Source organism: Burkholderia sp. SR8, assembly GCF_052851275.1.
Genome location: NZ_JAULUC010000025.1, coordinates 1 through 56,222, shown reverse-complemented (window position 1 = coordinate 56,222; position 56,222 = coordinate 1). Strand labels below are relative to the sequence as shown.

Annotated in this window: 52 protein-coding genes (1 of these 52 running past the window's edge); 19 read left to right on the top strand and 33 right to left on the bottom strand. The window is 68.9% G+C overall.

Features of this window, described 5'->3' with window-relative positions:
- The 15 genes from Q3A80_RS25900 to Q3A80_RS25830 all read right to left on the bottom strand — a co-directional run.
- On the bottom strand, positions 1-1,722 hold the 5' portion of the coding sequence (locus tag Q3A80_RS25900; RefSeq protein WP_446331659.1) for an acyl-CoA dehydrogenase C-terminal domain-containing protein. The gene continues 66 nt to the left of window position 1, outside the view; the window shows 1,722 of its 1,788 coding nt (coding positions 1-1,722); its start codon is at positions 1,720-1,722; its stop codon lies off the left edge, out of view.
- 58 nt (positions 1,723-1,780) lie between these two features.
- Positions 1,781-2,380 (bottom strand): TetR/AcrR family transcriptional regulator, encoded by a 600-nt coding sequence (locus tag Q3A80_RS25895; RefSeq protein WP_011885991.1) that lies wholly within the window; start codon positions 2,378-2,380, stop codon positions 1,781-1,783.
- Between the two features lie 189 nt (positions 2,381-2,569).
- Positions 2,570-3,844, bottom strand: a complete 1,275-nt coding sequence (gene clsB, locus Q3A80_RS25890) for a cardiolipin synthase ClsB (protein WP_446331658.1) — start codon at positions 3,842-3,844, stop codon at positions 2,570-2,572.
- Positions 3,841-4,335, bottom strand: coding sequence for a dihydroneopterin triphosphate diphosphatase (gene nudB, locus Q3A80_RS25885; RefSeq protein WP_446331657.1), 495 nt, complete (start codon positions 4,333-4,335; stop codon positions 3,841-3,843). The genes clsB and nudB overlap by 4 nt, the downstream gene beginning before the upstream one ends.
- Positions 4,336-4,490: 155 nt before the next feature.
- The gene (aspS, locus tag Q3A80_RS25880; RefSeq protein ID WP_059528194.1) at positions 4,491-6,293 is read right to left on the bottom strand and encodes an aspartate--tRNA ligase; all 1,803 of its coding nucleotides are present in this window, start codon (positions 6,291-6,293) and stop codon (positions 4,491-4,493) included.
- Positions 6,294-6,360: 67 nt separating this feature from the next.
- Positions 6,361-7,011 carry a DUF502 domain-containing protein gene (locus tag Q3A80_RS25875; RefSeq protein WP_322022348.1) on the bottom strand — a complete coding sequence of 217 codons (651 nt, stop codon included), beginning with the start codon at positions 7,009-7,011 and terminating at the stop codon, positions 6,361-6,363.
- A 61-nt stretch (positions 7,012-7,072) separates the two neighbouring features.
- Positions 7,073-7,414: an FmdB family zinc ribbon protein gene (locus tag Q3A80_RS25870; protein ID WP_446331656.1), complete on the bottom strand. Its 342-nt coding sequence runs from the start codon at positions 7,412-7,414 to the stop codon at positions 7,073-7,075.
- A gap of 95 nt (positions 7,415-7,509) precedes the next feature.
- Complete coding sequence (locus Q3A80_RS25865; protein ID WP_446331655.1) at positions 7,510-8,136, bottom strand: SAM-dependent methyltransferase; 627 nt, start codon at positions 8,134-8,136, stop codon at positions 7,510-7,512.
- Between the two features lie 27 nt (positions 8,137-8,163).
- A complete protein-coding gene (gene ubiB / locus Q3A80_RS25860; protein WP_446331654.1) occupies positions 8,164-9,741 on the bottom strand; it encodes a ubiquinone biosynthesis regulatory protein kinase UbiB in 1,578 nt (525 codons plus the stop codon).
- Positions 9,742-9,753: 12 nt separating this feature from the next.
- Entirely contained in the window at positions 9,754-10,380 is a 627-nt protein-coding gene (locus Q3A80_RS25855) for a ubiquinone biosynthesis accessory factor UbiJ (protein WP_446331653.1), read from the bottom strand.
- A gap of 163 nt (positions 10,381-10,543) precedes the next feature.
- Positions 10,544-11,575 carry a TIM44-like domain-containing protein gene (locus Q3A80_RS25850; RefSeq protein ID WP_446331652.1) on the bottom strand — a complete coding sequence of 344 codons (1,032 nt, stop codon included), beginning with the start codon at positions 11,573-11,575 and terminating at the stop codon, positions 10,544-10,546.
- 41 nt (positions 11,576-11,616) lie between these two features.
- Entirely contained in the window at positions 11,617-12,348 is a 732-nt protein-coding gene (gene ubiE, locus Q3A80_RS25845; RefSeq protein WP_044846838.1) for a bifunctional demethylmenaquinone methyltransferase/2-methoxy-6-polyprenyl-1,4-benzoquinol methylase UbiE, read from the bottom strand.
- A 52-nt stretch (positions 12,349-12,400) separates the two neighbouring features.
- Entirely contained in the window at positions 12,401-12,814 is a 414-nt protein-coding gene (locus Q3A80_RS25840; protein ID WP_446331651.1) for a gamma-butyrobetaine hydroxylase-like domain-containing protein, read from the bottom strand.
- Positions 12,811-13,254, bottom strand: coding sequence for an HIT family protein (locus tag Q3A80_RS25835; protein WP_446331650.1), 444 nt, complete (start codon positions 13,252-13,254; stop codon positions 12,811-12,813). The genes Q3A80_RS25840 and Q3A80_RS25835 overlap by 4 nt, the downstream gene beginning before the upstream one ends.
- 87 nt (positions 13,255-13,341) lie before the next feature.
- Complete coding sequence (locus Q3A80_RS25830; RefSeq protein ID WP_446331649.1) at positions 13,342-17,367, bottom strand: DUF3683 domain-containing protein; 4,026 nt, start codon at positions 17,365-17,367, stop codon at positions 13,342-13,344.
- Between the two features lie 576 nt (positions 17,368-17,943).
- Here Q3A80_RS25830 and ilvA point away from each other — a divergent pair.
- The gene (gene ilvA, locus Q3A80_RS25825) at positions 17,944-19,467 is read left to right on the top strand and encodes a threonine ammonia-lyase, biosynthetic (RefSeq protein WP_446331648.1); all 1,524 of its coding nucleotides are present in this window, start codon (positions 17,944-17,946) and stop codon (positions 19,465-19,467) included.
- 12 nt (positions 19,468-19,479) lie between these two features.
- Positions 19,480-20,310 (top strand): NADPH-dependent 7-cyano-7-deazaguanine reductase QueF, encoded by an 831-nt coding sequence (gene queF, locus Q3A80_RS25820; protein WP_446331647.1) that lies wholly within the window; start codon positions 19,480-19,482, stop codon positions 20,308-20,310.
- Between the two features lie 111 nt (positions 20,311-20,421).
- Here queF and Q3A80_RS25815 read toward each other — a convergent pair whose 3' ends face one another.
- From Q3A80_RS25815 to Q3A80_RS25805, 3 genes are all read right to left on the bottom strand, one after another.
- Entirely contained in the window at positions 20,422-20,808 is a 387-nt protein-coding gene (locus tag Q3A80_RS25815) for a RidA family protein (protein ID WP_446331646.1), read from the bottom strand.
- Positions 20,809-20,894: 86 nt separating this feature from the next.
- Complete coding sequence (locus Q3A80_RS25810; protein ID WP_446331645.1) at positions 20,895-22,376, bottom strand: N-acyl-D-amino-acid deacylase family protein; 1,482 nt, start codon at positions 22,374-22,376, stop codon at positions 20,895-20,897.
- Positions 22,377-22,378: 2 nt separating this feature from the next.
- Positions 22,379-23,317: a MurR/RpiR family transcriptional regulator gene (locus tag Q3A80_RS25805; RefSeq protein WP_446331644.1), complete on the bottom strand. Its 939-nt coding sequence runs from the start codon at positions 23,315-23,317 to the stop codon at positions 22,379-22,381.
- Positions 23,318-23,436: 119 nt separating this feature from the next.
- On the opposite strand from Q3A80_RS25805, the gene Q3A80_RS25800 reads away from it, so the two are divergent.
- Together Q3A80_RS25800 and Q3A80_RS25795 are read left to right on the top strand one after the other, a co-directional pair.
- Positions 23,437-24,717 (top strand): amino acid deaminase, encoded by a 1,281-nt coding sequence (locus tag Q3A80_RS25800; protein ID WP_446331643.1) that lies wholly within the window; start codon positions 23,437-23,439, stop codon positions 24,715-24,717.
- A 171-nt stretch (positions 24,718-24,888) separates the two neighbouring features.
- On the top strand, positions 24,889-25,470 hold the full coding sequence (locus Q3A80_RS25795) for a DJ-1/PfpI family protein (protein ID WP_446331642.1): 582 nt from the start codon (positions 24,889-24,891) through the stop codon (positions 25,468-25,470).
- Positions 25,471-25,590: 120 nt separating this feature from the next.
- Here the strand turns inward: Q3A80_RS25795 and Q3A80_RS25790 are convergent, their stop codons facing one another.
- Together Q3A80_RS25790 and Q3A80_RS25785 are read right to left on the bottom strand one after the other, a co-directional pair.
- A complete protein-coding gene (locus Q3A80_RS25790) occupies positions 25,591-26,037 on the bottom strand; it encodes a MarR family winged helix-turn-helix transcriptional regulator (RefSeq protein ID WP_446331641.1) in 447 nt (148 codons plus the stop codon).
- A 34-nt stretch (positions 26,038-26,071) separates the two neighbouring features.
- The gene (locus Q3A80_RS25785) at positions 26,072-27,667 is read right to left on the bottom strand and encodes an MDR family MFS transporter (protein ID WP_446331640.1); all 1,596 of its coding nucleotides are present in this window, start codon (positions 27,665-27,667) and stop codon (positions 26,072-26,074) included.
- Positions 27,668-27,776: 109 nt separating this feature from the next.
- On the opposite strand from Q3A80_RS25785, the gene Q3A80_RS25780 reads away from it, so the two are divergent.
- Positions 27,777-28,619 (top strand): EcsC family protein, encoded by an 843-nt coding sequence (locus Q3A80_RS25780; protein ID WP_446331639.1) that lies wholly within the window; start codon positions 27,777-27,779, stop codon positions 28,617-28,619.
- Here the strand turns inward: Q3A80_RS25780 and Q3A80_RS25775 are convergent.
- The 5 genes from Q3A80_RS25775 to Q3A80_RS25755 all read right to left on the bottom strand — a co-directional run bounded on the left by Q3A80_RS25775 (position 28,589) and on the right by Q3A80_RS25755 (position 34,334).
- Positions 28,589-29,551, bottom strand: a complete 963-nt coding sequence (locus tag Q3A80_RS25775) for an alpha/beta hydrolase (RefSeq protein WP_446331638.1) — start codon at positions 29,549-29,551, stop codon at positions 28,589-28,591. The two genes, Q3A80_RS25780 and Q3A80_RS25775, sit on opposite strands and share 31 nt — an antisense overlap.
- Positions 29,552-29,729: 178 nt before the next feature.
- Complete coding sequence (locus tag Q3A80_RS25770; protein ID WP_446331637.1) at positions 29,730-30,164, bottom strand: CHRD domain-containing protein; 435 nt, start codon at positions 30,162-30,164, stop codon at positions 29,730-29,732.
- A gap of 585 nt (positions 30,165-30,749) precedes the next feature.
- Positions 30,750-31,523, bottom strand: a complete 774-nt coding sequence (locus Q3A80_RS25765) for a class II aldolase/adducin family protein (protein WP_446331636.1) — start codon at positions 31,521-31,523, stop codon at positions 30,750-30,752.
- A 255-nt stretch (positions 31,524-31,778) separates the two neighbouring features.
- Positions 31,779-33,401, bottom strand: coding sequence for a phospholipase D family protein (locus Q3A80_RS25760; RefSeq protein ID WP_446331635.1), 1,623 nt, complete (start codon positions 33,399-33,401; stop codon positions 31,779-31,781).
- Between the two features lie 216 nt (positions 33,402-33,617).
- Positions 33,618-34,334: a FadR/GntR family transcriptional regulator gene (locus tag Q3A80_RS25755; protein ID WP_446331634.1), complete on the bottom strand. Its 717-nt coding sequence runs from the start codon at positions 34,332-34,334 to the stop codon at positions 33,618-33,620.
- A gap of 133 nt (positions 34,335-34,467) precedes the next feature.
- On the opposite strand from Q3A80_RS25755, the gene Q3A80_RS25750 reads away from it, so the two are divergent.
- Genes Q3A80_RS25750 through Q3A80_RS25735 form a run of 4 tightly spaced genes read left to right on the top strand, consistent with a single transcriptional unit; the run spans position 34,468 to position 39,207 of the window.
- Positions 34,468-35,268, top strand: coding sequence for a (Fe-S)-binding protein (locus Q3A80_RS25750; protein ID WP_446331633.1), 801 nt, complete (start codon positions 34,468-34,470; stop codon positions 35,266-35,268).
- The gene (locus Q3A80_RS25745) at positions 35,265-36,014 is read left to right on the top strand and encodes a LutC/YkgG family protein (protein ID WP_446331632.1); all 750 of its coding nucleotides are present in this window, start codon (positions 35,265-35,267) and stop codon (positions 36,012-36,014) included. The genes Q3A80_RS25750 and Q3A80_RS25745 overlap by 4 nt, the downstream gene beginning before the upstream one ends.
- Complete coding sequence (locus tag Q3A80_RS25740) at positions 36,011-37,456, top strand: LutB/LldF family L-lactate oxidation iron-sulfur protein (protein ID WP_446331631.1); 1,446 nt, start codon at positions 36,011-36,013, stop codon at positions 37,454-37,456. The genes Q3A80_RS25745 and Q3A80_RS25740 overlap by 4 nt, the downstream gene beginning before the upstream one ends.
- A gap of 50 nt (positions 37,457-37,506) precedes the next feature.
- On the top strand, positions 37,507-39,207 hold the full coding sequence (locus tag Q3A80_RS25735) for a lactate permease LctP family transporter (RefSeq protein WP_446331630.1): 1,701 nt from the start codon (positions 37,507-37,509) through the stop codon (positions 39,205-39,207).
- A 126-nt stretch (positions 39,208-39,333) separates the two neighbouring features.
- On the opposite strand, the gene loiP is transcribed toward Q3A80_RS25735, so the two are convergent.
- From loiP to Q3A80_RS25710, 5 genes are all read right to left on the bottom strand, one after another.
- Positions 39,334-40,095, bottom strand: coding sequence for a metalloprotease LoiP (gene loiP, locus Q3A80_RS25730; RefSeq protein WP_446331629.1), 762 nt, complete (start codon positions 40,093-40,095; stop codon positions 39,334-39,336).
- Positions 40,096-40,246: 151 nt separating this feature from the next.
- Positions 40,247-41,053 carry a glycosyltransferase family 2 protein gene (locus tag Q3A80_RS25725; RefSeq protein WP_446331628.1) on the bottom strand — a complete coding sequence of 269 codons (807 nt, stop codon included), beginning with the start codon at positions 41,051-41,053 and terminating at the stop codon, positions 40,247-40,249.
- Positions 41,054-41,175: 122 nt separating this feature from the next.
- Positions 41,176-42,465, bottom strand: a complete 1,290-nt coding sequence (locus Q3A80_RS25720; RefSeq protein WP_446331627.1) for a chorismate transformation enzyme, FkbO/Hyg5 family — start codon at positions 42,463-42,465, stop codon at positions 41,176-41,178.
- Positions 42,466-42,557: 92 nt separating this feature from the next.
- Complete coding sequence (gene fabG / locus Q3A80_RS25715) at positions 42,558-43,274, bottom strand: 3-oxoacyl-ACP reductase FabG (RefSeq protein WP_446331626.1); 717 nt, start codon at positions 43,272-43,274, stop codon at positions 42,558-42,560.
- 115 nt (positions 43,275-43,389) lie between these two features.
- A complete protein-coding gene (locus tag Q3A80_RS25710) occupies positions 43,390-43,674 on the bottom strand; it encodes a phosphopantetheine-binding protein (protein ID WP_446331710.1) in 285 nt (94 codons plus the stop codon).
- A gap of 566 nt (positions 43,675-44,240) precedes the next feature.
- On the opposite strand from Q3A80_RS25710, the gene Q3A80_RS25705 reads away from it, so the two are divergent.
- The 10 genes from Q3A80_RS25705 (at position 44,241) to Q3A80_RS25660 (ending at position 54,674) form a co-directional block, all read left to right on the top strand.
- Entirely contained in the window at positions 44,241-44,885 is a 645-nt protein-coding gene (locus Q3A80_RS25705; protein WP_446331625.1) for a hypothetical protein, read from the top strand.
- Between the two features lie 65 nt (positions 44,886-44,950).
- A complete protein-coding gene (locus tag Q3A80_RS25700) occupies positions 44,951-46,702 on the top strand; it encodes an AMP-binding protein (protein ID WP_446331624.1) in 1,752 nt (583 codons plus the stop codon).
- Entirely contained in the window at positions 46,699-47,673 is a 975-nt protein-coding gene (locus Q3A80_RS25695) for an LpxL/LpxP family acyltransferase (RefSeq protein WP_446331623.1), read from the top strand. Before Q3A80_RS25700 ends, Q3A80_RS25695 begins: the two co-directional genes overlap by 4 nt.
- Entirely contained in the window at positions 47,670-48,344 is a 675-nt protein-coding gene (locus Q3A80_RS25690) for an outer membrane lipoprotein carrier protein LolA (RefSeq protein ID WP_446331622.1), read from the top strand. The genes Q3A80_RS25695 and Q3A80_RS25690 overlap by 4 nt, the downstream gene beginning before the upstream one ends.
- The gene (locus tag Q3A80_RS25685) at positions 48,344-50,830 is read left to right on the top strand and encodes an MMPL family transporter (protein ID WP_446331621.1); all 2,487 of its coding nucleotides are present in this window, start codon (positions 48,344-48,346) and stop codon (positions 50,828-50,830) included. The genes Q3A80_RS25690 and Q3A80_RS25685 overlap by 1 nt, the downstream gene beginning before the upstream one ends.
- Positions 50,831-50,835: 5 nt before the next feature.
- Positions 50,836-51,732: a polysaccharide deacetylase family protein gene (locus Q3A80_RS25680; protein WP_446331709.1), complete on the top strand. Its 897-nt coding sequence runs from the start codon at positions 50,836-50,838 to the stop codon at positions 51,730-51,732.
- 63 nt (positions 51,733-51,795) lie between these two features.
- The gene (locus tag Q3A80_RS25675; RefSeq protein ID WP_446331620.1) at positions 51,796-53,019 is read left to right on the top strand and encodes a beta-ketoacyl-[acyl-carrier-protein] synthase family protein; all 1,224 of its coding nucleotides are present in this window, start codon (positions 51,796-51,798) and stop codon (positions 53,017-53,019) included.
- Entirely contained in the window at positions 53,016-53,834 is an 819-nt protein-coding gene (locus tag Q3A80_RS25670) for a beta-ketoacyl synthase chain length factor (protein ID WP_446331619.1), read from the top strand. Before Q3A80_RS25675 ends, Q3A80_RS25670 begins: the two co-directional genes overlap by 4 nt.
- The gene (locus Q3A80_RS25665; RefSeq protein WP_446331618.1) at positions 53,831-54,358 is read left to right on the top strand and encodes a hotdog family protein; all 528 of its coding nucleotides are present in this window, start codon (positions 53,831-53,833) and stop codon (positions 54,356-54,358) included. Before Q3A80_RS25670 ends, Q3A80_RS25665 begins: the two co-directional genes overlap by 4 nt.
- A gap of 22 nt (positions 54,359-54,380) precedes the next feature.
- Positions 54,381-54,674, top strand: coding sequence for a hypothetical protein (locus Q3A80_RS25660; RefSeq protein ID WP_446331617.1), 294 nt, complete (start codon positions 54,381-54,383; stop codon positions 54,672-54,674).
- A gap of 80 nt (positions 54,675-54,754) precedes the next feature.
- Here the strand turns inward: Q3A80_RS25660 and Q3A80_RS25655 are convergent, their stop codons facing one another.
- The 3 genes from Q3A80_RS25655 to Q3A80_RS25645 form a co-directional block, all read right to left on the bottom strand.
- Positions 54,755-54,958 carry a hypothetical protein gene (locus Q3A80_RS25655; RefSeq protein ID WP_446331616.1) on the bottom strand — a complete coding sequence of 68 codons (204 nt, stop codon included), beginning with the start codon at positions 54,956-54,958 and terminating at the stop codon, positions 54,755-54,757.
- Between the two features lie 193 nt (positions 54,959-55,151).
- Positions 55,152-55,895: an acetoacetyl-CoA reductase gene (phbB, locus tag Q3A80_RS25650; RefSeq protein WP_446331615.1), complete on the bottom strand. Its 744-nt coding sequence runs from the start codon at positions 55,893-55,895 to the stop codon at positions 55,152-55,154.
- 218 nt (positions 55,896-56,113) lie between these two features.
- A partial coding sequence (locus Q3A80_RS25645) for a hypothetical protein (protein WP_446331708.1) occupies positions 56,114-56,222 on the bottom strand: 109 nt, incomplete at its 5' end.

Here is a 56,222-nt window from a genome sequence, read left to right as displayed (position 1 = left end):
GGCCGTTTCGGGCAGCAGGCGCGCGAAGTAGAAGCGGGCCGTCGCGAGCTTCGACTTGTAGAACGGATCGCCCGACGCTTCCTTGTCGAGCGCGAGACGCGCCATGCGCGCCCAGAAGTACGAGAACACCAGGTGGCCGACGGTGCGCAGATACGGCACGGCGGCCGCGCCGACTTCGTCCGGGTTCTGCATCGCCTTCATGCCGATTTCCATCGTCAGCTTCTGCACCTTTTCACCGATGTCGGCGAGCGGGTTGATGAACTCGGCCATCTCCGGCTTCACGCCTTCGGCTTCCGCGAATTCGGTGACGAGCTTGCCGAACTTCTTCAGCTTCGCGCCCATGTCACCGAGCACCTTGCGGCCGAGCAGGTCGAGCGACTGGATCGAGTTCGTCCCTTCGTAGATCATGTTGATCCGCGCGTCGCGCACGTACTGCTCCATGCCCCACTCGGAGATGAAGCCGTGACCGCCGTAGATCTGCATCGCGTGGTTGGTCGACTCGAACGCGTTGTCGGTCAGGAACGCCTTGATGATCGGCGTGAGCAGCGCGACGAGGTCGGCCGCTTCCTTGCGCACGGCTTCGTCGGCATGCGACAGTTCCTTGTCGATCTGCAGCGCGGACCAGTACGTGAACGCGCGCGCGCCTTCCGCGTAGGCCTTCTGCGTGAGCAGCATGCGGCGCACGTCCGGGTGCACGATGATCGGGTCGGCCGGCTTGTCCGGCGCCTTCGGGCCGGTCAGCGAACGCATCTGCAGGCGTTCCTTCGCGTACGCGAGCGAGTTCTGGTAAGCGACTTCCGTGAGGCCGAGGCCCTGCATGCCGACGCCCAGACGCGCGGCGTTCATCATCACGAACATCGCGTTCAAGCCCTTGTTCGGCTCGCCGACCATCCAGCCCTTCGCGTTGTCGAGGTTCATCACGCACGTCGAGTTGCCGTGGATGCCCATCTTGTGTTCGATCGAGCCGCACTTGATGCCGTTGCGCTCGCCCGGCTCGCCCGATGCGTCCGGAATGAACTTCGGCACGATGAACAGCGAAATCCCCTTCGTGCCTTGCGGCGCGTCCGGCAGGCGCGCGAGCACGAGGTGGACGATGTTCTTCGACATGTCGTGCTCGCCGCTCGAGATGAAGATCTTCGTGCCGCTGATCGAGTACGAGCCGTCGCCGTTCGGTTCGGCCTTGGTGCGCAGGATGCCGAGGTCGGTGCCGCAGTGCGGCTCGGTCAGGCACATCGTGCCCGTCCATTCGCCCGACACGAGCTTCGGCAGATATTGCTTCTGCAGTTCCGGCGCGCCGTGCGCATGCAGGCATTCGTACGCGCCGTGCGACAGGCCCGGATACATCGTCCATGCCTGGTTCGCCGAATTCAGCATCTCGTACAGCGCGTTGTTCACGAACGCGGGCAGGCCCTGGCCGCCGTAGTCCGGATCGCAGCCGAGCGCCGGCCAGCCGGCCTCGACGTACTGCCGGTACGCTTCCTTGAAGCCGGTCGGCGTCTTCACGACGCCGTCGCCTTCATACGTGCAGCCCTCGCGGTCGCCGACCTGGTTCAGCGGAAACAGCACCTCGGAGCAGAACTTGCCCGCTTCCTCCAGGACCTGGTTGATCGTGTCGGCGTCGAGGTCCGCGTGCCGCGGCATTTGCTTGACCTCGGCTTCGACGTTCAGAAGCTCGTGCAACACGAATTGCATGTCGCGCAGCGGCGCGGCGTACTGTCCCATGACTCTCTCCAAAGGTGGGCAAAACGGCTCGAGCTCCTGGCGGGCGGATCACGCGCCGCTAACGGCTCTCGCTCTGATACGAAACGATCGTCTTTTCCAGCGCGGCCCACGTGAGGCGCACGGCATCCGGCGAATGCAGGAAGCGGGCGTCGTGATGCAGGCCGAGCGTGAAGCTGTACAACTCGAAGAGCATCAGGTCCGGATCCGAATCCGCACGCAGATGGCCTTCTTCCTTCGCCTGCGAAATGGCGCGCAGCAACGCGGCACGCCAGGCGGTCACGCTCGCGATCAACTGCTCGCGCACGGGGCTGTCCGGCCGGTCGTCGTACTCGACGGCGCCGCTGATGTAGATGCAGCCAGTCGTCACCTCCTGGATGCGCTTCTCGATCCAGCGCGCCAGCATCGCCCGCAGGCGCGGCAGACCGCGCGGCTCGCGCAGGCTCGGAAAGAACACCTCGTTCTCGAAACGATGGTGATATTCGCGGACGACCTCGACCTGCAGGTCCTCGCGCGATCCGAAGTGCGCAAACACGCCGCTCTTGCTCATCTGCATGCGCTCGGCCAGCAGGCCGATCGTCAGCCCCTCCAGCCCGTCACGGCTGGCGAGGTCCAAAGCAGCTTCGAGTATCGCGGCACGCGTCTGTTCGCCTTTTCGCATAGCTTTTTCTGTAACCGTTCGGGGGTTCGAATAAAATCGAACGGCCGTACTATTATTGAGTGCGGCCGCTCGCGAAACAAGGAAATTATTAGAAACCGGTGTCTAACCGAGCCGCTATTTTGCGCGATTCCGGCGGGACCGGAGCGGCTTTTCCGCACGAACGTGCGGACGGATTTATGAAGCGAACGCTTAGTCGTAACCGCCGACCGTCAGCGCCTTCATCACGATGCGATACGTGTTGTACGCGAGCCAGTTCAGCATACGCTCGATCCGCGGCCGTGCGGCATACCGCGCGGCGTCGATTTCGCGCCCTTCGGTGAACGCGGCCGCGATCGCGTCGCGCAGCTCGTTCGTGATCGTGTCGTAGCGCACCAGCACCACGTTCGCCTCGTTGTTCAGCATCAGGCTCAGCGCGTCCAGATTCGACGAGCCGACGGTCGCCCAGTTGTCGTCGATCACCGCGACCTTGCCGTGCAGGATCGTCTTGTCGTATTCGGCCACGCGCACGCCCGCGCGCAGCAGCGCGTGATACAGGAACGGCACGGCCGTATCGAGCGCCGTGAACTCCTTGCGCCCGATCAGCACCCGCACGTCGACGCCGCGGCGCGCGGCGCCCGTCAGCGCGCGGCGCAGCTTGCGCCCCGGCATGAAATACGGATTCGCGAGCAGGATCCGGTGACGCGCCTGGCCGATCGCGGCGAGATACGCCTTCTCGATCGCGCGGCGGTTCACGACGTTGTCGCGCGCGACGAACGCGATGCTCGGCTCGGTCACGACCCGCAGCGCGCCGGCCTTGATCCAGCGGTGGCTGCGCATCCAGCGCCGGAACATGTCCGGGAACGCCTCGCCGCCGTGCAGCCCGGCCGCGTACTGCGCGTACGGCTTGTGGCCGAACTGGATCCGGTGCCACTGCAGCTCGAACGCGGCACGCACGTCCGACACCGCGGGCCCGGCCATCTCGACCGCGAAATCCCAGCGCGGAAACGGCAGTGTCGCGCTGCCCTGCGCGTAGTCGTCGACGATGTTGATGCCGCCGCAGAACGCGACCGCATGATCGATCACCGCGAGCTTGCGGTGCGTGCGCGAGAAGCCGAAGCGGCCGAACAGGTAGCGGTTGTAGATGCAGTGCTCGACACCGGCGTCGGCCCACGTGTCGAACAGCGGCAGCCGTGCGGTGCCGACGCCGTCGGTGATCACGCGCACGCGCACGCCGCGCTGCACCGCGCGGATCAGCGCATCCGACACGGGCCGGCCGGCCGCGTCGTCGCAGAAGATGTAGGTTTCGAGCATCACCTGCTCGCGCGCCGCATCGATCCGTTCGATCAGCGCCTGGAAGAATTCCGCGCCGGTCTCGCACAGCCGCACCGTGTTGCCGGTCGTGAATGCGAGCCGCGACGCGGAGCCGCGCTCCTGCAGGAACATCTGCCGCAATTGCGCGAAGCGCTTGCGGGTTTCCGCATTCATGCGGACGAGCCGTGCGGCGCCCGCGCAAGCGACACGCGCACGGGCAGTTGCAGGATCGCCTCGGCGTTCGACGGCGAGAAGCAGCGCGCGGCCGCCTCGCGGTACGGCAGCCACGCGTAGTCGACATGCTCGCGCGGCGACAGCGTCACGTCGACGCGGCGCGGCACGCACAGGCCGAACCAGTGCTCGACGTTGCGCGTGACGCCCGGTGCATAGCGATGCAGGTATTGCGGATAGATCGCGTATTCGATCCGGTGGTGCCAGTCGATCAGCGCGGTGGCCGGCACGTCGTGCGTGCCGACCGCGATGCCGGTTTCCTCGACCACTTCGCGCGCGGCCGTGAGCGCGAGCGGCTCGTCGAGCGTGTCCTTCGATCCGGTCACCGATTGCCAGAAATCCGGCTGATCGGCGCGCTTGATCACCAGCACGTCGAGTTCAGGCGTGTAGATCACGACGAGAACGGATTCGGGAATTTTCGGCGGCTTCGTCATCTTTGTTTCATGCGGCACAGGGCCGTTCGGCGGCCTGTGCCCGAACGTGCGGCAAGTGCTGCGACTGTACCGCAAAAAACGAAAAAGGCGCACAGCGGCGCCTTTTTCGTTGGGCATCGTGCACGCGTGGCCGCGCACACGATCTTTGACAAGCGTTACGCCTTCGGCTGCTCCGGCTGACGCAGACGAATGTGCAGTTCGCGCAGCTGACGCTCGTCGACCGGGCTCGGCGCCTGCGTGAGCAGATCCTGCGCACGCTGCGTCTTCGGGAACGCGATCACGTCGCGGATCGAGTCGGCACCGGCCATCATCGTGACGATGCGGTCGAGACCGAACGCGATACCGCCGTGCGGCGGCGCGCCGTACTGCAGTGCGTCGAGCAGGAAGCCGAACTTCAGCTGCGCTTCTTCCGCACCGATCTTCAGCGCGCGGAACACCTTGCTCTGCACTTCCTCGCGGTGGATACGCACCGAGCCGCCGCCGATTTCCCAGCCGTTCAGCACCATGTCGTACGCCTTCGCGAGGCAGCGGCCCGGGTCGGTCTCGAGGTATTCGAGGTGCTCGTCCTTCGGGCTCGTGAACGGGTGGTGCGCGGCGACGTAGCGCGCGTCTTCGTCGTCGTATTCGAACATCGGGAAGTCGACGACCCACAGCGGCTTCCAGCCGGCCTGGACGAGGCCGTTCGCCTTGCCGAATTCCGAATGGCCGATCTTCAGGCGCAGTGCGCCGAGGCTGTCGTTGACGACCTTCGCGCGGTCGGCCGCGAAGAAGATGATGTCGCCGTCTTCAGCGCCGGTGCGCTCGAGGATCGCCGCGATCGACGCGTCGTGCAGGTTCTTGACGATCGGGCTTTGCAGGCCGTCGCGGCCCTTCGCCTTCTCGTTGACCTTGATCCATGCGAGGCCCTTCGCGCCGTAGATGCGCACGAATTCCGTGTAGCCGTCGATGTCGCCGCGCGACAGCTCGCCGCCCTTCGGCACGCGCAGCGCCGCGACACGGCCGTCCTTCGCGTTGGCCGGCGTGCTGAACACCTTGAAGTCGACGTCCTTCATCGCGTCGGTCAGCTCGGTGAATTCGAGCTGCACGCGCAGGTCCGGCTTGTCCGAGCCGAAACGCGCCATCGCTTCCGAGTACGGCATCACCGGGAATTTCGCGTCGAGTTCGACGTCGATCGTCGTCTTGAAGATGTGACGGATCATGTCTTCGAACAGGTCGCGGATTTCCTGCTCGCCGAGGAACGACGTCTCGCAGTCGATCTGCGTGAATTCCGGCTGACGGTCGGCGCGCAGATCCTCGTCGCGGAAGCACTTGGTGATCTGGTAGTAGCGGTCGAAGTTCGCGACCATCAGCAGCTGCTTGAACAGCTGCGGCGACTGCGGCAACGCGAAGAACTGGCCTGCGTTCACGCGCGACGGCACGAGGTAGTCGCGCGCGCCTTCCGGCGTGCTCTTCGTCAGCATCGGCGTTTCGATGTCGATGAAGCCCTGCTCGTCGAGGTACTTGCGCGCTTCGATCGCGACGCGGTAGCGCAAGCGCAGGTTGTGCTGCATCTGCGGACGGCGCAGGTCGAGCACGCGGTGCGTGAGGCGCGTCGTTTCCGACAGGTTGTCGTCGTCGAGCTGGAACGGCGGCGTGATCGACGCGTTCAGCACGATCAGCTCGTGGCACAGCACTTCGATCTTGCCGCTCTTCAGGCCGGCGTTGACCGTGCCTTCCGGACGATTGCGCACGAGACCCTTGATCTGCACGCAGAACTCGTTGCGCACGCCTTCGGCGGTCGCGAACATTTCCGCGCGATCCGGGTCGCACACCACCTGCACGAGGCCTTCACGATCGCGCAGGTCGATGAAGATCACACCGCCGTGATCGCGGCGGCGCTGCACCCAGCCGCACAGCGACACGGTTTGGCCCAGCAGGTGTTCGGTCACGAGACCGCAGTATTCAGTACGCATCGACATGATGTTTGCTTTCGTTCGGTTTGATCAACGGGTGCCGCAACGCGCGGCCCGGGCGATGATTCTTTACTTACAGCGGCGGCTCGACGGGACGGCGGGCGGGCGCCGGAGCCGGCGCCGGAGGCGCCACGACGCCCATCGAGACGATGTACTTGAGCGCGGCATCGACCGACATGTCGAGTTCGATGACTTCGCTCTTCGGCAGCATCAGGAAGAAGCCGGACGTCGGGTTCGGCGTCGTGGGCACGTACACGCTCACGTACTCTTCCGTCAGATGGTTGACCACGTCGCCGCCGGGCGCGCCGGTCAGAAACGCGATCGTATACGAGCCGCGGCGCGGGTATTCGATCAGGAGCGCCTTGCGGAACGCGTTGCCGCTGCTCGACAGCAGCGTGTCCGATACCTGCTTGACGCTCGTGTAGATCGGCCCGACGACCGGGATGTGGCGCACGACCGCGTTCCACCACGTGACGAGCTTCTGGCCGATGAAGTTCTGCGTGGCCAGCCCGACGACGAAGATGAACGCGAGCGTCAGCACCGCGCCGATCCCCGGCAGGTGGAAGCCGAGCATCCGCTCCGGCTGCCACGATTCGGGCAGCAGCAGCAGCGTCTGGTCCATCGTGCCGATGATGAGGCCAAGCACCCACAGCGTGATCGCGAGCGGGACGAGAACCAGCAGGCCGGTCAGAAACACCGTTTTCAGGGTCGTCTTTTTCATCATCTGCCGTCAATGAACCGCGCCCGGAAGCGCGGTGTGAGCGCGGCCCGACGGGCCGCGACTGTCAACTGCCGGCGGCGGGCGCCGCAGCCGGGGCCGGCGCGGCGCTCGTCGTCGTGCTTTCGGAACTCGCGGCCGCCGGTGCGGTTGCCGCCGGCGCCGCGGCAGGCGCTGCCGCACCCGCTTCGCCGGACGCCGTCGCCGGCGCGCTGGTACCGCCCGAACCGCCGCGGAAATCGGTGACATACCAGCCGGAGCCCTTCAGCTGGAAGCCGGCGGCGGTGACCTGCTTGCGAAACGCATCCTTCCCGCATTCGGGGCATTGCGACAGCGGCGCGTCGCTCATCTTCTGGAGCACGTCCTTGGCGAAACCGCACGCTTCGCATCGATAGGCGTAGATCGGCATGATATTTTTCCCGCAGAAACTGGAAACGGCTTGCAAAACCTTGAATTATAGCCGAAACCCCGGCGCGCTCCGGCAACGGCCGCGACGCGCGGGCTTCAGCGCCGGCGCCACGTGAGCCAGCGCTCGTGCCCGTCGAACACGGCCAGCGAATCGGTCACCGGCAGATCCTCGATCAGCTCGAAGTGCGGCGCGAGCAGCGCATCGAGTTCGGCGCGCTCGATCCCGAACGGCGGCCCCTTCGGTTTCCTCGTCACGAAGAAATAACCGGCCAGCAGCGCACCGGCAGGCAGCAGCTCGGCCATCCGCGCCGCGTAGCCGGCACGCAGGCCCGGCGGCAGCGCGCACAGGAACGCGCGCTCGTACACCCACTGCACGTCGAACGGCGGCCGGTACGCGAAGAAGTCGGCCTGCTCGACGACGTCCGCATGCGCGCCGAGCTGCGCCTTCGCGGCGGCCACCGCCTGCGCGGCGAAATCGATCGCGCGCACCGGCCAGCCGGCCTGCGCGAGCCAGCCGGCCTCCTGCGCACTGCCGCAGCCGGGAATCAGCACCGCGCACGGGTCGCGCCGCTGCGCGAACGCGCGAAACCCGGCCGGCACGCCGCCGAATTCCCACGGCGTCACGCCGCGTGCGAATCGCTCGTCCCAGAACGACGCGCTGCCGGGGTCGCGCGTCGCGAAATCGGCGGCGCTCGGCGCGGAAGGCTGTTTCGGTTCGGACATCGCTTGAATGCTCTCCAATCCGTTCGGTCAAGCGCCGTACGCGAGCGCGAGCAGCACGCGCGCGACGAGCGCCCCGACGCCGACGGCAAGGCCGAAGATCAGCAGCGCCTGCAGCAGCCGGTTGGTCCGTTTCTGCTCGACGAGGATCTGGCGCATCAGCTCCTCGCTCGCGGCGCGCGGCGCGTCGTGGCGCGCGGCCATCGCGTGGTGGATCAGGCGCGGCAGCTGCGGCAGCGTCTTGCTCCACTGCGGCGCCTCGACCTTGAAACGCTCGTACCAGCCGCGCAGGCCGATCTGCTCGGTCATCCAGCGCTCCAGATACGGCTTCGCGGTCTTCCACAGATCGAGCTCGGGATCGAGCGAGCGGCCGAGCCCCTCGACGTTCAGCATCGTCTTCTGCAGCAGCACGAGCTGCGGCTGGATCTCGACGTTGAAGCGGCGCGACGTCGAGAACAGCCGCATCAGCACCTGGCCGAGCGAGATGTCCTTCAGCGCGCGGTCGAAGTACGGTTCGCATACCGCGCGGATCGCGCTTTCGAGCTCCTCGACGCGCGTCTCGGGCGGCACCCAGCCGGATTCGAGGTGCAGCGTCGCGACGCGGTGGTAATCGCGCTTGAAGAACGCGAGGAAGTTCTGCGCGAGGTAGTTCTTGTCGAAATCCGACAGCGCGCCGACGATCCCGAAATCGAGCGCGATATAGCGGCCGAAGGTCTTCGGGTCGAGGCTCACCTGGATGTTGCCCGGGTGCATGTCCGCATGGAAGAAACCGTCGCGGAACACCTGCGTGAAGAAGATCTCGACGCCTTCGCGCGCGAGCTTCTTGATGTCGACGCCCGCGGTGCGCAGCGTCTCGACCTGGCTGATCGGCACGCCGGTCATGCGCTCCATCACGAGCACCTGCGACGTCGAGAAATCCCAGAACATCTCCGGCACGAGCAGCAGGTCGAGGCCGGCGAAGTTGCGGCGCAGCTGACTGCCGTTCGCGGCCTCGCGCATCAGGTCGAGCTCGTCGTGCAGGTACTTGTCGAATTCGGCGACGACCTCGCGCGGCTTCAGGCGCCGGCCGTCGGCCCACATGCGCTCCGTCCACGTCGCGATGTCGCGCATCAGCGCGAGGTCGGAATCGATCACCGGCAACATGTTCGGGCGCAGCACCTTGACCGCGACCGCCTTGCCCGCATGCACGCCCTGCTTGAGCTTCGCGAAGTGCACCTGCGCGATCGACGCGCTCGCGACCGGCTCGCGCTCGAATTCGTCGAACAGCTCGTCCACCGGCGCGCCGAGCGACTTCTCGATGATCGCGATCGCGACCGCCGAATCGAACGGCGGCACCTGGTCCTGCAGCTTCGCGAGTTCGTTCGCGAAATCGACCGACAGCAGGTCGCGGCGCGTCGACAGCACCTGCCCGAACTTCACGAAGATCGGGCCGAGGCTTTCGAGCGCGTGGCGCAGCCGCACCGCCGGCGGCGACGAATAGCGGCGGCCGATCGTCGTGATCCGCAGCAGCAGCTTCACGCGCCGGTCGTCGATCCGGGACAGCATCACCTCGTCGAGGCCGAAGCGGATGACGGTGTAGACAATCTTGATGAAACGGAAAATGCGCATGCCCTGCGGCCCTCAGTGCGCGCCGCGCGGGCTCGAGCCCGTGCGCGCGCCGATTTTTTGTTCGAGTCGCTCGACCCGCTTTTCGACCCGCGCGAGCGCATCGCGCGCGCGCGCCAGTTCGGCATCGAAGCCGCCGAGCGCCGTGCGCCGGACGACTTGCGGGTTCTCGTCGAGCCAGTATTCGGCGACGGAATCGAGCACGTTGCGGCCGGTGCGGCGCGCGCGCGCGCCGGCGTCGCGCACGACCGTCGCGATCCGGTACGCGGCCGCGTCGCCGACCAGCTTCGCGAGATCTTCCTCCGGTTCCCAGCGCAGGTGCTCGGCCAGCTTCGCGATCTGCGTCGCGAATTCCGCGTCGCCTTCGATCTTCACGTGCTTCATCACGGCCGCCTGGCCGCCCTGCAGGAATGCCGCAACCGTGTCGCCCGCGAGCGCGATCGACACGTCGACCTGCTGCGCGTCGTGCGCATCGACCGCCGACAGATAGCCGTCGGGCTGCACGAGCAGGATCAGCGTGACGGGCGGCACGTCGAGCCGGGCGGTCTTGCCCGCGTAGGGGATCAGGCGGTCGCGCGCCCACGATTCGCGTGCGAGCAGGTGATTGACAGCAGCAGCAAAAGGCTTGGCGGCAAAGGTCATCGGGCTGGGAAAGAAAAAACCCGCGCAGGCCGGGCGCCCACGCGGGTTTCTATTGTAACGTCGGATCGTCGGCAGACCGCGGCCAACCGCACACCCGGGCGGCAAGCGGTCGCAGTGCGGCGGCCGTCGCCCGGGCGGCGGGCGAGCCGCCCGCCGGTCACGCTCAGTGCGTGTTGATCTGCTGGATACCCGCGAGCAGCCAGCCCTGGCTGCCCGACTTCGACAGGTTCCACACCTCGTCGAACGGCGCCGCCGACGCATTAGCCGATTCGCGGATCAGCCCGTGGAAGCGCACGCTCGCCGACTGCTCGATGCCGCGATCCTCGATCGCGACCAGTTCGGCGTCGAGCTGCACGACGTCGGTCTGGTTCGCTTCGTTGCCGCGCGAATCGAGGTCGATCTTGATCTCGGCGAACATTTCCGGCGTCGTGAACTCGCGGATGTCGGCCAGGTTGCCCTGGTCCCACGCAGCCTGCAGGCGCACGAAATAAACCTTCGCGCTGCGCAGGAACGCGTCGGTGTCGAAGCCGGCCGGCACCTGCAGCGGTGCAGCCGCCATCGCGCCTGCCGCGCCCGCGGCCGCCGCGCCGCCGCCGAACACGCCTTGCGCTTCATTCGCATAGCTGCTGCCGCTGCCCGCATAGTTGCTGCCGGCGCCCTGCTGGAACGACGGGCTTTGCGAGTAGTTGCCCGACGACGATGCCGAACCGCCGACCGAGTACGCCGGCTCGTGCGGACGGCGGCGGTTCATGAACTTGCGGATCAGCCAGATGCCGACCATCGCGAGCAGCGCGATCACGATCACGTTCGCCATCATGCTCGCGAACGCGCCGCTGAGGCCGAAGTGCGACAGCAGCGCCGCGATGCCGAGACCGGCCGCGAGGCCGGCGATCGGCCCGAGCCAGCGCGAGCGGTTCGGCTGCGCGGCGGGTGCCGGCGCGGCCGGATTCGTGCGCTGCGCCTGCGACGGCGCGGCCTGCTGCATCGGCTGCTGCGCGGGCGGCGTGGCCTGGCGCTGCGTGACCGTGGAGCTCTGGCGGCCGATGCTGCGCCCGCCGCCCATGCGCCTCGCTTCGGCGTCGAGCGATGCGAACGTGCCGGCCGTGAGCAGGCCGACCATCAGCAGCGTGCCGACCCGTCGAGCCCACGGCTTCGACGGCTTGCTACGGTTGAACAACGAACGCGATTCGGACATCAGCTTCTCCAGATGTAAGGCGAATGTATGGAAAGAACCCCTTAGTACTTGGTTCCGAGGTGTAAAGCTACCACGCCACCTGACAAATTGTAATATTTGACGGCATCGAGGCCCGCTTGTTCCATCATCGTCTTCAGCGTGTCCTGATCGGGGTGCATCCGGATAGATTCAGCAAGATACCGATAACTTTCAGCATCTTTCGCGAACTTGTCGCCAAGCCACGGTAATACTTTGAAAGAATACAGATCGTACGCCTTTTTCAGCGGATCCCAGACTTTCGAGAATTCCAGCACCATCACGCGGCCGCCGGGCTTCGCGACGCGGCGCATCTCGGCGAGCGCGGCGTCCTTGTGGGTCATGTTGCGCAGCCCGAACGCGACCGTGACCACATCGAAATAGTTGTCAGGAAACGGAATTTTCTCGGCATCGCACAGCAGCGACGGCGTCACGATGCCCTTGTCGAGCAGCCTGTCGCGGCCGACGCGCAGCATCGATTCGTTGATGTCGGTATGCCAGACCTCGCCGGTCGGGCCGGCCGCCTTCGCGAACGCCTTGGTCAGGTCGCCGGTGCCGGCCGCGATGTCGAGCACCTTGAAGCCGGGGCGCACGTTCGCCTGCGCGATCGTGAACGCCTTCCACGCGCGGTGCATGCCGGCCGACATCAGATCGTTCATCAGATCGTAGTTGCTCGCGACCGAATGGAACACGCCCGCCACTTTCTTCGCTTTTTCGGTTTCCTCGACGCTCTCGAAGCCGAAGTGGGTTTTGCTCATCGCGTTGATCCTCAGTAAATGGCAAGACGGCGCCGAGCAGGCGCCGTCGATTTCAGTGGCAGTGGCCGTGCGGCGCGCCGGCCGGCTGCATCGGCGCGTCGCGCTCGACGCCCGCCGCCTTCAGTTTGTCGAAATAGTCGCGCCACAGCGCGTCCTGCTGCGTCGCCAGTTCGTACAGCAGATCCCACGAGTAGATGCCGGTCGAATGGCCGTCGGAGAACGTCGGCTGCAGCGCGTAGTTGCCCACGCCCTCGAGCGCGGTGATCGTTACCTCGCGCTTGCCGGTCTGCAGCGTCTCCTGCCCGGGCCCGTGGCCGCGCACCTCGGCCGACGGCGAATAGACGCGCATCAGCTCGAACGGAATCCGGTAACGCTCGCCGTTCGGATACTGCAATTCGAGCACGCGCGACACCGCGTGCACGACGACGCCGGACGGAATCGGCGTCGTGGAAGTCAAACCGCTCATGGCTGCCTCGAATCGGTCGTTCGTTGAATTTCCTCGCGCACCGCATTGTGCAGCAGCGAGGCCTGCGCCGCGCGCGCGCGCAGCAGCGCCTCGGACACGCTGCGCTGGCGCGGCGCCCAGACGGGCTGCGGGAAATGGGCGTCGTTCGAGAAGCGCGGGATCACGTGCCAGTGCACGTGCGGCACCATGTTGCCGAGGCTCGCGAGATTCACCTTGTTCGGCTGCATCACGCGGCGCACCGCGCGCTCCACCGCATACACGACGCGCATCAGATGTGCCCGCTCGGGCTCGCCGAGATCGGAGAATTCGGCCACGTGCGCGCCCCAGATCACCCGGCAGAAGCCCGGGTAGTCGTGCTCGCCCGTCGCGAGGACGACGCGCAGCATGTCGTCCTGCCAGAGCACCTCGCCGCCGTCTTCACGGCAAAACACGCATTCCATCGTCGCTCCCATGTGCACGGGCGCCGGCGCACCGGCGCCAGCGCCCGCTCTCATCCGTTGCCCGGCCGGGCGGTCGTCATGCCCGCATTAGACCAGCACGCGCTCGATCCCGCCATTGTTCGCGTGCGCGACATAGTCGGCCATCCAGTTCTCGCCGAGCACCTGGCGCGCGATTTCGACCACGATGTAGTCGGCTTCGATGTTCGCGTCCTCGTTGTAGCGCGACAGGCCCTGCAGGCACGACGGGCAGCTCGTCAGGATCTTTACGTCCGGACCGTTCGCGGCCGCGGCGGCCGGCGCCGGCGCGTCGCCGGCCACGACCGGGATGCTGCGCAGCTTCGCGGCGCCCTTGCGGATTTCCTCTTCCTTGCGGAAGCGGACCTGCGTGGAGATGTCGGGGCGCGTGACCGCAAGCGTGCCCGATTCGCCGCAGCAGCGGTCGTTCTTCTCGATCTTGTAGCCGTCCTTCTCCGAGCCCATCAGCTCGTTGACGAGCTTGACCGGATCCATCGTCTTGATCGGCGTGTGGCACGGGTCGTGATACATGTAGCGCGTGCCCGTCACGCCGTCGAGCTTCATCCCCTTCTCGAGCAGGAACTCGTGGATGTCGATGATCCGGCAGCCCGGGAAGATCTTGTCGAATTCATACCCGGCGAGCTGGTCGTAGCAGGTGCCGCACGAGACGACCACCGTCTTGATGTCGAGGTAGTTCAGCGTGTTCGCGACCCGGTGGAACAGCACGCGGTTGTCGGTGACGATCTTCTCGGCCTTGTCGTACTGGCCCGAGCCGCGCTGCGGATAACCGCAGCACAGGTAGCCCGGCGGCAGCACCGTCTGCACGCCCGCTTCCCACAGCATCGCCTGCGTGGCCAGCCCGACCTGCGAGAACAGGCGCTCGGAGCCGCAGCCGGGGAAGTAGAACACCGCTTCCGAATCGACGGTCGTCGACTTCGGGTTGCGGATGATCGGCACGATCTTGTTGTCCTCGATGTCGAGCAGCGCGCGCGCCGTCTTCTTCGGCAGGTTGCCCGGCATCTTCTTGTTGACGAAGTGGATCACCTGCTCGACCGCCGGCGGCTTGCCGGTCGTCGCCGGCGGGTGCTGCGTCTGCTTCGTCACGACCTTCTTCAGCATGTCGTTCGCGAAGCGCTGGACCTTGTAGCCGACGCCCATCATCACGCTGCGCGCGGCGTTGATCGTCTGCGGATTCGTCGCGTTCAGGAAGAACATGCCGGCCGCGTTGCCGGCGTTGAACTTCTTCTTGCCCATCTTGCGCAACAGGTTGCGCATGTTCATCGTGACGTCGCCGAAGTCGATCTTCACCGGACACGGCGTCGCGCACTTGTGGCACACCGTGCAGTGGTCGGCCACGTCGTTGAACTCGTCCCAGTGCTTGATCGACACGCCGCGGCGCGTCTGCTCTTCGTACAGGAACGCCTCGACCAGCAGCGACGTCGCGAGGATCTTGTTGCGCGGGCTGTACAGCAGGTTCGCGCGCGGCACGTGGGTCGCGCACACCGGCTTGCACTTGCCGCAGCGCAGGCAGTCCTTCACCGAATCGGCGATCGCGCCGATGTCGGACTGCTGCATGATCAGCGACTCGTAACCCATCAGCCCGAAGCTCGGCGTGTATGCGTTGCGCAGGTCGGCGCCGTCGAGCAGCTTGCCCTTGTTGAAGCGGCCGTTCGGATCGACGCGCTGCTTGTACGCGCGGAATTCGGCGATCTCTTCTTCGGTCAGGAACTCGAGCTTCGTGATGCCGATCCCGTGTTCGCCGGAAATCACGCCGTCGAGCGAGCGCGCGAGCGTCATGATGCGTGCGACGGCCGCGTGCGCGTCCTGCAGCATCTCGTAGTTGTCGGAGTTGACCGGGATGTTCGTGTGGACGTTGCCGTCGCCCGCGTGCATGTGCAGCGCGACGAACACGCGGCCGCGCAGCACGCGCTTGTGGATCGCCTGCGCTTCGTCGAGGATCGGCTTGAACGCGCCGCCGTTGAAGATCGCGCGCAGTTCCGCGCGGATCTCCTGCTTCCACGAGATGCGCACCGTGCGGTCCTGCGTGACGTGGAACACGGTCGCGCCCGGCTGCTCGTCCGCGCGATCCGCGAATTTCTCGGCGAGCGCTTCGTAGCCGAGCTGCACGAGGTAGTGCTGCGCCTCGCGCAGCGGCTGGTCGAGCCGGTCGCGCACGAATTCCCAGCGCGCGCGCACGCGCTTGAGCAACTCCAGCGCCTGCTGCACGCGGTCTTCCAGCAGTTCGGCGCTCGGGATCTCGTTCGCGTCGTCGGTCTTGCCGAGCGGCAGGTTGCCGCCGCGGAAGAACGCTTCGAGCGCGTCGACCAGCTGCAGCTTGTTCTTCAGCGACAGCTCGATGTTGATGCGCTCGATGCCGTCGGTGTACTCGCCCATCCGGTTCAGCGGGATCACGACGTCTTCGTTGATCTTGAACGCGTTCGTGTGCTTCGCGATCGCAGCCGTGCGGCTGCGGTCGAGCCAGAAGCGCTTGCGCGCCTCCGCGCTGATCGCGACGAAGCCTTCGCCGCTCTTGCCGTTCGCCATCCGGATCACTTCGGACGTCGCGTGCGCGACCGCGTCGGCATCGTCGCCGACGATGTCGCCGATCAGCACCATCTTCGGGAATGCGTTGCGCTTGCTCTTGGTCGCGTAGCCGACCGCGCGCAGGTAGCGCTCGTCGAGGTGCTCGAGGCCCGCGAGGATCGCGCCGCCCTGCTTCGACGTCTCGAACAGGTAGTCCTTGATTTCGACGATGCTCGGGATCGCCTCGCGCGCCTGGCCGAAGAATTCGAGGCAGACGGTGCGCGTGTGCGCGGGCATCTTGTGCAGCACCCAGCGCGCGGACGTGATGAGCCCGTCGCAGCCTTCCTTCTGCACGCCCGGCAGCCCGGCGAGGAATTTGTCGGTCACGTCCTTGCCGAGACCTTCCTTGCGGAACCGGCGGCCCTCGATCTCGAGCATCTCGGTCTTCAGCAGCTTCTCGCCCGGCGCGTACGTGCCGTCGAACCACTTCAGCTCGAAACGCGCGACGTCGATGTCGTGGATCTTGCCCTGGTTGTGCTCGTGGCGCGTGACTTCGAGCCAGTTGCCGTCCGGGTCGACCATCCGCCACCACGCCAGGTTGTCGAGCGCGGTGCCCCACAGCACCGCCTTCTTGCCGCCCGCGTTCATCGCGACGTTGCCGCCGATGCACGATGCATCGAGCGAGGTCGGATCGACCGCGAACACGTAGCCGGCCGCTTCGGCCGCTTCGGTCACGCGGCGCGTGACGACGCCCGCGCCGGAGAAGATCGTCGGCACCTTGTGCGCGACGCCCGGCAGCTCGGTCAGCTCGACCGCGCCGAGCTGTTCGAGCTTCTCGGTGTTGATCACCGCGGAGAACGGCGTGAGCGGCACCGCGCCGCCCGTGTAGCCGGTGCCGCCGCCGCGCGGGATCACCGTCAGGCCGAGCTCGAAGCACGCCTTGATCAGCGCGGCGATCTCGGCTTCGGTATCGGGGGTCAGCACGACGAACGGGTATTCGACGCGCCAGTCGGTCGCGTCGGTCACGTGCGACACGCGCGACAGCCCGTCGAAGCGGATGTTGTCTTTCTGCGTGCAGCGGCCGAGCGCCTTCGTCGCGCGGCGGCGCAGGTCGGCCATCTTGTCGAATTCGTCTGCGAATTCGTCGACCGCGCGCTGCGCGGCGGCCTCGAGCATCTCGACGCGCCCGGCGCGTTCGCGGCCCGCGTCGTCGTGGTGCTCGGTCAGGTCGGCGCGGCGGCGCTTGCCGATCTCGGTCAGGCGGTGATTCAGCGCCTCGATCAGCAGCGCGCGGCGCTTCGGGTTGTCGAGCAGGTCGTCCTGCAGGTACGGGTTGCGGCGCACGACCCAGATGTCGCCGAGCACTTCATACAGCATCCGTGCCGAGCGGCCCGTGCGGCGTTCCGCGCGCAGCTCGTCGAGCACCGACCACGCGTCCGCGCCGAGCAGGCGGATCACGATCTCGCGATCGGAGAACGACGTGTAGTTGTAGGGAATCTCGCGCAGACGGGGCGCGGGGTCGGCGGCGACGGCGGCGGCCGCGCCATGCGGATCGAAAACTTGTGGTGCGTTCATGTTCGGACGACTCGGAGGGCCGATACACCGTGCACGGGCGTCGGCAAGCGCGTGGGCGCAATCTTGGGGAAATCTGTTCTCGTGCCAGGCGGGCGACTATCTCGCATGGGGCCGGAGCGGGTGGGGACTCACCGTTCCTGGCCGGCAGGGCCTGGCGGCACTCGGAGCCATCAGCACGATCGCGCGCGGCGCGCATGCCGTTCCGCCGCGGGGCTGGCTGCGCGCGGCGACGGCTTCAACGGGGCGATCCGAGGGTGCCTCTGCATCTTCCGATCCTTGATTCAAAACGGAATTCTAACCCATGATCGGCCCGTGCGTGGGACGCCGGACACGGCGTGGGGCTTTCGCCGCAACCCGCGCCAGGCCTGGGTCGGCGCGGTTTCGCGCGGGCATTCGCCGTCCGTCCGGTCGGTAACCATGCGGTTAAACCGGTAAAAAAGGCCGCTCCGTGCGGCAGGCCTCCCTGCCCGCGCGGGTTCGCGGCGGCGTGCCCGGCATGCCGCTTGCGTGCGGACGGACCCTTGGCGCTATCATTGATCCTTTACCGTCTGCTTTCCGCACCGCACGCGAGCGCCCATGGCATCCCACGATTACCTGAAGAAAATCCTCACCGCGCGCGTCTACGACGTCGCGCTCGAGACGGAACTCGAACCCGCCCGCAATCTGTCGGCCCGGCTGCGCAACCCCGTGTACCTGAAGCGCGAGGACAACCAGCCGGTGTTCTCGTTCAAGCTGCGCGGCGCGTACAACAAGATGGCGCACATTCCGGCCGACGCGCTCGCGCGCGGCGTGATTACGGCATCGGCCGGCAACCACGCGCAGGGCGTCGCGTTCTCGGCGGCCCGAATGGGCGTCAAGGCCGTGATCGTCGTGCCCGTCACGACGCCGCAGGTGAAGGTCGACGCGGTGCGCGCGCACGGCGGGCCGAGCGTCGAGGTGATCCAGGCGGGCGAATCGTACAGCGATGCATACGCGCACGCGGTGAAGGTGCAGGCCGAGCGCGATCTCACGTTCGTGCACCCGTTCGACGATCCGTACGTGATCGCCGGCCAGGGCACGATCGCGATGGAAATCCTGCGCCAGCACCAGGGCCCGATTCACGCGATCTTCGTGCCGATCGGCGGCGGCGGCCTCGCGTCCGGCGTGGCCGCATACGTGAAGGCCGTGCGCCCCGAGATCAAGGTATTCGGCGTGCAGGCCGAGGATTCGTGCGCAATGGCGCAGTCGCTGCAGAAAGGCGAGCGCGTCGAACTGCCGGAAGTCGGCCTGTTCGCGGACGGCACGGCCGTGAAGCTCGTCGGCGAGGAAACCTTCCGGCTCTGCCGCGAATTCCTCGACGGCGTCGTGACGGTCGACACCGATGCGCTGTGCGCGGCGATCAAGGACGTGTTCCAGGACACGCGCAGCGTGCTGGAGCCGTCGGGCGCGCTCGCGGTCGCGGGCGCGAAGCGCTACGCGGAACGCGAAGGCATCGAGAACCAGACGCTCGTCGCGGTCACGTCCGGCGCGAACATGAACTTCGACCGGATGCGCTTCGTCGCGGAACGGGCCGAGGTCGGCGAGGCGCGCGAAGCCGTGTTCGCGGTCACGATTCCCGAGGAGCGCGGCAGCTTCAAGCGCTTCTGCTCGCTCGTCGGCGACCGCAACGTGACGGAATTCAACTACCGGATCGCCGACGAGAAGTCCGCGCACATCTTCGTCGGCGTGCAGATCCGCCGCCGCGGCGAATCGGCGGAGATCGCCGCGAACTTCGAGTCGCACGGCTTCAACACCGTCGACCTCACGCACGACGAGCTGTCGAAGGAGCACATCCGCTACATGGTGGGCGGCCGCTCGCCGCTCGCGCGCGACGAACGCCTGTTCCGCTTCGAATTCCCGGAGCGGCCGGGCGCGCTGATGAAATTCCTGTCGTCGATGGCGCCGGACTGGAACATCAGCCTGTTCCACTACCGCAACCAGGGCGCGGACTACAGCTCGATCCTCGTCGGGCTGCAGGTACCGCAGGCCGATCGTGCCGAGTTCGAACGCTTCCTCGCGGCGCTCGGCTATCCGTATGTCGAAGAGAGCGCCAATCCGGCGTACCGCCTCTTCCTGTCGTAAAGGCTTCGTGCAATGAATCCCGAACATTCCCCGCTCGGCAAGGCGACCGTCTACGCGGCGCAGTACGACGCGTCGCTGCTGTTTCCGATCCCGCGCGCGGGCGCGCGCGAGCAGCTCGGCATCACGTCCGCGCTGCCGTTCTTCGGCACCGACATCTGGAACGCATACGAGCTGTCGTGGCTCAATGCGCGCGGCAAGCCGCAGCTCGCGGTCGCGACGTTCTTCGTGCCGGCCGAATCGCCGAACATCGTCGAATCGAAGTCGTTCAAGCTGTATCTCGGTTCGTTCGCGCAATCGAAGTTCGACTCGGTCGACGCGGTGCGCGACGTGCTGAAGCGCGACGTGTCGGCCGCGTGCGGCGCGAGCGTGTCGGTGCAGCTCGTGTCGCCGCACGATTTCGGCAAGCTCGAGATGGAAGAGCTCGACGGGCTGTCGCTCGACCGGCTCGATCTCGACACCGACGTGTACGAACCGGATCCGTCGCTGCTGTCGGCCGCCGACGCCGAGGACGAAGCGCCGGTCGAGGAAACGCTCGTATCCGACCTGCTGCGCTCGAACTGCCCGGTCACGGGCCAGCCCGATTGGGGCAGCGTGCAGATCCATTACGTCGGCCCGCAGATCGATCATGCGGGGCTGCTGCGCTACATCATCTCGTTCCGCAATCACACGGGGTTTCACGAGCAGTGCGTCGAGCGCATCTTCCTCGACATCCTGCATGCGTGCAAACCGGTGAAGCTCGCGGTGTATGCGCGCTATACGCGCCGCGGCGGGCTCGACATCAATCCGTTCCGTACCAACTACAACCAGCCGATGCCGGATAACGCGCGGACGGCGCGGCAGTGATGGCCGGCGACGGGCCGCAGTCGCCCGTCGCCACGGCAAGCGCAAACGAAACAGCCCCGCGGCTCGCGCCGGCGGGGCTGTTTCACTGTGTGCCGCGGCAGCGCGAACGCGTTACTTCACCGGCGCCTTGTAAGCGATGCAATCGACTTCGACCTTGCAGTCGATGACCATGCTCGACTGCACGCAGGCACGGGCCGGCGGATTCTCGCCGAAGTACGAAATGAACACCTTGTTGAACGACGCGAAATCGCGTGCGTCGTCGAGCCACACGCCGCAGCGCACGACGTGCTCGAGGCCGTAGCCGGCCTCCTTCAGGATCGCGATCACGTTCTCGATCGCCTGCTTCGACTGCGTGACGATCCCGCCTTCGACGACCTCGCCGTTCACCATCGGCGTCTGGCCCGACACGTACAGCCAGCCGTCGGCCTCGACCGCACGCGCAAACGGCATCACCTGGCCGCCGGTGCCCTTCGCTTCGCCTACGCCATATCGCTTCATCGTTTTCACTCCTGTTTCAGTTCCGTTTCGTTGCGAATGCGCGCGCCGGATGCGGCGCACGCGGAATATCGGCTGACGCGCCGCGCTCAGAACGCGGCGTCGGCACTCGCCGGCGCGCGTTCGCCGCGCGCGACGAAACCGCCCGCGCGCTCGCCGGTCGCCTGCCCGTTCTCGTAGGTCAGCACGCCGTTCACCCAGACCGCGTCGATCCCGTGCGCGGGTTGCTGCGGCTTGTCGAACGTCGCCGCATCGATCACGCGCGCCGGATCGAACAGCACGAGATCCGCGTGATAGCCGACGTGCACCTCGCCGCGCCGCGCGATCCCGTAGCGGCGCGCGGACAGCGACGTCATCTTGCGGATCGCCTCCTCGAGCGGCAGCAGGTTCGTGTCGCGCACGTAATGGCCGAGCACGCGCGGGAACGCGCCCCACAGCCGCGGATGCGGCAGCGGATCGTTCGGCAGGCCGTCCGAGCCGACCATCGTCGCCGGGTGCGACAGGATCCGGCGCACGTCGTCCTCGGACATGTTGTGGTACACCGCGCCGGCCGGGCGGATCCGCTGCGCGGCCTCCTGCTCGGTCACGCCCCAGTCGGCGGCGATCGCCTTCAGCAGCTTGCCGGCGACTTCCGGATGCGGCTCCGACCACGTGATCGTGATGTCGATGTCGCCCGTCACCTGCTTCAGGTCGAGCGTCGACGAGCTGCGGCTGTACGGATAGCAGTCGCAGCCGACCGGCTGGTAGCGGCGCGCGCCTTCGAGCGACGCGAGCACCTCGGTGCTGCGCCCCCAGTTCGACGGGCCCGCGCACTTCAGGTGCGAGATCACGACCGGCACCTGCGCGTGGCGCCCGACGCGGTACGCCTCGTCCATCGCGTCGAGGATCGCGTCGAACTCGGTGCGCATGTGCGTCGTGTACAGCGCACCGGCATTCGCGAGCGGCTCGGCGAGCGCCATCACTTCCTCGGCCGGCGCCGCGAACGCGGAACCGTACGCGAGGCCCGACGACAGCCCGAGCGCGCCGTTCGCGAGCGCCTCCTCGAGCTGCGTGCGCATCCCGGCGATCTCGCCGTCGGTCGCCGCACGGTCGAGGCGGTCCATCTGGTTGTTGCGCAGCGCGGTGTGGCCGACGAGCGCCGCGACGTTCACGGCCGGACGCGCATCGTTGACGGCCGCGACATAGGCGGCGAAGGTCGGGTAGCGGAACGCGTCGCGATCGCCGAGCAAGTTCATCGGGTCGGGCGGGTCGCCCGCGAGCGTGACCGGCGACGCGCTGATCCCGCAGTTGCCGACGATCACGGTCGTCACGCCCTGCGAAATCTTCGGCAGCATCTGGGGCGCGCGGATCACGTGCGTGTCGTCGTGCGTGTGCACGTCGACGAAGCCCGGCGCGAGCGCGCGGCCGTTCGCATCGACGACGGTCTCGGCGAGCCAGTTCGACAGGTTGCCGATCGCCGCGATCACGCCGTTGCGGATCGCGACGTCGCGCGTGACGGGCGGCGCGCCGGTGCCGTCGTACAGCTGCGCGCCGACGATCAGCGTATCGGCGGCTTCGGGATGCGAATGCATGGTCAGTCTCCTACCGGTTGACGGTCTCCGCCGCCGCGGTGCGCATCGAGCGCATGCTTGATGCGGCGCAGCGATTCTCGGCCCGCATCGCCGAGCCGCAATGCGACTCCGGTGACGAGCACGTCGATCGCCATCATCATCGCGTAGCGCGATGTCGAAGGCTTGTAAATGAAATCGGTTTCGAACGCGACGACCGGGATCAGGTGGTCGGCGAGCTTCGCGAGCGGCGACGCCGGCGCGGTGATCGCGATCAGCGTCGCGCCGTAGCGCTTCGCGAGGCGGCAGCTTTCGAGCAGCTCGGGCACGCGCCCGCTCACCGACAGCGCGACGACCACGGCGTCGCGCGACAGCGTGGCCGACACCATCCGCTGCAGCAGGCTGTCCTGGTAGCTCGCGACCGGCCGGCCGAAGCGCACGAGCCGGAAGCGGAGTTCGTCCGCAAGCGCGGTCGAGCCGCCGCCCTGCCCGTACACGTAGATCATCTTCGCGCCGGCGAGCAGGTCGGCAGCCGCGTCGAACGACGTGTTGCGCAGCAACTGGTGGTTGTGCGCGAGCGCGACGCGGATCTCGTCGTAGACGACCGATGCCGCGCTCGCGTCTTCGCCGGGGTGCGCGTCGGACGGCGCGAGAAAGCGCTGGCCGACGGCCGCTGCCTGCGCGACGAGCACCTTCAGTTCGCGCACGTCGCGGCAGCCGACGGCCTTCGCGAAACGCGTGACCGTCGCGACGCTCACTTCCGCGTCGCGGGCCAGCGCGCCGATGCTCGCATGCGCGGCGCGCGCGAGATCGGCGAGGATGAACGCGGCGACCTTGCGTTCCGCTTCGCGCAGCTCGGGCGCGCATTCGGCGATCCGCGCGACGATGTCGAGGACCGGCTGGGCGGGCGGCGCGGCGTGCGGATCGGCGGCGGACGGAGCGGACGGAATCACGGGCGTATTCATCTGCGGAAAAGGGTGCGAAGCTCTATGTTACTAAATAACATCACCGCGCCGATGCTACTTTCTGTACCATCTGCATGTCAACTTCAGTGCAATGCATCGTGATGATGGAGCGGGATGAGATGAAAGTTACAAACTATCAGGAACCGACAATCAATCCGTTGGGCAAGGGTCTCGGCAACCTGCCGAGCGCGAGCGTGCCGCTCGACGACGCAGCCCGCCTCGAGTGGAACCTGCTCGCGGAAGACGTGAGCCTGCCGGCCGCCGTGCTGTACGCGGACCGCATCGAACACAATCTGAACTGGATGCAGGCATTCGTCCAGCAGTATGGCGCGCAGTTCGCGCCGCACGGCAAGACGACGATGGCGCCGCAACTGTTCCGCCGCCAGCTCGCCGCGGGCGCGTGGGGCATCACGCTCGCGACCGCGCACCAGACGCAGGCCGCGTATCACGGCGGCGTGCGGCGCGTGCTGCTCGCGAACCAGCTGGTCGGCCGCCAGAACATGACGATCATCGCCGGGCTGCTGTCCGATCCCGACTTCGAATTCTTCTGCCTCGTCGATTCGGCGGACAGCGTCGACCAGCTCGGCCGCTTCTTCGGCGACGCGAAGAAGACGCTGAACGTGCTGATCGAACTGGGCGTGCCGGGCGGCCGTGCGGGCGTGCGCGATGCAGTGCAGCGCCAGGCCGTGCTCGATGCCATCGCGCGCTATCCGGACACGCTGAAGCTGGCCGGCATCGAACTCTACGAAGGCGTGCTGAAGGAGGAAGGCGAGATCCGCGCGTTCCTGCAGGACGCGGTCGCGCTCACGCGCGAACTCGCGGAAGCCGGCCGCTTCGCGCGCACGCCGGCGATCCTGTCGGGTGCCGGCTCGGCGTGGTACGACGTGGTCGCAGAGGAATTCGCGAAGGCGTCCGATGCCGGTTTCGCGGAAATCGTGCTGCGTCCGGGCTGCTATCTGACGCACGACGTCGGCATCTACAAGAAGGCGCAGACGGACGTGTTCGCGCGCAACCCGATCGCGCGCCGGATGGGCGAAGGGCTGCTGCCGGCGCTGCAGCTGTGGGCGTACGTGCAGTCGGTGCCGGAAGCCGACCGCGCGATCATCGCGCTCGGCAAGCGCGACGCGGCGTTCGACGCGGGCCTGCCGGAGCCCGCGCGCCACTTCCGCCCGGGCCGCGACAGCGCGCCGCGCGACGTCGCCGCGAGCGAAGGCTGGGCCGTCACCGGGATGATGGACCAGCACGCGTACCTGCAGATCCCGCCGGGCGCGGACGTGAAGGTCGGCGACATGGTCGCGTTCGACATCTCGCACCCGTGCCTGACGTTCGACAAGTGGCGCCAGCTGCTCGTCCTCGATCCGCAGTTCCGCGTGACGGAAGTCGTCGAAACGTTCTTCTGACGCCTGTCACGCGCCGCCGGGCCGCCCCGCCGCCGCGCGGGGCGGTCGTCACGCGCGCTTCAATCTGCCGGAGTACACTGCGCTTTCGTCCTCGGGGCCGCTTCGCCGCCGTTGCACCGTCTGCCGTACACGGCGCGAACGGACCCTCAACGCTGTTCAATGGAGAAAGCCATGGCCGCGAAGAAGATCCTGTTCCTGACCGGCGATTTCGCCGAAGACTACGAAACGATGGTGCCGTTCCAGGCGCTGCAGGCCGTCGGCCACCACGTCGACGCGGTCTGTCCGGGCAAGCGCGCGGGCGACAAGGTCAAGACCGCGATCCACGATTTCGAAGGCGACCAGACCTACACCGAAAAGCCGGGCCACAACTTCACGCTGAACGCGTCGTTCGACGACGTCGATGCGTCAAGCTACGACGCGCTCGCGATCGCGGGCGGCCGCGCGCCCGAATACCTGCGTCTCGATCCGAAGGTGATCGCGCTGGTGCGCGCGTTCGCGGAAGCCGGCAAGCCGATCGCCGCGATCTGCCACGCGGCGCAACTGCTGGCGGCCGCCGACGTGATCCGCGGCAAGCGCATCTCGGCCTACCCGGCCTGCGCGCCCGAAGTGAAGCTCGCCGGCGGCGAATATGCGGACATCCCGGTCGATGCGGCCGTGACCGACGCGCCGTTCGTCACCGCACCCGCATGGCCCGCGCATCCGGCATGGCTCGCGCAGTTCCTCGCGCTGCTGGGCACGCGCATCGAGCTGTGAACAACGTTCGAATGAATCGAAATGAAATGAAGTGAAACGCCGGCCGGCGGCCGGGTGCGTACGCGCCCGGTGCCGCGCCGGCCCTGCGAACGCCGGCGCAGCGCGCCGCCGTACGCTTCGTCAGTGCGGCGCCGGCGTCGAGCCGACGTCCGCGATCCGCGACTCCAGCATCGCCAGCGCGCCCGACAGCGCGGTCAGCACGTCGTCCGGCAGTTGCGCCATCGTCTGATCGATGAACGCCTTGCGGCGCGGCAGGCATGCGTCGAACGCGGCGCGGCCGTCGGCGGTCAGCGTGACGTTGGTCACGCGGTTGTCGCGCGCATCGGACGCGCGCTCGATCCAGCCCAGCGCGTCGAGCGACTTCAGCTGGCGCGTGAGCGCGCCCGGATCGATGCGCAACACCTCGACGAGCTTCTTCTGCGACGAATGCCCGCCCATCGTGTGCAGCGCGACCATGATCCGCCAGCGCGGCATCGGCTGCCCGACGTGCGTTTCGAATGCGGTCATGAACGCGCGATACGTGCGTCCGAATTGCTGCAAGATCGCGACGCGGTCCTGTTCTTCCATGCGCTCAGTTCTGTTGGTTCAATCGGTGAATCGATCAATCGGCCGCGACATGCGGCTCGATCTTGTGCCGCAGCGCGATCGGCGGCACGCGGCGGCACTGCCACACCGACACCACGGCGACGACGGCCGCCATCGCGACACCGAGGTGAATCGCGCCGACCAGCGATTCGCGGGCCGCTTCCAGCAGCAGCGCGCCATTATGCCCGGCACGGGTCAGCTCCGCGACGAGACCGCCCTGCGCGGCGCGATCGATCAGGATCTGCGGATCGGCGAGTTGCGCATGCCACTGCAGCGCGTGGTCGCTCGACAGCGCATCGCGCACGCCGCTCGAATACAGCTGGTTGACGAGCGTGCCGGTCAGCGCGGTGCCGATCATCCCGCCGACCATCCGCAGCGACTGCAGCAGCGCGGTCGCGATGCCCAGATGCTCGCGGCCGGCCGTCTGCTGCGCGAACACGGTCAGGTTCGGCAGCACGAAGCCGAGCCCGATGCCGCCGGCGACCATCAGAGCCATCAGCACCCAGGTCGGCGTGTGGTGCGTCGCGACGACGATCCCGGCGCACGCGATCGCGAACAGCACGAAACCGACGTGCAGCATCGCGTTCGGATTGCGGATGCGCGTGACGACGCGGCCATTCATGATGCTGCCGATCGTGATGAACACGACGAGCGGCGTGATCACGAGCCCCGCTTCCTTCGGCGACATCCCGAAGCCGCCCTGGAACAGCAGCGGCGCGTAGAACAGCAGCGAGAACATCGAGAAGCCGGCGAGGATCGCGAGCACGAACAGCGCGGACAGCGCACGGTTGCCGAACATGTCGAACGGCAGAATCGGCTGCGCGCAGCGCTTTTCCCAATGCCACAAGCCGACGCCGGCAGCGACCGCGACGACCAGCAGCAGCGACGCCCAGCTCATCACGCCGTATTTCGGCAGCCATTCGACGAACAGCTGCAGCGCGCCGAGCGACAGCGCGATCAGCAGCGCGCCGGGCCAGTCGAGCCGCATCTTGCGGTCGTGTTCGACGTGCCGCAGGTGCGGCAGGTAGCGCCACACGAAGAACAGCGACAGGATGCCGATCGGCAGGTTCACGTAGAACACCGAGCGCCAGCCGAACGACTGCGTCAGGAACCCGCCCAGCGACGGCCCGATCGCGTTCGCGATGCCGAACGCGGAGCTCATCAGCACCTGCCAGCGCAGCCGCACGACGGAATCGGGGAACAGGTCCGGAATGCACGCGAACGCGGTGCCGACCAGCATGCCGCCGCCGATCCCCTGCAGTCCGCGCGCGAGCACGAGGTACAGCATGTCGTTGGCCATCCCGCACAGCACCGACGCGCCGGTGAACACGACGATCGACGCGATCACGAACGGCTTTCTGCCGTAGTAGTCGCCGAGGCGGCCGAAGATCGGCACGGTAATCACGGAACTGAGCAGGTACGAGGTCGCGACCCACGCGTACAGGTCGAAGCCGCGCAGTTCGGCGACGATGGTCGGCAACGCGGTGCCGACGACGGTCTGGTCGAGCGCGACCAGCATGGTGACGAACGAGATCCCGATCATCGCGAGCAGCGATTCGCGGAACGGCAGAACTTGCCCGCTCGAATGGTGGGCGGCAGTGTGGACGGCCATTTTTTTGTTGATGCAACTTTTGACGAGTCAAACAATCTCAAAATTGTAGCACGCCGGAGTAATCTAGGCTGGCGAAGGTCCGGGCCCGTTCCGGCCGCCAAGGAGAAAGATGGAACCGATTTCAATCACGCCTGCGGCGACGCTGTCGCCGGAGGACCAGGACGCGCTGCGGCGCGCGAAGCAGGTGCTGGAAAGCCCGTCGCTGACGATGAAGCTCACGGGCGTGCTGGGTGCGCCGGTCGAGAAGATGATCGCGCGGCTGCCCGATTTCGCCACCGGCAAGATCAACGACGCGACGCAGCTCGCGCTGCGCAAGTGCCTGAACATCGCGCTGCGCACGCTCGGCAAGCCGCAGACGCCCGATGCCGAGCCGGAGAAGCCGAGCAACCTGCTGCACAAGCTCGCGGTCGCGACCACCGGCGCCGCCGGCGGCGCGTTCGGCTTTCTCGCGCTGCCGGTCGAACTGCCGGTGACGACCACGCTGATCTTCCGCTCGGTGTGCGACATCGCGCGTAGCGAGGGCGAGGATCTCGGTTCGGTGGATACGCAGCTGCAATGCCTGGCCGTGCTCGGCATGGGCGGCAGCGCGGACAAGCAGGAGGAGGACGCCGATCTCGGCTATTTCGTGCTGCGCGGCGCGCTCGCGCAGGCGATTTCGAAGGCGTCGTCGGACATCACGACGAAAGGGATCGCCGCGCACGGCTCGGCGGCGGTGTTCAAGCTCGTGCAGACGGTCGCATCGCGCTTCTCGGTGCAGGTCACCGAGCAGATGGCCGCGAAGTCGATTCCGGCGATCGGCGCAGTGCTCGGCGCGACCGTCAACACGCTGTTCATCGACCACTTCCAGCAGATGGCGCACGGCCACTTCACCGTGCGCCGGCTCGAGCGCAAGTACGGCTCGGTGGCCGTGAAGGCCGCGTATCAGGCGATCGACGGCTCGCCCGCGCGCTGAACCGCGCGCTCGACCGCGACGCGGCGCAGGAACGCGGCCGCGCGATCGAGCGCGTCGCGCGACTCCGGCACCATCGGCGTATACAGCTGCCACACGTGCGGCATGTCGGGCCACACCTCGAACTCGACCGGCACGCCGGCTGCCTTCGCGCTGTCGGCGACGCGGCGCGCATCGTCGAGCAGCACCTCGGTGCTGCCGGCCTGGATGAAGAGCGGCGGCAGCCCGGCGAGATTCGCATACAGCGGCGACGCATACGGATGCGTCGCGGGCGTATCGCCCAGATACAGCTTCGCCGCCTTCGGCAGCGCCGCCGCCGCGAACATCGGGTCGCGGCCGTCGTTGCTGCGCATCGTGGCGCCGGTGCCGGCGAGATCGGTCCACGGCGAGAACAGGATCGCGCCGGCCGGCAACGGCTCGCCGCGATCGCGCAGCGCGACGAGCGTCGCGAGCGCGAGACCGCCGCCCGCCGAATCGCCGCCGAACACGATCGCTTCGGGCGGCGTGCCGAACGCGAGCAGTTGCCGGTACGCGGCCAGCGCGTCGTCGAGTGCCGCCGGGAAGCGGTTTTCGGGCGCGAGCCGGTAGTCGAGCGAGAACGAGCGCACGCCGGCGCGCCGGGTCAGCCGGAACACGAGCGGCCGATGGGTTTTCGTCGAACAGAAGTAGTAGCCGCCGCCGTGGAAATACAGCAGCGTGCGGCCGGGCCCGCGAGACGCGACCGCGTCGGAGCGTTCGAGCCATTCGCCGCGCAGCGGCGCGTCGCCGGGCCCGTAGCATTCGCGCAGCCGGTAGCCCGACGGCGCGCGGCGCGGCACGTACATCCTCAGGTCGGTGAAGCGCCGCGCGCGGGCAGGGTCGAGCACCGGGCGCAGGGTCTCGGGACGAAACTGCCAGCGCAGCAGCCAGCACGCGAACTTGCTTTGCCAACTCATCGAACACACTCCGTCATCGCAGTGTGACGATGGTACGTGCGATCGTCGCCGCGCCGCTCGACGGGAGCCTCTATATCAAACGCCGGCGCCCGGGCTTAGGCGTCCGCACGCACTTCGACGCCGGCGCCGATCCTCCCCGCCCCGCCCCGCCCGGTTCGCAAGCATCCGCTCGCCGGCCTCAGTTCGCCGGCATCACCTGGCCGCGGATCTCGCCGGCCGGATGCTCCTTCGTATGCACGTTGAAATACCACTTGCCGCCCATCAGGTCGGTCACCTGCGCGTCGGTCAGCTCCTTCGCACCCTTGATCGGGCTCGCGAGCTCGTCCTTCGGGATCGGCACCTGCACGCCCGCGTTCTGGCCGACCGACGCGGGCCCGTGGAAGTGCGCGGCGGTCGCCGGGCCGGTGAGGTGGTCGTAAGTCACCGTCCACCGCAGCATGCGGGTGGCCGTGTCGTAGGTGGCATCGACCGTGCCGGAGCCTTTCGTCGTGGTGGGCGGCACCTCGCTCGACGGCTGCAGGCTGGCGGACAGACGCACCGTTTCGGCGGCGGCACTGCCGGCGGCCAGGACGCCCGCGAGCAACGCCACCTGGAGCAAACGCAGCTTCGGCATGAATCCTCCTTGTACGACGTGGTACGCCGCCCGGCCGGGGGCGCTCCATGATGGTAGTCGATCGCCGCCGATCCGGCAGCCCCTGCGCCGGCCGTCAGCCTGCCGGAACCTGGAAGAGACCTTTGCAGCGGAACCCCTGAATCCGCACGCGGCCTTTCGCTACACTGCGTCTCACAGTTGCTTGTTTCCTTCGTCCGAAGGAGTCTGCGAGTATTCACGCGGCCGTCCGGCCGCGTTTTTTTTGCCTGCACCGCGCGGCAGCGGATCTCGTCGTGCGGAGTCGTCGCCGCGAATTGCCAAGCATCGCGAATCGATTGCCGCCGCCGGTCGATGCATCGACGCTCGCCGCGTCGGCATGGTGTCACGACGCGTAACAGGTTGTTGCGCTGACGACAACGTCACGCCGTCCGTCGGCGCGGGCGCGTATCTCACGGTCGACCAGCGCAATCGCACAGGCCAGCCGGGGTCCGGCGACGGGTGCATCTCCGGCATCGTGTCGATCCCGGCCGGCTACCGGATTCCCGATCGCTGGCTCACCCGCATCACGTGGCTATCGCTTCCAGCCGCCGCGCCCCGAATCGCGCATCACGCGCGATAGCCGGGATCGATGCGATCGACGATGCGTTGCAGCGCGTCGAACGCGTCCTGTCCCGCGCCATGCTTCGGGTCGAAATTCAGCGAATCGCGCACGCAGCCCTCGAGCACCGCCGGCGCGATCGGCAATGCGTCGCCGATCGCGTGGGTCGCGACCTGCACCTCGCACGCGCGATTGAGCAGCCACATCAGCGAGAAGGTCTGCGCGAGCGTCGCGCCGATCGTCACCGGTCCGTGATTGCGCAGCAGCAGCACGGGCCGCCCGCCGGCGCTGTCGACGATGCGCCGCCCTTCGTCGAGATGCACGGTGATGCCCTCGAAGTCGTGATACGCGATCTTGCCGTACAGCTGCGCCGAGTAGAAGTTGGAGAACGACAGCCCGTCGCGCGAGCAGCACACGGCCATCGTCGGCGTCGTGTGCACGTGCATCACGCAATGCGCGTCCGGCAGCGCCGCATGGATCGCGCTGTGGAACGTGAAGCCCGCCGGGTTGATCGGCCAGTCGGAATGGCCGATCACGTTGCCGTCGATGTCGATCTTCACGAGGTTCGACGCGCAGACTTCGCGGTAATGGAGCCCGAACGGATTGATCAGGAAATGGCCGTCCTCGCCCGGCACGCGCAGCGAGATGTGGTTGTAGATCAGCTCGGTCCAGCCGAGATGATCGAAGATCCGGTAGGCGGCCGCGAGCTGCACGCGCGCCTGCCATTCGGCTTCGGAGAAACGGGCGGGCCGCGTGAACGGCTGGTTCGGTACACGTTGCATGGGGCACTCCGGTTGCGGGCGGGCGCGCGGTCGCGCGGGCGGCGGCGCGCATCGTCCATCGTCTGCTGGCGCCGGACCCCGCGCATGGCGTGCATGGCGCGCGGGCGCGTGCGGCGCGGCGTTCGGCACTGCTCCGACCCGCATTGCGCGGGCCGTTCGCCGGTGCCTTCACGATACGCATATCGTTGCGTACGCAACCATATCACCTTTGCCCGCGCACCGGTATCGCGGGTTTTGCCGGAGCCGTTCCCGCCCTTACAACTGGTCGTCGACCGGCAGCAGCGTGAAGATGCCCGTCATCACGTTGCGCAGCAGCCCCGCATGCGGGTCGACGTGGTAGGTGGTGGTCTGGCCGCCGTCGGTACCCGTCCATTCGAGCGCGGGCGCGCTGCCGTCCGGCTGCTTCGCGAGCGTCACGCGGTAGCTTTCGTCAGGCTGCGTGACGCGCGCGAAGATCGCCGCGGCCTGCTGCGCGAGCACCGGGCTGTGGATCACGAGCGCGAGTTCGGTGTTCAGGTACGCGGAGCGCGGGTCGAGGTTCAGCGAACCGATCACGAGGATTTGCCGGTCGATCACGTACGCCTTCGAATGCAGGCTTGCACGCGAGCGCGAACCGAACAGCCGCGGGGGCGCCTGGTCGGCCTGCGCCTTGAATTCGTACAGCTCCACGCCGCGCTGCAGCAACGGTATGCGGTACGGCGCGTAGCCGGCCTGCACCGCGACCGCATCGGTCGCGGCGAGCGAATTCGTCACGATCGCGACGCGCACCCCGCGCGCGGCCGTGTCGCCGAGGATCTTCACGCCGGTGTCGTGCGGCACGAAATACGGCGAAAACGCGAGGAATTCCGTGCGCGCGCCGCGCGTGAGGTCGGCGAGGCGCTGCATCGGCGGGCTCACGTACGTGCCGGTCGGCCGCGCGACCTTGTCCGGCGCATCGACCTTGAATTCGGCCGGCGCCCACACGAGCTCGAGCTCGTCGCGCGCGATCTGCCTCGCGAGCGGCGTCGCGTTCAGCGGCTTCGCGTTGTACGGATCGGCGTTCTTGCGCCAGTGCTCGCGCAGCTCGTCGCGCATCGCGTCGAGATCCTTCGGATCGAACTTCTGGTGATTGAGCACGCGCAGCGGGTAGCTGCTAGCGCTCGCCCAGTAATCGTCGAAGCTCTTCGAGATGTCGTGCGTCACCGGCCCGGCCGCGAGCACGTCGAGATCGCGGAACTGCAGCGTCGGGCTCGCACTGAAGTATTCGTCGCCGAGATTGCGGCCGCCGACGATCGCGAGCTGGTTGTCCGCGATCATCGCCTTGTTGTGCATCCGGCGCGTGAAGCTGTCGATCCGCGTGAAGAAGTTGGTCGTGCGCTCGAACATCCCGCGCTGCGATGCGCCGAACGGATTGAACACGCGGATCTCGATGTTCTGGTGCGTATTCAGCGCGGCCATCACGCGGTCGATGTCGTCGAAGTTCAGGTCGTCGACCAGCATCCGCACGCGCACGCCGCGATCGGCCGCGTACAGCGCCGCGCCTAGCAGCAGCTTGCCGGTCGTATCCTCGGTCGCGATGTAGTACTGCATGTCGAGCGTCCTGGTCGCCGCCCGCGCGAGCGCGATGCGCATCTGCAACGCGGTCGCGCCGTCGGCGAGCAGCCGGAAGCCGGACTGCCCCGGATGCGCGGCTTCCGGCGCGGCCAGCGCGTCGCGCAGCGGCGTCGCGGTGTCGACCGACAGCGCGTGGGAGACGGGACGATCGAGCGACGTGGCGGGCGGGTGCGTTGCGCAGGCGACGAGCGGCAGCAGCGCGCACACGACAAGCGCGCGGGCCGGGCGGCACACGGCGCGCCACGACAGCGCGGCCGGTGCGCGCCGGATCAAAGACGTGAGCACGGAGGCTTCCTCGACAATCGGATCAATGGGCACGTAATCGCCGCGGCGCGCGGCTGACGGGCAGTTCCGGCCGATTCTAGTGGGCGCCCGACGAACCGGTCAATCGCACGACGGGCGCAGGCGCCGCCGCGGGGCCGCAGCGCGCGCCACGCACGGCGGCTCGCGATGCGCGAGCGCCCGCCGTACACGTCGGCGGCGACCATGGTCCAACCAATTTCACGACATTTCGCCGCTTCGCTCGAAATGGCTGCGCACGTAGTCGATATGGGTCTGCATCGCGGTTCGCGCCTCCTCGGGCCGCTGCGCGCAGATCGCGTCGCAGACCACGCGGTGCTGCAGCAACAGCAGCTCGGATGCCTGCTCGTCGCACGTCGTCATCCCCGCGACGTTGATCGAGATGTGCTCGCGCAGCATCCCTATCACGCTCGTATGCAGATGCAGGAACATCGTGTTGTGCGACGCGAGCGCGATCGCCTCGTGCAGCTTCGCGTCGGTCGACGCCTCGACGGCCGCATCGTCGTTCGCGTGCGCGGTTTCGAGCTCGCGCAGCAACGCGCGGATCCGGCGCCGGTCGTTCGCATCGGCGCGCAGCGCGGCGAAATACGCGGTCGCGCCTTCGAGCACGCGGCGGAATTCGAGGATGTCGTCGCGCAGCGCCGGGTGGTCGGCGACCAGCTGGCCCCACGGCGACGCGATGCCCGCACGCAACTGGTCCGTCGCGTACACGCCCGCACCGCGCCGGCTCTGCAGCAGCCCGCGCGCGACGAGCCGCTGGGTCGCCTCGCGCACCGTGTTGCGCGCGACGCCGTACTGCTGCGCGAGCACGCGCTCGGCCGGCAGCCGCGCGCCGGCCGGCCACGTGCCGTCGAGCAGCGCCGTCTCGATCTTGCGCATCACCACTTCGGTCCGGCCCCGTGCCGTCATCGCCGCCATCGTCGTGTCTCCATCCGCATGCCTGCCGCGCCGATTGGCCCAACCAATTTGAGCTGCGGCGCCGTCGCGGGAATTATGCAGCGAAATCGTCGTCCCGCGTTCGCATGCGGGACCGGCGCCCCTGGAGCGAGACATGAACGAAAGGCACTACCCCGCCGCCGCCCCCGCGCACGTGTATCTGTTCGCGACCTGCCTGGTCGACCTGTTCGTCCCCGAAGCCGGGCTCGACGCAGTGCGCCTGCTCGAACGCGAAGGGCTGACCGTCCACTATCCGCGCGGCCAGAGCTGCTGCGGGCAGCCGGCGTACAGCAGCGGCAATCCCGACGAAGCGCGCCGCGTCGCGGCCGCGCAGCTCGACCTGTTTGCGCAACAGTGGCCGGTGATCGTGCCGTCGGGCTCGTGCGCGGGCATGATCCGGCACCATTGGCCGGCGCTGTTCGCCGACGATCCGGTGCACGGCCCGAAGGCCCGCGCGATCGCGGAGCGCACCTACGAACTCGCCGAATTCCTCGTCAACGTGCTGGACGTGCGGCTCGACCGCGTCGCGGTCAACGCCGCCCCGGACGAGCGCGTGGTGCTGCACACGTCGTGCGCGGCCCGCCGCGAGATGGGCACGCGCGTGCACGGCGTCGCGCTCGTCGATGCGCTGCCGGGCGTCACGCGCCTCGAACACGAACGCGAACCGGAATGCTGCGGCTTCGGCGGCACGTTCTCGCTGAAGCACCCCGACATCTCCGGCGCGATGGTGCGCGACAAGGTCGCCGCCGCCTGCGCGACCGGCTGCGACCGGCTCGTGTCGGCCGACTGCGGTTGCCTGCTGAACATCGGTCACGCGGCCGACCGAGCGGGCGCAGCGCTGCCCGTCGAGCATCTCGCGAGCTTCCTGTGGCGCCGCACGGCAGGGGCCGGCTCGCTGCGCGGAGATTCGCAATGAGCGCGCGCGACGCGATCCTCGCGCGGCTGCGCGCCGCCGCACCGGGCGTCGCGACGAACGCCGCGTCTGCACTCGATGCGCGCATCGATACGCACTACGCGGCGCGGCGTGCGCCGGTCGCCCGCGCCCCTGATGCGCTCGCGCGGACGATGCAGGCCGCGCTCGCAGCGTCGCACGCCGAAGTCTGGTGCGCGGCCGCCGACGCATGGCCCGCGCAGCTTGCCGCGCGGCTGGCCGACGCCGGCGTGCGCCGCCTGCTGCTCGATCCGGCCCGCGCCGAATCGGCGGCGCTCGCGCAGGCGCTACCCGACGCCGTCGTGCCGGTGCCGTTCGACCGGCCGATCGACGCGTGGAAAACCGAGCTGTTCGACACCATCGACGCCGGCTTCACCGTCGCGCGATCGGGCATCGCGGCGACCGGCACCGTCGTGCTCGCGCCCGATGCCGGCACACCGCGCACGGTGTCGCTGGTGCCGCCGCTGCACGTCGCGCTCGTGCATGCGAGCACGCTGCACGCGGACCTTCACGCGGCCGTGCATGCGGAGCGCTGGCACGCCGGCATGCCGACCAACGTCGTGCTGGTGTCGGGGCCGTCGAAGACATCCGATATCCAGCAGACGCTGGCGTACGGCGCGCACGGCCCGCGCCGCCTGTGGGTCGTGATCGTCACCGAACCGAACGGCGAACCGACCGGCGGATCGACCGGCGCACCGCCCGCAACCGCTTGCCAGGACCTGCCGCGATGAGCGACCAACCGCTGCAATTCGTCGCCCCCGGCGACTTCAAGACCCGCGCGCGCGCCGCGCTCGACGATCCGGCGCTGCGCCGCAGCTTCCGCGGCGCGATGGACTTCCTGCAGGGCAAGCGCGCGGCCCAGTTCCCCGACGACACCGAGCTGCAGCAGCTGCGCGATCTCGGCGAAGCGGTGCGGCAGCATGCGCTCGCGCAACTGCCCGCGCTGCTCGAGCGGCTGGAGGCGAAGCTCACCGCGGCCGGCGTGCACGTGCACTGGGCCGAGACGGCCGCCGACGCGAACGCGATCGTGCTCGCCATCGCGCAGGCGAACAACGCGCGCCGCGTGATCAAGGGCAAGTCGATGGCGAGCGAGGAAATCGAGCTGAACCATTACCTCGCGGATCACGGCGTCGACTGCATCGAGTCCGACATGGGCGAGTTCATCGTGCAGCTCGCGGGCGAGAAGCCGTCGCACATCGTGATGCCGGCGATCCACAAGACGCGCGGCGACATCGCCGAGCTGTTCGAGGCGCACATCCCGGACGCGCGCTACACGGAAGACGTCGACGAGCTGATCCAGACGGGCCGGCGCGCGCTGCGCCGCGCGTTCGCCGAAGCGGACATCGGCCTGTCCGGCGTGAACTTCGCGGCGGCCGACACGGGCACGCTGTGGCTCGTCGAGAACGAAGGCAACGGCAGGCTGTCGACCACGGTGCCCGACACGCACGTCGCGATCATGGGGATCGAGAAGGTCGTCGAGAAACTCGAGCACATCGTGCCGCTGTCGAGCCTGCTCACGCGCTCGGCCACCGGCCAGGCGATCACGACGTACTTCAACCTGATCTCGGGCCCGCGCCGCGACGGCGAACGCGACGGCCCGCGCGAGCTGCATCTCGTGCTGCTCGACAACGGCCGCACGCAGGCCTACGCGGACGAACAGCTGCGCGCGACGCTGCAGTGCATCCGCTGCGGCGCATGCATGAACCATTGCCCCGTCTATACGCGGATCGGTGGCCACGCATACGGCACCACCTACCCGGGCCCGATCGGCAAGATCATCTCGCCGCACCTGCTCGGCCTCGACGCGACGGCCGACCTGCCGACCGCGTCGACGCTGTGCGGCGCATGCGGCGAGGTGTGCCCGGTGCGGATTCCGATTCCGCAGCTGCTCGTGCGGCTGCGCACCGAGGCGAACCGCGCGCCCGACGAACCCGTCGCGCATCCGCTGCGCGGCCAGGGCGCGAACTACACCCGCGCGGAAGACCTCGTGTGGCGCTTCTGGTCGGGCGCATTCGCGCATCCGCGCGCGTATCGCGCGTTCCGCTGGGCCGCGACGCGGCTGCGTGCGCTGACGCCCTCGAAGCAGATGGGCTGGACCCGGCACCGCACGCCGCTCGAGCCCGCGCCGCGCAGCCTGTCCGACCTGCTGCGCGCACGCGGGCAGCCCGAATAGACACCCCGCTTTCAAACCCGTACCGATAGCAATCCATGGAGGAGACACCCATGCAGGTTTGGCATCAGATCTACACGCCGCTCGGCAGCCTCGGGCTGTCGGCGTTCGTCGCCGCAATTCCGATCATCTTCTTTTTCGTCGCGCTCGCCGCACTGCGGATGAAGGGGCACGTCGCCGCCGCGATCACGCTGCTGCTGTCGCTCGGCGTCGCGATCCTAGCGTACCGGATGCCCGTGCCGCAGGCGCTCGCGGCGGCCGGCTTCGGCTTTGCCTACGGGCTGTGGCCGATCGCGTGGATCATCGTCGCGGCCGTGTTCCTGTACAAGATCGTCGTGAAGACCGGCCAGTTCGACATCATCCGCGCGTCGGTGCTGTCGATCACCGACGACCAGCGGCTGCAGATGCTGCTGATCGGCTTCTCGTTCGGCGCGTTTCTCGAAGGCGCGGCCGGCTTCGGCGCACCCGTCGCGATCACGGCCGCGCTGCTCGTGGGCCTCGGCTTCAAGCCGCTGCACGCGGCCGGACTGTGCCTGATCGCAAACACCGCGCCGGTCGCGTTCGGCGCGATGGGCATTCCGATCATCGTCGCCGGGCAGGTGACGGGCATCGACGCGTTCCACATCGGCGCAATGGCCGGCCGCCAGCTGCCGCTGCTGTCGCTCGCGGTGCCGTTCTGGCTCGTGTTCATGATGGACGGGCTGCGCGGCGTGCGGCAGACCTGGCCGGCCGCGCTCGTCGCGGGCGGCAGCTTCGCGGTCACGCAGTACTTCACGTCGAACCATATCGGGCCCGAGCTGCCGGACATCACGTCGTCGCTCGTCAGCCTCGTGTCGCTCGCCGCGTTCCTGAAGGTCTGGCAGCCGAGCAGTGTGAAGCAGACGGCCGGCGGGATCGTCGCGTCCGGCGGCGGTGCAGCGCTCGCGGGGTTCGGCGCGGGCGGCAGCGGGTCGGGCACGAGCCGCCAGGCGTCGCCGTACACGCTCGCGCAGACCGTGCGCGCGTGGTCGCCGTTCCTGATCCTGACGGCCGTCGTCACCGTGTGGAGCATCGCGCCGTTCAAGGCGCTGTTCGCCGCGCACGGCGCGCTCGCGTCGACCGTGCTGAAGTTCCACGTGGCCGGGCTCGATCAGCTGGTCGTGAAAACCGCGCCGATCGCCGCGACGCCGAAGGCGCTCGATGCCGTGCTGAAGATCGATCTCGTGTCGGCGGTCGGCAGCGCGATCCTCGTGACCGCGCTGATCTCGATGGCATTGCTGCGGATGAAGCCGCGCGACGCACTCGTCACGTTCGGCGAGACGCTGAAGGAGCTCACGCGCCCGATCCTGTCGATCGGCCTCGTGCTCGCATTCGCGTTCGTCGCGAACTACTCGGGGATGTCGTCGACGCTCGCGCTGATGCTGGCCGCGACCGGTGCCGCGTTCCCGTTCTTCTCGCCGTTCCTCGGCTGGCTCGGCGTGTTCCTGACCGGCTCCGACACGTCGTCGAACGCGCTGTTCTGCTCGCTGCAGCAGGCGACCGCGCACCAGCTCGGCGTGCCGGAGACGCTCGCGGTCGCCGCTAACACGACCGGCGGCGTGACCGCGAAGATGATCTCGCCGCAGTCGATCGCCGTTGCGTGTGCGGCGACGGGCCTCGTCGGCAAGGAGTCGGAGCTGTTCCGCTTCACGGTGCGCCACAGCCTGCTGTTCGCGGTGATCGTCGGCGTGATCACGCTGGTGCAGGCGTACGTGCTGCCGGGGATGGTGCCGTAAGCGAAGCGGCGCGGCGGCTTTCGTTGCCGCCGAAAGACAAAACCCCACGCCCGTGACCGAGCGTGGGGTTTTCTACCACGTCATCGCGATCGCAGGCGCCCGATCAACCGGCGCCACGACCGGCGATCAGCTGCCCTTCGCGATGCGATCCTGGATGTGCTGCGCACGGCTCGTCGACGACGGGTGCGAGCTCATCATCGAGCTCTTGCCGCCGTCGAGCTGCGCGAGCTTCTGGAACGCGGTGACGAGGCCCTTCTGGTTCATGTTCTTCTGCTTCATCAGGTCGAACGAGTAGTCGTCGGCCGCGCTTTCCTGCGTCTGCGAGAACTGCGCGTTGATGAACTTCTCGGTGATGTCGCCGAGCTGCGAGCTCGTCAGCGCCGCGACGCCCGGCGAAGCCGCGCCGGCCGCGGTACGCGCCGCGCTCACCGCGTACGCCGTCTGCATCGCCTTCTTCGAGTGGCCGAGTGCGACGTGGCCCATCTCATGACCGATCACGCCGCGCAGTTCGTCGTCGTTCATCATGTCCATCAGGCCGCTGTACACGCGCACGCAGCCGTTGCCCATCGCCCACGCGTTGACGTCCTTGGTCATGTAGACCTTGTAGTTGATCTTCTGGCCGTTCAGCGTCATGTCGCCGAAGCCCTTCATCACCTTCGTCAGGCGCTTCGCGTACGCGCTGTTCGGCGCGGCGATCTTCGATTCGGCGTCGCTCGCCTTGCACGAGTCGTTCGACAGTGCCGCGATGTCGCTGTCGGACAGCGTCGCGGCCTTGAACAGGTTGGTCCCCGCCGACGTCAGGCTGTTTGCGTCGAGATTCTGCACGCCGCCGCATGCGCTCAACAGGAACGCCATGCCACACGCTGCCGCCGCTTTCTTGATATGCATCCCGGATCCCTCGGTAGTTAGTATTTGGGAGCGGCGATTTTGCATAATCCGGCAGAAAATTACCAGATGTTTACATCGAATGACAGGTTGATTACCGACCGACGCGTAATGAACGGCGCGATTGCTTCGGAAATTGACGGCAAAGCGGCGCTCAATCGCCGTGGCCGGGCGACCGGCTGAGCGTGGAACGCGACCGGCGCGTGAGCCTGCGCGCGGCCAGCATCGGCAGCCGCACGACGAAACCGGCGAACAGCCGCAAGTGCATCCACGCGAGCAGCGCGTTGTCGCGGCCGTAGTGGAAATGCGACACGCCGCCCTCGTGCGCGCCGAAGTAACGCACCGGCGCCTCGATCCGGATCGGCCGCACGCCGGCCCAGCAGAGCCGCACCGCCGCTTCCGGGTCGAAGTCGAAACCGCGCATCCATGGCTGCCGATGCATGATCGCCGCGAGCGGCGCGACCGGATACACGCGAAACCCGTACAGCGAATCGCCGATGCCGGCCCACAGTGTCTCGAGGTCGGCCCAGCCGTTCGACAGCCGCCGGCCCTGCACGCGCAGTTGCGGCGCGCTTTCGTCGAATTTCGGCAGGCCGAGCACCATCGCGTCCGGCATCGCCTGCGACGCGGCCATGAATTCGGGAATCAGGTCGGCCGGATGCTGACCGTCGGAATCCATCGTCAGCACATGCGTGAAGCCGGCCGCCGCCGCCGCGTCGAGCCCGGCGAGCACCGCCGCGCCCTTGCCGCGGTTCTCGGGCAGCACGATCACGCGCAGCCCCGGATCGCGTTCGGCCATCGCCTGCAGCCGCTCGGCGCTGCCGTCGGTGCTGCCGTCGACGACGACCCACACCGGATTCCACTGCGCGCGTGCGTTGCGCACGGTCGTGTCGACCTTGACGCCCGGGTTGTAGCTCGGGATCAGCACGAGATGGGTGGACGAGGCGTGCAGCTTGGACATGGGAACGGCCGATTGCGAAGACGATGATCCTGACAAAAGTTTATGACCTGCGGGCGACCGTCGACAGGCTTCGTCGCCGCCGTCCGCACGCGGCGGTTCGCGCAGCGCCAGGCCCGCGCGCTTCACGACAACTGCTCCAGCGGATGGCCGGCGCTCGCCTCGATCTCGACCAGCAGATCGTCGCGGCACACGTCCGCGTGGACGAACAGCAGCCGCACGCCGGCGCCCGCCGCGTCGCGCAGCTCGCGCTCGATCGCGGCGAGCGCCGCGGCATCGCCGGCGTCGCGCACGTAGACGCGATAGCTCAGGTCGGCGAGCGCGAACGGGCCGTGCCCCTGCCGCGCGGCCTGTTCGAGCACGGCGGCGAGGTTCGCGATCGTCTCGCGCGTCTGCGCGACGACGTCGCCGCGATGCACGGTGCGATGCCCGACGATGCTCGCGGTGCCCGACACGAACAGCAGCGGCGCCGCATCGCCGCCGGCCCATGCGGCCGCGCGCGCGAACGTCGGCGCCCGCGGGCCGTATTGCGCCGGATAGTGATACGCGCTGACCTGGCGCGGGTTCTCGACCGGGTCGGCCGGCGTGCGGCTCGCGATGAAATGGATCGCGAGCGGCGCGGCCGGCGGCATGTCGCCCGCGACCGGCACGACCGAGCCGAGTGCGCATGCGGCCGGCACGCCGCCCGTCAGCGCGCGGCGGCACGCATCGAATGCGCGCTGCCGGCCGATATTGAACTGACGATAGCGCTCGATCCCGAACTGGTGCGCGTTGATCGCCGGCACCGTGTTCCAGATCCGCAGCGGATGCGGAATGCCGAGCGCATCGAGCACGCCGAACAGCGCGCGGTACGCATCGTGGGTGGCCCGCTCGAGCGGCGTGCCGCCGGCGGAATCCGCACTGATCACGCCGGCCGCTTCGTGCACGACGATGCTGCCGAACACGAGCCCCGCCGTTTCGCTGTAGCGGTACTGCACCATCCCGCGCCGCGCGCTGCGCAGGTCATTCGCATCGCACTGCCAGATTTCGCAGAGCGCGCTCGCGCGTGCGTGGCCGCCCGCGTCGAGCAGCGTCATCTGCACCGGCGCGAGCGGCACGCCGGGCGCGGCGTCGGTCAGCAGGTCCGCCAGCGCATCGGCCGCCGAACCGGCCGCGCCGATGCACACCGCGCCCAGCGCGCCGGGAAACAATCGCTGGAATGCATCGCCGCGCCGTTGCGCATCGTGCAGCAGCGCGGCCAGCCGCGCATGATCGATCTGGACGAGTCGCAGCGCCCGGTTGCCGCGGTCCGCCGCGATCGCGCCGCCCGCTCGCGATGCGGCGAGCGCGGCTGCCGTCTGCACGTGCGCGGCCGCGGCCGTCGCGGACGCCCCGGAACACGCTCGCCGTTCGGCGTCGACTGGATGCACTGACACTTCGAGTTCCTCACTATGCTGCGCAGGCTCGCGGCACTGCGCCGTGCTGCACGATGTTGCGCCGCGTCACGCGGACGCTGCGCGGGTCGTCGTCATGCGAGCCCGCCGTTGACGGACAGCACCTGCCCCGTCACATAGGCGGCCGCATCGGATACCAGATATGCGACCATCGCCGCGACTTCGTCGGGCCGGCCCGCGCGCTGCGCGGGCACGAGCTGCTTGATCCGTTCGGCCGGAAACGCGTGCTCGGCCATCGGCGATTCGATGATGCCCGGCGCGACCGCGTTCACGGTGATGCCGCGCGACGCGAGCTCCAGCGACAGCGACTTCGTCGCGCCGATGAGCCCCGCCTTCGCGGCCGCGTAATTGACCTGCCCGCGGTTGCCGGTCACACCGGCGACCGACGCGATGTTGACGATCCGGCCGCGGCGCGTGCGGATCATCGGCAGCAACAGCGGCTGCGTGACGTTGAAGAAGCCGTTGAGCGTCACGTCGATCACGCTGTGCCATTGCCGGTGCGACATGCCGGCCATCGGCGCGTCGTCGTGAATGCCCGCGTTGTTGACGAGGATCTGCACCGGCGTGTCGTCGATGAATGGCGCGAGCGCGGCGAGCGTCGCGTCGGCATCGGTCACGTCGAACGCGATCGACTGCGCGCTGCCGCCGGCCGCGACGATGCGCTGCGCGACCGCTTGCGCGTGCGCGAGATTGCGGTTCGCGTGCACCCACACTTCGTGGCCGGCCTGTGCGAGCGCCGTGCAGATCGCCTGCCCGAGTGCACCGCTGCCGCCCGTTACGAGCGCCCGCATCGAATGGCTCCGTTCATCGCGTTTCACCTCGCTCGACGCGGCGGCGTGTCGTCCTGCGACCGCCCCCGCGTGCGTTGATCTGTTGCGTGCCGCGCCGCGCGTGCACGCAGCGCCGTCACTTCGTGCGATGCGCGCCGACGTAGGCGGCAAGCGCGCCGAGCGTCGCAAAGATCTTCTGGTTGTCCGGATTGTCCGAGCGCAGCTCGAAGCCGTACTTCTTCGAGATCAGCAGCGCGATTTCGAGGATGTCGATGGAGTCGAGCCCGAAGCCCTCGCCATACAGCGGAGTGCCGGCCGTCACCGTGTCGGGCGGGACGTCTTCGAGATTCAGTTCGCCGATGATCAGCGTGGCGAGCTCTTGTTCCAGTGCGTTCATCATGCTTGCGGGCAGGCGGCCGATGGCAGCGGGAGGCGCGCGGAAACGGCAACCGTCTTGCCCGCCCGGCGCGCGGGCGAATCTCCGTCCCTCCGGCGTCTGCCGGCTTCCCCGCCTGCGTGATCGGGGGTCATTTGTAAAAGTTACGCGGATTCTAGTCGATGGGTACCGGTGCGTATACCGCGAATGGTTACAGACTGAAGGGCCCGCGCCGCAACGGGTTTCGGGCCCCGATCGCACGAGACGCTTGAGCCGCGTCGGATGGAAATGAATCGCCGCCGCGAAAGTGTCGGTGCGCTGCCATACATTCGGTTACAAAACCCGGCCGCGGCCGCCCCGTACCGCCGCGCCGCGGCCCTAAAATGTGCGTGCACGACAGCCGGCCCGGACACGCGTCCCGGCCGCCATTCATATGATGTTTGACGGCCCGGCCAACCCCGTCCGGCCACGATCCGCACGATGTTTCCAGCAGCCATGCCGCGTCCGCTCGTTCGCCCCGCTCCGGTCAGCCCGCCGCCCGTTCGCCGCCGTGCCGCGGCCGCCGGCAGCCACGCGCGCCCGTGCGTGCGCCGCGCGCCGGGAGCGCCGCGATGAGCACGCCGCTCGCCATCGCACGCGGCGCCGGCGCGGTCGCCGCAGTCGCCGCGTACCAGATCGGTGCGCATTACGCGGCCGCGACGCCCGGCGCGCACGGCTTCGGCCTCGCGATGGCGCTCGTGCCGCCGCTGCTGCTCGCGCTCGGCGCGGCGCTGCGTTCGCCGCGGCGTGCGTGGCTCGTGCCGGCGTGGCTGCTCGCCGCCGCCGCGCTGTGGGCCGCGCGCGTGCCGCTCGCGCGTCATTTCGAATGGGGGCTGTATCTGGAGCACGCGAGCTTCAACGTCGCGATGGCGCTGCTGTTCGGCCGCACGCTCGCGGCCGGCCAGGTGCCGCTGTGCACGCGCTTCGCGACGATGATCCACGGCACGATCACGCCGGCCGTCGCGCGCTACACGCGGCGCATCACGCTCGCGTGGACGCTGTTCTTCGTCGCGATCGCCGCCGTGTCGACGCTGATGTTCGCGACCGCGCCGATCGTCGCATGGTCGACCTTCGCGAACTACCTGTCGCTGCCGCTCGTCGCCGTGATGTTCGCCGCCGAGCATGCGTGCCGGCGCTTCGCGCTGCCGCACGATGCGCGGCCGACGATGGTCGACGCGGTGCGCGCGTACCGCGCGTCGACGCAGCCGTCACGATGAATTCATGGCCGGCGCGGCGCCGCATCGCGGCCGCGCCGGTAATTGCTTCCCGCTTCAGCCGATTTATGCCGACTCACCCGCTGGTATTCCATTCCTCGCCGGACCAGACGATCGCCTGGCGCGACGGTACGCCCGTCAGCGTGCGCGCGTTCGTCGCCGACGTCGCGCGCGTGGCCGCCGCGCTGCCCGCCGGCGGCCACGTGTTCAACGTGTGCCGCGACCGCTACCGTTTCGCGGTCAGCCTGTGCGCGGCGCTCGTCGCCGGCAGGATCAGCCTGCTGCCGTCGACGCACACGCCGGAGATGGTGCGCCAGCTCGCGTCGTTCGCACCGGACGCGGTCTGCCTGCACGACGCGGCCGACTGCCCGATCGACCTGCCGCGCTTCGCGTATCCGGACGCCGAGCCCGGCGAACTCGACGACGATGCACCGTGCGTGGTGCCGCGCATCGATGCGTCGCGGATCATGGCGTACGTGTTCACGTCGGGCTCGACCGGCGCGCCGGTGCCGCACCGCAAGACCTGGGGCTTCCTGGTCGGCTGCGTGCGCGCGGCGGCCGACCGGCTCGGCCTGCTCGACGGCCGGGCCGCCACGCTGATCGGCACGGTGCCCGCGCAGCACATGTACGGTTTCGAGTCGACGGTATTGCTCGCGCTGATCGGCGGTCTCGCGTTCAGCAACCGCCAGCCGTTCTATCCGGTCGACATCCGCGACGAACTCGCTGCGATCCCGCAGCCGCGCGTGCTCGTCACGTCGCCGATCCATCTGCGCGCGCTGCTGTCGGCCGGCCATGCGCTGCCGCCGGCCGCGCTCGTGCTGTCGGCCACCGCGCCGCTGTCGGAAAAGCTCGCACGCGAAGCGGAGGCCGCACTCGACGCGCCGCTCGTCGAGATCTACGGCAGCACGGAAACCGGCCAGATCGCGACGCGCCGCACGTCGCAGGGCGCGGCGTGGCAGCTGTTTCCCGGCATCCGGCTCGACGCGCGCGACGCGCCTGACCACGATGCCGCGAGCGACGACGGCGGCCCCACCGTGTGGGTATCGGGCGGACACGTCGAAGCGCCGGTGCCGATGGGCGACGCGCTCGAACTGCTCGGCGACGGCCGGTTCCTGCTGCACGGCCGCAAGGCCGACCTCGTCAACATCGCCGGCAAGCGCACGTCGCTCGCGTATCTGAACCATCAGCTGAACGCGATTCCCGACGTCGTCGACGGCGTGTTCTTCATGCCGGACGAAGCCGCGCCGGCCGACGCCGATGCGGCGCGCGAACCGGTCACGCGCCTCGTCGCGCTGGTGGTCGCGCCGACGCTCGCCGCGGCCGACCTGCAGCGCGCGCTGCGCGAACGGATCGATCCCGCGTTCCTGCCGCGCCCGCTCGTGTTCGTCGACGCATTGCCGCGCAACGAAACCGGCAAGCTGCCGCGCGACGTGCTCGCCGCGCTCGTCGCGCGCCATACGCGCGCGGCAGCGGCCGAGCTGCGCGAGCGCCGCGCGCCCGACGCGCCGCCCGGTTTCACGATTCCCGCCGATCACCCTGCGTTGCCCGGTCATTTCCCCGGCCATCCGATCGTGCCGGGTGTGGTGCTGCTCGATCATGCGATCGCCGCGCTCGGCGCATCGCTGAATCGGCCGCTCGATACGTGGCGGCTCGCTTCCGCGAAATTCCTGAGCCCGGTCGCGCCCGGCGAACCGCTCGATCTCGCGTTCGAGGCGGCGGCCGGCGGCACGATCCGCTTCACGCTGCGCGCCGGTGCGCGCGACGTCGCGACCGGCGTGCTGTCCACGCCGCCGGCCGCGCAGGACGACGCGCAGCCATGAAGCGCACCGCATGGGCCGAGCGCCAGGAACGCAGCAATGCGGCATTGCTGCGCGCGATGACGTGGATCTCGCTGCGCTTCGGCCGGCAAGCGTCGCGCGTCGTGCTGCACGCCATCGCGATCTATTTCGTGCTGTTCTCGCCGGCCGCATGCGCGGCATCGCGCGACTACCTGCGCCGCGCGCTCGGCCGTCCCGCGCGCTGGCGCGACGTGTACCGGCACGTGTTCACGTTCGCCGCGACGATCCACGATCGCATCTATCTGATGAACGGCCGCTTCGACCTGTTCGACATCCGGCTGCATGGCGAGACGCTGGTCGACGATGCGCTCGCCGGCGGGCGCGGCGTGTTCCTGATGGGCGCGCACCTCGGCAGCTTCGAAGTGGTCCGCGCGATCGGCCGCACGCGTCCGGACCTGCGCGTCGTCGTCACGATGTTCGAAGAGAACGCGCGCAAGATCAACGCGACGCTCGTCGCCGTGAATCCGGCCGCGAAGCCGGAGGTGATTCCGCTCGGCCAGGTCGACTCGATGCTGAAGGTACGCGAGCGCCTCGATGCGAACTGCATGGTCGGCATGCTCGCCGACCGCACGCTGCTCGACGACGCGGCCGCATCGCTGCGGCGGCTGCCGCTGCTCGGCACGCCGGCCGCGTTCCCGCTCGGGCCGCTGTACATGGCCGCGATGCTGCGGCGCCCGGTGCTGTTCATGACGGGCCTCTATCGCGACGGCAACCGCTACGATGTGCACTTCGACACGCTCGCCGATTTCTCCGACGTGCGCCGCGACGCGCGCGCGGCGGCCGTCGATGCGGCGCTCGCGCGCTACGTCGCGCTGCTCGACCGGTACTGTCGCGCGGCGCCGTACAACTGGTTCAACTATTTCGATTTCTGGCAGACGGGCGCCGCCGCCGCGCGCCGCGACGACGCGCATGCGTGCGCCGAGCTGTCCGCCACGAGGGATTCCGACGCATGACCGCCGTTCGCCGCTTTCTGCCACCTGCGCTGCCACCCGTGCTGCCGCCGTTCCCGCTGCCGCGTCGGCACGCGCCTGCGCTGCGCCGCGTCGCGCGCACGCTCGCCGTCACGGCCGCCGTCGCGCTCGCGCTGCCGGCCCACGCGGCCGACGCCGGTGCCGCGTGGACGCTGGACCGGCTGATGTCGACGCTCGCGCAGCACAAGTCGGGCCGCGCGACGTTCACCGAGACGAAAACGCTGTCGATCGCGACGCAGCCGGTCGAGTCGTCGGGCGAGCTCGTGTTCGTCGCGCCCGACCATCTCGAGAAGCACACGCTGAGTCCGAAGCCCGAACATCTGGTCGTCGACGGCGACATGCTCACCGTCGAGCGCAACAACCGCAAGTACACGCTCGCACTCGCGCGGTATCCGGAACTCGGCGCGTTCATCGACAGCATCCGCGCGACGCTCGCGGGCAACCGCTACGCGCTCGAGCAGATCTACAAGGTCGCGCTGACAGGACGCGGCGACGACTGGACGCTCACGCTCACGCCGCTCGATTCGCGGATGCAGAAGGTCGTCAGCACGATCACGCTCGACGGCACGCGCGACGTGTTGCGCAGCGTCGCGATCCGGCAGGCCGACGGCGACCATTCGCTGATGCGCCTGCAACCCGTCCCGGCGAACTGATGGACCAGCGCACGCGGCCGCCGGCCCCCGCCACGCACCGCGTTCCCGCGTGGCGGCAACCCGCCGTGCTCGTGTGGCTGCTCGCGCTCGTCGCGTGCGGGATCGCGATCGCGCGCGCGAATTTCACGGCCGACCTGTCCGCGTTCCTGCCGCGCACGCCGAGCGCCGGTCAGCGCGTGCTCGTCGATCAACTGCGCGACGGCATCGTGTCGCGGCTGATCCTCGTCGCGATCGACGGCGGCGACGCGGCCACGCGCGCCGCGTTGTCGAAGCGGGTGGCCGCCACGCTGCGCGCCGACCGGCAATTCTCGGCGGTCAACAACGGCGAAGCCGTGAACGACGCGCGCGACCAGCAGTTCGTGTTCGACCATCGCTACCTGCTGAGCCCGGCCGTCACGCCGCAGCGCTTCAGCGCCGCCGGCCTGCACCAGGCGCTGGGCGACAGCCTCGACCTGCTGAGTTCGTCGGCCGGCCTCGTCGCGAAGGCGATGCTGCCGCGCGACCCGACCGGCGAAGTGACGGCGCTCGTCGGCCAGCTCGACAGCGGCGCGCAGCCCGCGATGCGCGACGGCGTATGGGCGTCGCGCGACGGTACGCGCGCGGTGCTCGTCGTGCAGACGGCCGCCGCCGGCTCCGACACCGACGCGCAGGCCCGCGCGATCGATGCGGTACGCCGCGCGTTCTCGGCTGCGACACGGACACTGCCGGACGCCGCCGCGTACACGCTCGCGATGACGGGCCCCGGCGTGTTCTCGGTCGACGCGCGCGACACGATCCGGCACGACGTCGAGCGGCTGTCGACGGCGAGCGCCGTGCTGATCGTCGCGCTGCTGCTGACGCTGTACCGGTCGCCGCGCACGCTCGCGTTGGGGCTGCTGCCGGTGCTGACCGGCATCGCAGCGGGGATCGCGGCCGTCAGCGTCGCGTTCGGCACGGTTCACGGGCTGACGCTCGGCTTCGGCACGACGCTGATCGGCGAGGCCGTCGACTATTCGATCTATCTGTTCGTGCAATCGGCGCACGCCGGCGCGCGTGGCGCCGTGCGGCCCGGCGACGCGACGCGTGCGTGGATCGCCGCTTACTGGCCGACGATCCGGCTCGGCGTGCTGACGTCCGTGTGCGGGTTCGCATCGATGCTGTTCTCCGGCTTTCCGGGCCTCGTGCAGCTCGGGCTCTATTCGATCGTCGGACTGACGGCCGCCGCGCTCGTCACGCGCTTCGTGCTGCCGCACCTGCGCGGCGAACGCGTTGCGATCCGCGACGTGTCGCGCGTCGGCGCGGTGCTCGCGCGCGCGGCCGCCGCGGCCCCGCGGCTGCGCTGGCCGCTCGCCGTGCTGGTGCTCGCCACATGCGCGACGCTCGTGCTGCACCGCGACGGCCTGTGGAGCCGCGAGCTCGCTGCGCTGAGCCCGGTTCCCGCGCGTGCGCAGGCCCTCGATGCGCGCCTGCGCGCCGATGTCGGCGCACCGGACGTGCGCTACCTCGTCGTGATTCCCGCGCCGACCGAGCAGGCCGCGCTCGAACGTGCGGAGCAGGTTGGCGCGCAATTGCAGCCGCTCGTCGAGCGCGGCGTGCTCGCGGGCTTCGAAAGTCCCGCGCGCTACCTGCCGAGCGACGCCGCGCAGCGTGCGCGCCAGGCGAGCCTGCCGGATGCGGACGTGCTCGCCGCGCGGATGCGCGACGCCGTTGCGAGCCAGCCGATCTCGGTCAGGCCCGACCTGTTCGCGCCATTCATCGCCGATGTCGCCGCAGCGCGCCACGCGCCGCTGCTCACGCGTGCGGACCTGCGCGGCACGTCGATGGCGCTCGCGGTCGATGCGCTGCTCACCGAGCGCGCGGGCCGCTGGAGCGCGATGCTGCCGCTGCGGGCACCCGATGCCGCACGCAGCGCAGCGGGAGCGGCAGCGGCTCCGGCGCTCGACGCCGCGCCGATCCGCGCGGCCGTCGCGCGCGCCGGTGTGCCCGATGCACTGTTCGTCGACATGAAGGCCGAGACCGATCTTCTGTACGTGAACTACGTGCACGAGGATATCCGGCTGTCGCTCGCCGGTTTCGCGGCGATCGCCGTGCTGCTGCTGATCGCGCTGCGCTCGCCGCGCCGCGTCGTGCGCGCGCTGGCACCGCTCGTCGCGGCCGTGCTGGTCGTGACGGCCGGCTTCGCGCTCGCCGGCGTGCAGCTGACGATTCTGCATCTGGTCGGAATGCTGCTGATCGTCGCGGTCGGGTCGAACTATGCGCTGTTCTTCTGCAAGCGCGACGATGCGCAACCGGTCGCGCCGTACACGCTCGTGTCGTTGCTGATCGCGAATCTCGCGACGGTCGCCGGCTTCGGCCTGCTCGCGCTGTCGCGCGTGCCGCTGCTCGAAACCTTCGGGCTGACCGTCGGCCCCGGCGCGATGCTCGCGCTCGCGTTCGCGGCGATTCTCGCGCCGCGCGCGGCAGCAACGAACGGCGCTCGCGCCGTCCCGACCGGAGCGCACACATGAACGACATGAACGCGCCATCGTCCGTTCCGCCGCGGCCGCCCGGCGGCGATACGCGCCGCTGGAAGCCGACGCCGCTGATCGCCGGCACCGCCGCACTGCATGCAGGCGCGCTCGCGGCCGTCGTCGCGCAGCCGGCCGCATGGCCGTGGGCCGCCGGCGGCGTGGTCGCATCGCATCTCGCGCTGACGGCTGCCGGCCTGTGGCCGCGCAGCGCGCTGCTCGGCCCGAACTGGACGCGCTTGCCGGCCGAAGCCGGCCGCCGCATCGCGCTGACGATCGACGACGGCCCGGACCCGGACGTCACGCCGCGCGTGCTCGACCTGCTCGACCGCCACGATGCGCGCGCGACGTTCTTCTGCATCGGCGATCTCGCGCGCCGCCATCCGCAGTGGATCGAAGCGATCGTCGCGCGCGGGCATGCGGTCGAGAACCACAGCCAGCGGCACCGGCATACGTTCTCGCTGTCCGGGCCCGCCGCGCTGCGCCGCGAAATCGCGGCCGCGCAGCAGACGCTGACCGAGATCGCCGGCACGCGGCCGCGCTTCTTTCGCGCGCCGGCCGGCCTGCGCAATCCGTTCCTCGAACCGGTGCTGTGCGAGCTCGGCCTGCAACTGGCGAGCTGGACGCGGCGCGGCTTCGACACGCGCGCGCACGGTGCCGATACGGTCACGCGCCGGCTGCTGAACGGTCTCGCACCGCGCGACATCCTGCTCGTGCACGATGGCCACGCAGCGCGCGATGCGCGCGGCGAACCCGTCGTGCTCGACGTGCTGCCGGCGCTGCTGCGCGCGGCCGCCGATGCGCAATTGCAATGGACCACGCTGCGCGCCGCGCTCGCGCCGCAACCACCCGAACCGCCCGGCCAGCCGGGCGTTCCGGCACCCCCGTTTGATAAAATCTGACCACGCCCGGCGCGCCCGCCAGCCCCGCTGCGGCGCCCGTTCCGGCCACCGGATGCGATCCTCGTGAAACCTCTCCTGCTCTCGCACTTCACCGCCACCAGCTGCATCGGCCGCGGTCTCGACGCGACCCTCGACGCGCTGCGTCACGCGCGCGGCGGGCTCACGCCGTGCGACTTCGAACGCGCCGATCTCGACACGTGGATCGGCGCCGTCGACGGCGTCGACGCACGGCCCGTGCGTGCGGACCTCGCCGACTTCGACTGCCGCAACAACCGCCTCGCGCAGCTCGGCCTCGTGCAGGACGGCTTCGACGCGCGCGTCGCCGCAGCCGTGTCGCGCTACGGCGCCGAGCGCGTCGGCGTGTTCGTCGGCACGAGTACGTCGGGCATCCTCGAGACCGAGCGCGCCTACGAGCGGCGCGACCCGGCAAGCGGCGCGCTGCCCGCCGCATTTCGCTACGCGCATACGCACAACCCGTATTCGCCGGCCGCGTTCGTGCGCGCGTATTTCGCGCTGCGCGGGCCGGCGATGGCGATCTCGTCCGCGTGTTCGTCCGGCGCGAAGGTCTTCGGCTCCGCGCGGCGGATGATCGAAGCCGGGCTGATCGATGCGGCCGTCGTCGGCGGCGTCGATTCGCTGTGCCTGACGACGCTGTACGGCTTCAATTCGCTCGAACTGCTGTCGCGCCGGCCATGCCGGCCGTTCGACGTCGCCCGCGACGGCATCTCGATCGGCGAGGCGGCCGCGTTCGCATTGCTCGAACGCGTGCCCGACGCTCCCGCCGCACTCGACGACGACGCGATCCTGCTGCTCGGCATCGGCGAATCGAGCGATGCGCATCACATGTCGTCGCCGCATCCGGAAGGGCTCGGCGCGCGCGTCGCGATCGAGCAGGCGCTCGCGTCGGCCGGCCTCGCGCCATCCGATATCGACTACGTAAACCTGCACGGCACCGCCACGCCCAGCAACGATGCCGCCGAAAGCCGCGCGGTGGGCGCGCTGCTCGCGCGCACGCCGTGCAGCTCGACGAAAGGCGCGACCGGGCACACGCTCGGCGCGGCGGGCGCGCTCGAAGCGGTCGTCGCCGCGCTCGCGCTGCGCGAGCAATTCGTGCCGGCCGGCGTCAACACCACGCAACCCGACCCGGCGCTCGCCGCCGACTACGTGCTCGCGAGCCGCGCCGCCCGCGTGCGAGCGGTACTGTCCAATTCGTTCGGCTTCGGCGGCACGAACTGCAGCCTGATCCTCGGCCGCGCCGAGCACGCGAGCCGCCGGGAGCCGACATGACACTCACCGCATTCATCGAAAGCGTCGGCCTCGTCGGGCCCGGACTGAACGACTGGCCGCACGCGGCCGACGTGCTCGCCGGCCGCGCGGCGTACGGGAGCGCGCGCACCGTGCTGCCGCCGCCGGCCGGCCTGCCGCCGGCGGAACGCCGCCGTACCGGCCCCGTCGTGCGCGTCGCGCTCGCGGTCGGCCTCGAAGCGGCAGCCGCGAGCGGGCGCGATGCGGCCACGCTCGCGACCGTGTTCAGCGCATCGGGCGGCGACGGCCAGAACTGCCATGCGATTTGCGAAACGCTCGCCGGCGACGATCGCCATCTGTCGCCTACGCGCTTTCACAATTCGGTACACAACGCGCCGGCCGGCTACTGGAGCATCGCGACGCGCGCGATGGCGACGTCGAACGTGCTGTGCGCGCACGACGGCAGCTTCGCGGCGGGCCTGCTCGAGAGCCTGTGCCAGGTGGCGGTCGATCGCGTGCCGAGCCTGCTGATCGCGTACGACACCGACTATCCGGAACCGTTGCGCGCGGTGCGGCCGATCGTCGACGCGTTCGGTATCGCGCTCGTGCTCGCGCCCGAGGCAAGCGCGCGCGCGCTCGCGCGCATCGACGTGCAACTCACCGACGCGCCGGCGACGACGCTCGCAAATGCAGCGTTCGAAGCGCTGCGCACCGGCAATCCGGCCGCGCGTGCGCTGCCGCTGCTCGCCGCGCTCGCCGCGCGGCGCGCGGCGCGGGTGGTGCTCGACTATCTGGAAGACACGCGCGTGCAGGTCGACATCGCGCTGCCGAATGCCGTCGCGGAGCGCGCGCCATGACGACGTTCGTGTCGACGCCGACGCTCGATCGCGCGTGGATCGCCGCGCACATTCCGCATGCGGGCGCGATGTGCGTGCTCGATCGCGTCGACGCATGGGACGACGCACGGATCCGCTGCAGCGCGACGAGCCACCGCGATCCGCACAACCCGCTGCGCTCGGGCGGGCGGCTCGCATCGGTCTGCGGGATCGAATACGCGGCGCAGGCGATGGCCGTGCACGGCGCGCTGCTCGGGGCGCGGCACGGTACGCGACAAGCGCAAACGGAAGCTGCCCGCCCGCGCGCCGGCTATCTTGCGAGCGTGCGCAACGTCGACGCGTTCGTCGACCGGCTCGACACGTTCGAGCTGCCGCTGATCGTCGACGCCGAACGCATCGGCGGCGACGACCGTTCCGTGCTGTACGGCTTCGCGCTGCGCTGCGGCGCGCGCGTGCTGCTCAGCGGCCGCGCCGCGGTGATGCTCGACGCATCGGCGGCCGGCGCATTCGTTCCGCCGCATGCCGGCTGCGCGGATCCTCGATGACTCAACCCAGGGAAACCAGGTCGTGAAAGCACGTCAGTTCATTTGCACCGCGTTCGTTCTCGCGCTGCTCAGCCCGATCGCGCACGCGGACATGTCGGAAGTGAAGCAGGACATCAAGCGCGATTCGAAGGAAGCCGCGCACAAGACCGGCGAGGCCGCACGCGGCTTCGGCCACGCGACCGCGAGCGCCGCGAGGACGGTCGGCCACGGCATCGCGCATGCGTCGCGCGAGGGCTGGGATGCCACCAAGCGCACGACGAAGCGGATCTTCCACAAGAACGATTCGGGCGAAGGCGCGCAGAAGCGCGGCGATTGAGCGCGAGCCTCCCGCGCGCCGCACACGGCTGCGCGGGAGGCGGCACGACGCGCGAACGCGCCGCTGCCGTCAGCTTGCCGTCAACGCGCACCGCTGCCGCGTGTCCTGCGCGCCGGCCCGCGCGCGAGGCGCTTGCCGTATGCGACGAACCAGCAGTCGCGATGATCGAAGTTGCGCAGCAGCCGCGCGCGGCGCCGCTCGAGCCAGTGAAGCGCGATCGCCATCGTCAGCGCGACGGTCAGTGCCGAGCCGCCGATCGCGAGTCCCATCCAGGTTTCACCCATGCCTCCTCCGGAATGCGAGACCGGTGCGGCGTGCGTGCTGCGCTCGAATGGCCGGCGCACGGACCAGCCGGTCCGCCGCGTGCGCGGCGAACCGGCGTCCGCGGCCCGTCACCGCGCATGCACGCCGCCCCGGCGCTGGATACAGCGGGAGCACGGCCCGGACGCGCGCGAACGCCGCCCGGGCCGCCGCGCGTCAGTTCATGTGCTGGCCGCCGTTGATCGCGATGTTGGAGCCCGTCACGAAGCCGGCCTCCTCCGAGCACAGAAACGCGATCAGCGCCGCGACTTCCTCGGGTTGACCGAGCCGGCCCGCCGGGATCTGCGGCAGGATCTTCGTGTCGAGGATGTCCTGCGGGATCGCCGTCACCATCTTCGTCGCGAGGTAGCCCGGCGACACGGTGTTCACCGTCACGCCCTTGCGCGCAATTTCGAGCGCGAGCGATTTCGTGAAGCCGTGCATGCCGGCCTTCGCGGCCGCGTAGTTGGTCTGGCCGACCGAACCCTTCGAGCCGTTGACCGACGCGATGTTGACGATGCGCCCCCAGCCGCGCTCGACCATGCCTTCGCAGACGGGCTTCGTCATGTTGAACACGGAGTCGAGGTTGGTGCGGATCACCGCATCCCAGTTGACCTTGTCGAGCTTGCGCAGCGTCATGTCGCGCGTGATGCCCGCATTGTTCACCAGGATGTCGACCGGGCCGACGTCCCGGACGATCTTCTCGATGCATTGCCGGCACGAATCGTGATCGGCCACGTCCACCGGATAGGCGTGGAAGTCTCGGCCGGCCGCGTGCATCTCGGTCAGCCAGCGATCGGCGCCCGTATTGTTCGGCGAATACGTGACGACGACCCGGTGGCCAGCATCGTTCAACCGGATGCTGATCGCTTCGCCCAGACCGCCCATCCCACCCGTCACAACTGCAATTCGCTTAGTCATCCTATTCTTCACCGACAAGAAAATTAATCAATGATGCGGGGCGGCGACATGGCACATGCCGCCTGCCCCACCGCTGCGATGCACTGGCGCCCGCGACGCGGACGCGGCGTGCATCGGAACATCACGCTTGTTGTTGGCAGCTTGTTCCGCGCGAAGCGTGCTTCGCGCGTGTGCGGCGCAGGCCGGCGCCGCACGCGTGCATTCACTTCAGAGCCTGCTCAGTCGCGCTCGACCGCGAGCGCGACGCCCATCCCGCCGCCGATGCACAGCGACGCCAGCCCGCGCTTCGCATCGCGCCTGACCATCTCGTGCAGCAGCGTCACCAGG

Bases quoted from the DNA above. Each gene is read 5' to 3' on its own strand.
- Q3A80_RS25895 (WP_011885991.1), bottom strand. From the start codon at position 2,380: ATGCGAAAAGGCGAACAGACGCGTGCCGCGATACTCGAAGCTGCTTTG.
- clsB (WP_446331658.1), bottom strand. From the start codon at position 3,844: ATGAATGCGGAAACCCGCAAGCGCTTCGCGCAATTGCGGCAGATGTTC.
- nudB (WP_446331657.1), bottom strand. From the start codon at position 4,335: ATGACGAAGCCGCCGAAAATTCCCGAATCCGTTCTCGTCGTGATCTAC.
- aspS (WP_059528194.1), bottom strand. From the start codon at position 6,293: ATGTCGATGCGTACTGAATACTGCGGTCTCGTGACCGAACACCTGCTG.
- Q3A80_RS25875 (WP_322022348.1), bottom strand. From the start codon at position 7,011: ATGATGAAAAAGACGACCCTGAAAACGGTGTTTCTGACCGGCCTGCTG.
- Q3A80_RS25870 (WP_446331656.1), bottom strand. From the start codon at position 7,414: ATGCCGATCTACGCCTATCGATGCGAAGCGTGCGGTTTCGCCAAGGAC.
- Q3A80_RS25865 (WP_446331655.1), bottom strand. From the start codon at position 8,136: ATGTCCGAACCGAAACAGCCTTCCGCGCCGAGCGCCGCCGATTTCGCG.
- ubiB (WP_446331654.1), bottom strand. From the start codon at position 9,741: ATGCGCATTTTCCGTTTCATCAAGATTGTCTACACCGTCATCCGCTTC.
- Q3A80_RS25855 (WP_446331653.1), bottom strand. From the start codon at position 10,380: ATGACCTTTGCCGCCAAGCCTTTTGCTGCTGCTGTCAATCACCTGCTC.
- Q3A80_RS25850 (WP_446331652.1), bottom strand. From the start codon at position 11,575: ATGTCCGAATCGCGTTCGTTGTTCAACCGTAGCAAGCCGTCGAAGCCG.
- ubiE (WP_044846838.1), bottom strand. From the start codon at position 12,348: ATGAGCAAAACCCACTTCGGCTTCGAGAGCGTCGAGGAAACCGAAAAA.
- Q3A80_RS25840 (WP_446331651.1), bottom strand. From the start codon at position 12,814: ATGAGCGGTTTGACTTCCACGACGCCGATTCCGTCCGGCGTCGTCGTG.
- Q3A80_RS25835 (WP_446331650.1), bottom strand. From the start codon at position 13,254: ATGGAATGCGTGTTTTGCCGTGAAGACGGCGGCGAGGTGCTCTGGCAG.
- Q3A80_RS25830 (WP_446331649.1), bottom strand. From the start codon at position 17,367: ATGAACGCACCACAAGTTTTCGATCCGCATGGCGCGGCCGCCGCCGTC.
- ilvA (WP_446331648.1), top strand. From the start codon at position 17,944: ATGGCATCCCACGATTACCTGAAGAAAATCCTCACCGCGCGCGTCTAC.
- queF (WP_446331647.1), top strand. From the start codon at position 19,480: ATGAATCCCGAACATTCCCCGCTCGGCAAGGCGACCGTCTACGCGGCG.
- Q3A80_RS25815 (WP_446331646.1), bottom strand. From the start codon at position 20,808: ATGAAGCGATATGGCGTAGGCGAAGCGAAGGGCACCGGCGGCCAGGTG.
- Q3A80_RS25810 (WP_446331645.1), bottom strand. From the start codon at position 22,376: ATGCATTCGCATCCCGAAGCCGCCGATACGCTGATCGTCGGCGCGCAG.
- Q3A80_RS25805 (WP_446331644.1), bottom strand. From the start codon at position 23,317: ATGAATACGCCCGTGATTCCGTCCGCTCCGTCCGCCGCCGATCCGCAC.
- Q3A80_RS25800 (WP_446331643.1), top strand. From the start codon at position 23,437: ATGAAAGTTACAAACTATCAGGAACCGACAATCAATCCGTTGGGCAAG.
- Q3A80_RS25795 (WP_446331642.1), top strand. From the start codon at position 24,889: ATGGCCGCGAAGAAGATCCTGTTCCTGACCGGCGATTTCGCCGAAGAC.
- Q3A80_RS25790 (WP_446331641.1), bottom strand. From the start codon at position 26,037: ATGGAAGAACAGGACCGCGTCGCGATCTTGCAGCAATTCGGACGCACG.
- Q3A80_RS25785 (WP_446331640.1), bottom strand. From the start codon at position 27,667: ATGGCCGTCCACACTGCCGCCCACCATTCGAGCGGGCAAGTTCTGCCG.
- Q3A80_RS25780 (WP_446331639.1), top strand. From the start codon at position 27,777: ATGGAACCGATTTCAATCACGCCTGCGGCGACGCTGTCGCCGGAGGAC.
- Q3A80_RS25775 (WP_446331638.1), bottom strand. From the start codon at position 29,551: ATGAGTTGGCAAAGCAAGTTCGCGTGCTGGCTGCTGCGCTGGCAGTTT.
- Q3A80_RS25770 (WP_446331637.1), bottom strand. From the start codon at position 30,164: ATGCCGAAGCTGCGTTTGCTCCAGGTGGCGTTGCTCGCGGGCGTCCTG.
- Q3A80_RS25765 (WP_446331636.1), bottom strand. From the start codon at position 31,523: ATGCAACGTGTACCGAACCAGCCGTTCACGCGGCCCGCCCGTTTCTCC.
- Q3A80_RS25755 (WP_446331634.1), bottom strand. From the start codon at position 34,334: ATGGCGGCGATGACGGCACGGGGCCGGACCGAAGTGGTGATGCGCAAG.
- Q3A80_RS25750 (WP_446331633.1), top strand. From the start codon at position 34,468: ATGAACGAAAGGCACTACCCCGCCGCCGCCCCCGCGCACGTGTATCTG.
- Q3A80_RS25745 (WP_446331632.1), top strand. From the start codon at position 35,265: ATGAGCGCGCGCGACGCGATCCTCGCGCGGCTGCGCGCCGCCGCACCG.
- Q3A80_RS25740 (WP_446331631.1), top strand. From the start codon at position 36,011: ATGAGCGACCAACCGCTGCAATTCGTCGCCCCCGGCGACTTCAAGACC.
- Q3A80_RS25735 (WP_446331630.1), top strand. From the start codon at position 37,507: ATGCAGGTTTGGCATCAGATCTACACGCCGCTCGGCAGCCTCGGGCTG.
- loiP (WP_446331629.1), bottom strand. From the start codon at position 40,095: ATGCATATCAAGAAAGCGGCGGCAGCGTGTGGCATGGCGTTCCTGTTG.
- Q3A80_RS25725 (WP_446331628.1), bottom strand. From the start codon at position 41,053: ATGTCCAAGCTGCACGCCTCGTCCACCCATCTCGTGCTGATCCCGAGC.
- fabG (WP_446331626.1), bottom strand. From the start codon at position 43,274: ATGCGGGCGCTCGTAACGGGCGGCAGCGGTGCACTCGGGCAGGCGATC.
- Q3A80_RS25705 (WP_446331625.1), top strand. From the start codon at position 44,241: ATGAGCACGCCGCTCGCCATCGCACGCGGCGCCGGCGCGGTCGCCGCA.
- Q3A80_RS25700 (WP_446331624.1), top strand. From the start codon at position 44,951: ATGCCGACTCACCCGCTGGTATTCCATTCCTCGCCGGACCAGACGATC.
- Q3A80_RS25695 (WP_446331623.1), top strand. From the start codon at position 46,699: ATGAAGCGCACCGCATGGGCCGAGCGCCAGGAACGCAGCAATGCGGCA.
- Q3A80_RS25690 (WP_446331622.1), top strand. From the start codon at position 47,670: ATGACCGCCGTTCGCCGCTTTCTGCCACCTGCGCTGCCACCCGTGCTG.
- Q3A80_RS25685 (WP_446331621.1), top strand. From the start codon at position 48,344: ATGGACCAGCGCACGCGGCCGCCGGCCCCCGCCACGCACCGCGTTCCC.
- Q3A80_RS25680 (WP_446331709.1), top strand. From the start codon at position 50,836: ATGAACGCGCCATCGTCCGTTCCGCCGCGGCCGCCCGGCGGCGATACG.
- Q3A80_RS25670 (WP_446331619.1), top strand. From the start codon at position 53,016: ATGACACTCACCGCATTCATCGAAAGCGTCGGCCTCGTCGGGCCCGGA.
- Q3A80_RS25665 (WP_446331618.1), top strand. From the start codon at position 53,831: ATGACGACGTTCGTGTCGACGCCGACGCTCGATCGCGCGTGGATCGCC.
- Q3A80_RS25655 (WP_446331616.1), bottom strand. From the start codon at position 54,958: ATGGGTGAAACCTGGATGGGACTCGCGATCGGCGGCTCGGCACTGACC.
- phbB (WP_446331615.1), bottom strand. From the start codon at position 55,895: ATGACTAAGCGAATTGCAGTTGTGACGGGTGGGATGGGCGGTCTGGGC.